The 57,671-nt window shown below is 67.8% G+C and carries 49 protein-coding genes and 1 pseudogene (1 of these 50 running past the window's edge); 22 read left to right on the top strand and 28 right to left on the bottom strand.

The window, feature by feature from the left end; genetic code table 11:
* The 3 genes in view from R3E10_19550 to R3E10_19540 are tightly spaced (at most 13 nt apart) and all read left to right on the top strand, a layout consistent with a single transcriptional unit that may run on beyond the window.
* Positions 1-937: the 3' portion of a hypothetical protein gene (locus R3E10_19550; protein ID MEZ4417959.1), read on the top strand. It extends 1,148 nt beyond the left edge of the window; only the last 937 of its 2,085 coding nucleotides appear in the window; its start codon lies beyond the left edge, outside the window; it ends in the stop codon at positions 935-937.
* 13 nt (positions 938-950) lie between these two features.
* Positions 951-2,198 (top strand): hypothetical protein, encoded by a 1,248-nt coding sequence (locus R3E10_19545; GenBank protein MEZ4417958.1) that lies wholly within the window; start codon positions 951-953, stop codon positions 2,196-2,198.
* A complete protein-coding gene (locus R3E10_19540; GenBank protein ID MEZ4417957.1) occupies positions 2,195-3,514 on the top strand; it encodes a hypothetical protein in 1,320 nt (439 codons plus the stop codon). Before R3E10_19545 ends, R3E10_19540 begins: the two co-directional genes overlap by 4 nt.
* Before the next feature lie 39 nt (positions 3,515-3,553).
* On the opposite strand, the gene R3E10_19535 is transcribed toward R3E10_19540, so the two are convergent.
* From R3E10_19535 to R3E10_19515, 5 genes are all read right to left on the bottom strand, one after another.
* Positions 3,554-6,169: a serine/threonine-protein kinase gene (locus tag R3E10_19535; GenBank protein ID MEZ4417956.1), complete on the bottom strand. Its 2,616-nt coding sequence runs from the start codon at positions 6,167-6,169 to the stop codon at positions 3,554-3,556.
* A gap of 70 nt (positions 6,170-6,239) precedes the next feature.
* On the bottom strand, positions 6,240-6,830 hold the full coding sequence (locus tag R3E10_19530; protein MEZ4417955.1) for an ECF-type sigma factor: 591 nt from the start codon (positions 6,828-6,830) through the stop codon (positions 6,240-6,242).
* A 41-nt stretch (positions 6,831-6,871) separates the two neighbouring features.
* A complete protein-coding gene (locus R3E10_19525) occupies positions 6,872-8,482 on the bottom strand; it encodes a beta-N-acetylhexosaminidase (protein MEZ4417954.1) in 1,611 nt (536 codons plus the stop codon).
* 50 nt (positions 8,483-8,532) lie between these two features.
* Positions 8,533-8,844, bottom strand: coding sequence for a YhbY family RNA-binding protein (locus R3E10_19520; GenBank protein MEZ4417953.1), 312 nt, complete (start codon positions 8,842-8,844; stop codon positions 8,533-8,535).
* A 103-nt stretch (positions 8,845-8,947) separates the two neighbouring features.
* Positions 8,948-9,481 (bottom strand): hypothetical protein, encoded by a 534-nt coding sequence (locus tag R3E10_19515; GenBank protein MEZ4417952.1) that lies wholly within the window; start codon positions 9,479-9,481, stop codon positions 8,948-8,950.
* Between the two features lie 236 nt (positions 9,482-9,717).
* Here R3E10_19515 and R3E10_19510 point away from each other — a divergent pair, with 236 nt between their 5' ends.
* Positions 9,718-10,854: a 6-bladed beta-propeller gene (locus R3E10_19510; GenBank protein MEZ4417951.1), complete on the top strand. Its 1,137-nt coding sequence runs from the start codon at positions 9,718-9,720 to the stop codon at positions 10,852-10,854.
* A 9-nt stretch (positions 10,855-10,863) separates the two neighbouring features.
* Here the strand turns inward: R3E10_19510 and R3E10_19505 are convergent, their stop codons facing one another.
* From R3E10_19505 to R3E10_19475, 7 genes are all read right to left on the bottom strand, one after another.
* Positions 10,864-11,574, bottom strand: a complete 711-nt coding sequence (locus R3E10_19505) for a hypothetical protein (protein ID MEZ4417950.1) — start codon at positions 11,572-11,574, stop codon at positions 10,864-10,866.
* Between the two features lies 1 nt (position 11,575).
* A complete protein-coding gene (locus R3E10_19500) occupies positions 11,576-12,766 on the bottom strand; it encodes a TRAP transporter substrate-binding protein (protein ID MEZ4417949.1) in 1,191 nt (396 codons plus the stop codon).
* A gap of 101 nt (positions 12,767-12,867) precedes the next feature.
* Positions 12,868-13,137, bottom strand: a complete 270-nt coding sequence (locus R3E10_19495) for a hypothetical protein (protein MEZ4417948.1) — start codon at positions 13,135-13,137, stop codon at positions 12,868-12,870.
* 211 nt (positions 13,138-13,348) lie between these two features.
* Complete coding sequence (locus R3E10_19490) at positions 13,349-14,608, bottom strand: hypothetical protein (GenBank protein MEZ4417947.1); 1,260 nt, start codon at positions 14,606-14,608, stop codon at positions 13,349-13,351.
* Positions 14,609-14,656: 48 nt separating this feature from the next.
* Positions 14,657-14,989, bottom strand: a complete 333-nt coding sequence (locus tag R3E10_19485; GenBank protein MEZ4417946.1) for a hypothetical protein — start codon at positions 14,987-14,989, stop codon at positions 14,657-14,659.
* The gene (locus R3E10_19480) at positions 14,986-15,684 is read right to left on the bottom strand and encodes a VOC family protein (GenBank protein ID MEZ4417945.1); all 699 of its coding nucleotides are present in this window, start codon (positions 15,682-15,684) and stop codon (positions 14,986-14,988) included. Before R3E10_19480 ends, R3E10_19485 begins: the two co-directional genes overlap by 4 nt.
* Positions 15,684-15,920: a DUF2164 domain-containing protein gene (locus R3E10_19475; GenBank protein ID MEZ4417944.1), complete on the bottom strand. Its 237-nt coding sequence runs from the start codon at positions 15,918-15,920 to the stop codon at positions 15,684-15,686. The genes R3E10_19480 and R3E10_19475 overlap by 1 nt, the downstream gene beginning before the upstream one ends.
* 194 nt (positions 15,921-16,114) lie before the next feature.
* Between R3E10_19475 and R3E10_19470 the strand changes: the two genes are divergently transcribed.
* Complete coding sequence (locus R3E10_19470; protein MEZ4417943.1) at positions 16,115-16,918, top strand: DUF1080 domain-containing protein; 804 nt, start codon at positions 16,115-16,117, stop codon at positions 16,916-16,918.
* A 31-nt stretch (positions 16,919-16,949) separates the two neighbouring features.
* On the opposite strand, the gene R3E10_19465 is transcribed toward R3E10_19470, so the two are convergent.
* The 6 genes from R3E10_19465 to R3E10_19440 form a co-directional block, all read right to left on the bottom strand.
* Complete coding sequence (locus tag R3E10_19465; protein MEZ4417942.1) at positions 16,950-17,573, bottom strand: outer membrane beta-barrel protein; 624 nt, start codon at positions 17,571-17,573, stop codon at positions 16,950-16,952.
* Positions 17,574-17,695: 122 nt separating this feature from the next.
* Positions 17,696-18,451, bottom strand: coding sequence for a carboxypeptidase regulatory-like domain-containing protein (locus R3E10_19460; protein ID MEZ4417941.1), 756 nt, complete (start codon positions 18,449-18,451; stop codon positions 17,696-17,698).
* A gap of 284 nt (positions 18,452-18,735) precedes the next feature.
* Positions 18,736-21,000, bottom strand: coding sequence for a hypothetical protein (locus R3E10_19455; GenBank protein MEZ4417940.1), 2,265 nt, complete (start codon positions 20,998-21,000; stop codon positions 18,736-18,738).
* A gap of 89 nt (positions 21,001-21,089) precedes the next feature.
* Positions 21,090-21,356, bottom strand: a complete 267-nt coding sequence (locus tag R3E10_19450) for a DUF3303 family protein (GenBank protein MEZ4417939.1) — start codon at positions 21,354-21,356, stop codon at positions 21,090-21,092.
* 257 nt (positions 21,357-21,613) lie between these two features.
* Positions 21,614-22,837: a 6-bladed beta-propeller gene (locus R3E10_19445; GenBank protein MEZ4417938.1), complete on the bottom strand. Its 1,224-nt coding sequence runs from the start codon at positions 22,835-22,837 to the stop codon at positions 21,614-21,616.
* 113 nt (positions 22,838-22,950) lie between these two features.
* Positions 22,951-25,011 (bottom strand): von Willebrand factor type A domain-containing protein, encoded by a 2,061-nt coding sequence (locus R3E10_19440; protein MEZ4417937.1) that lies wholly within the window; start codon positions 25,009-25,011, stop codon positions 22,951-22,953.
* Between the two features lie 231 nt (positions 25,012-25,242).
* Here R3E10_19440 and R3E10_19435 point away from each other — a divergent pair, with 231 nt between their 5' ends.
* The 3 genes from R3E10_19435 (at position 25,243) to R3E10_19425 (ending at position 28,408) form a co-directional block, all read left to right on the top strand.
* The gene (locus tag R3E10_19435) at positions 25,243-25,752 is read left to right on the top strand and encodes a sigma-70 family RNA polymerase sigma factor (protein MEZ4417936.1); all 510 of its coding nucleotides are present in this window, start codon (positions 25,243-25,245) and stop codon (positions 25,750-25,752) included.
* Positions 25,736-27,067, top strand: coding sequence for a carboxypeptidase-like regulatory domain-containing protein (locus tag R3E10_19430; GenBank protein ID MEZ4417935.1), 1,332 nt, complete (start codon positions 25,736-25,738; stop codon positions 27,065-27,067). Before R3E10_19435 ends, R3E10_19430 begins: the two co-directional genes overlap by 17 nt.
* Before the next feature lie 195 nt (positions 27,068-27,262).
* Entirely contained in the window at positions 27,263-28,408 is a 1,146-nt protein-coding gene (locus R3E10_19425) for an NAD-dependent epimerase/dehydratase family protein (protein MEZ4417934.1), read from the top strand.
* A 30-nt stretch (positions 28,409-28,438) separates the two neighbouring features.
* Here the strand turns inward: R3E10_19425 and R3E10_19420 are convergent, their stop codons facing one another.
* The 5 genes from R3E10_19420 to R3E10_19400 all read right to left on the bottom strand — a co-directional run bounded on the left by R3E10_19420 (position 28,439) and on the right by R3E10_19400 (position 33,093).
* Positions 28,439-28,873 (bottom strand): hypothetical protein, encoded by a 435-nt coding sequence (locus R3E10_19420; GenBank protein ID MEZ4417933.1) that lies wholly within the window; start codon positions 28,871-28,873, stop codon positions 28,439-28,441.
* Positions 28,874-28,907: 34 nt separating this feature from the next.
* Entirely contained in the window at positions 28,908-30,059 is a 1,152-nt protein-coding gene (locus R3E10_19415) for a hypothetical protein (GenBank protein ID MEZ4417932.1), read from the bottom strand.
* An 86-nt stretch (positions 30,060-30,145) separates the two neighbouring features.
* The gene (locus tag R3E10_19410; GenBank protein MEZ4417931.1) at positions 30,146-31,324 is read right to left on the bottom strand and encodes a hypothetical protein; all 1,179 of its coding nucleotides are present in this window, start codon (positions 31,322-31,324) and stop codon (positions 30,146-30,148) included.
* Between the two features lie 180 nt (positions 31,325-31,504).
* Positions 31,505-32,695, bottom strand: a complete 1,191-nt coding sequence (locus R3E10_19405) for a hypothetical protein (GenBank protein MEZ4417930.1) — start codon at positions 32,693-32,695, stop codon at positions 31,505-31,507.
* 218 nt (positions 32,696-32,913) lie between these two features.
* Complete coding sequence (locus tag R3E10_19400; protein MEZ4417929.1) at positions 32,914-33,093, bottom strand: hypothetical protein; 180 nt, start codon at positions 33,091-33,093, stop codon at positions 32,914-32,916.
* 135 nt (positions 33,094-33,228) lie between these two features.
* Here R3E10_19400 and R3E10_19395 point away from each other — a divergent pair, with 135 nt between their 5' ends.
* Complete coding sequence (locus tag R3E10_19395; protein ID MEZ4417928.1) at positions 33,229-34,776, top strand: hypothetical protein; 1,548 nt, start codon at positions 33,229-33,231, stop codon at positions 34,774-34,776.
* A 1-nt stretch (position 34,777) separates the two neighbouring features.
* Here the strand turns inward: R3E10_19395 and R3E10_19390 are convergent, their stop codons facing one another.
* Positions 34,778-35,410: a M24 family metallopeptidase gene (locus R3E10_19390; GenBank protein MEZ4417927.1), complete on the bottom strand. Its 633-nt coding sequence runs from the start codon at positions 35,408-35,410 to the stop codon at positions 34,778-34,780.
* Between the two features lie 421 nt (positions 35,411-35,831).
* Positions 35,832-36,713 (bottom strand): annotated as a pseudogene (locus R3E10_19385) (adenylate/guanylate cyclase domain-containing protein).
* 622 nt (positions 36,714-37,335) lie between these two features.
* Between R3E10_19385 and R3E10_19380 the strand changes: the two are divergent.
* The 3 genes from R3E10_19380 to R3E10_19370 are packed head-to-tail and all read left to right on the top strand — an operon-like array spanning position 37,336 to position 41,152.
* Positions 37,336-38,985: an insulinase family protein gene (locus R3E10_19380; GenBank protein MEZ4417926.1), complete on the top strand. Its 1,650-nt coding sequence runs from the start codon at positions 37,336-37,338 to the stop codon at positions 38,983-38,985.
* On the top strand, positions 38,982-40,481 hold the full coding sequence (locus tag R3E10_19375; GenBank protein MEZ4417925.1) for an insulinase family protein: 1,500 nt from the start codon (positions 38,982-38,984) through the stop codon (positions 40,479-40,481). The genes R3E10_19380 and R3E10_19375 overlap by 4 nt, the downstream gene beginning before the upstream one ends.
* Positions 40,478-41,152, top strand: a complete 675-nt coding sequence (locus R3E10_19370; GenBank protein ID MEZ4417924.1) for an epimerase — start codon at positions 40,478-40,480, stop codon at positions 41,150-41,152. The genes R3E10_19375 and R3E10_19370 overlap by 4 nt, the downstream gene beginning before the upstream one ends.
* Before the next feature lie 64 nt (positions 41,153-41,216).
* Here R3E10_19370 and R3E10_19365 read toward each other — a convergent pair whose 3' ends face one another.
* The 3 genes from R3E10_19365 to R3E10_19355 all read right to left on the bottom strand — a co-directional run bounded on the left by R3E10_19365 (position 41,217) and on the right by R3E10_19355 (position 45,893).
* Entirely contained in the window at positions 41,217-42,092 is an 876-nt protein-coding gene (locus R3E10_19365) for an EAL domain-containing protein (protein MEZ4417923.1), read from the bottom strand.
* A 283-nt stretch (positions 42,093-42,375) separates the two neighbouring features.
* Complete coding sequence (locus tag R3E10_19360; GenBank protein MEZ4417922.1) at positions 42,376-44,379, bottom strand: DUF3536 domain-containing protein; 2,004 nt, start codon at positions 44,377-44,379, stop codon at positions 42,376-42,378.
* Positions 44,376-45,893: a glycogen synthase gene (locus tag R3E10_19355; GenBank protein MEZ4417921.1), complete on the bottom strand. Its 1,518-nt coding sequence runs from the start codon at positions 45,891-45,893 to the stop codon at positions 44,376-44,378. Before R3E10_19355 ends, R3E10_19360 begins: the two co-directional genes overlap by 4 nt.
* Before the next feature lie 134 nt (positions 45,894-46,027).
* On the opposite strand from R3E10_19355, the gene glgB reads away from it, so the two are divergent.
* From glgB to R3E10_19305, 10 genes are all read left to right on the top strand, one after another.
* Positions 46,028-48,244: a 1,4-alpha-glucan branching protein GlgB gene (gene glgB, locus R3E10_19350; protein MEZ4417920.1), complete on the top strand. Its 2,217-nt coding sequence runs from the start codon at positions 46,028-46,030 to the stop codon at positions 48,242-48,244.
* A gap of 18 nt (positions 48,245-48,262) precedes the next feature.
* Positions 48,263-50,689 (top strand): prolyl oligopeptidase family serine peptidase, encoded by a 2,427-nt coding sequence (locus R3E10_19345; GenBank protein ID MEZ4417919.1) that lies wholly within the window; start codon positions 48,263-48,265, stop codon positions 50,687-50,689.
* A gap of 3 nt (positions 50,690-50,692) precedes the next feature.
* Positions 50,693-51,505 (top strand): endonuclease/exonuclease/phosphatase family protein, encoded by an 813-nt coding sequence (locus R3E10_19340; protein MEZ4417918.1) that lies wholly within the window; start codon positions 50,693-50,695, stop codon positions 51,503-51,505.
* Positions 51,475-52,704, top strand: coding sequence for a metallophosphoesterase (locus R3E10_19335; GenBank protein MEZ4417917.1), 1,230 nt, complete (start codon positions 51,475-51,477; stop codon positions 52,702-52,704). The genes R3E10_19340 and R3E10_19335 overlap by 31 nt, the downstream gene beginning before the upstream one ends.
* A 200-nt stretch (positions 52,705-52,904) precedes the next feature.
* The gene (locus R3E10_19330; GenBank protein MEZ4417916.1) at positions 52,905-53,471 is read left to right on the top strand and encodes a hypothetical protein; all 567 of its coding nucleotides are present in this window, start codon (positions 52,905-52,907) and stop codon (positions 53,469-53,471) included.
* Between the two features lie 175 nt (positions 53,472-53,646).
* Positions 53,647-54,432, top strand: coding sequence for a hypothetical protein (locus R3E10_19325; protein ID MEZ4417915.1), 786 nt, complete (start codon positions 53,647-53,649; stop codon positions 54,430-54,432).
* Positions 54,433-54,502: 70 nt separating this feature from the next.
* The gene (locus tag R3E10_19320) at positions 54,503-55,024 is read left to right on the top strand and encodes a hypothetical protein (protein MEZ4417914.1); all 522 of its coding nucleotides are present in this window, start codon (positions 54,503-54,505) and stop codon (positions 55,022-55,024) included.
* A gap of 32 nt (positions 55,025-55,056) precedes the next feature.
* Positions 55,057-55,185, top strand: a complete 129-nt coding sequence (locus R3E10_19315) for a hypothetical protein (GenBank protein MEZ4417913.1) — start codon at positions 55,057-55,059, stop codon at positions 55,183-55,185.
* A 96-nt stretch (positions 55,186-55,281) separates the two neighbouring features.
* Positions 55,282-56,553, top strand: coding sequence for a HAMP domain-containing sensor histidine kinase (locus tag R3E10_19310; protein MEZ4417912.1), 1,272 nt, complete (start codon positions 55,282-55,284; stop codon positions 56,551-56,553).
* Positions 56,456-57,671 (top strand): sigma-54 dependent transcriptional regulator (locus R3E10_19305; protein ID MEZ4417911.1); only part of this gene is annotated, 1,216 nt, incomplete at its 3' end. The genes R3E10_19310 and R3E10_19305, both read left to right, overlap by 98 nt.

Below are 57,671 nucleotides of genomic sequence, written 5' to 3'. Positions count from 1 at the left end.
GGCTCGCTACCTGGAGGCATCGCTCGACGCGCTGCGTGACCTCAAGCTCTCGTCCACGCGCTCGGTGCGTCTGACGCTGGGATTCCGTCATGAGCGCGTCGACCCGCTCTATCGGAGCTTGGGCGCCTACGCGCAGGCTGACCGGCTCCAGAACCAGTACGACGTGAGCGGCGATGTCGGCGGCGTCACGCTGCAGGCCAACTACGGTGAGTCCCGCAACAACCTGGACGACATCGCGTCCATCCTGACGTCCCGCACCGAGCGCTCACAGGTCAACGTCGGCGTGCCGCTGGCCCGGGTGCTCGGGTCCACGACCCGCTGGCTGCCTGCCCTTCAGTTTCGTACGGATCGGACGCACCAGCACGCGGACGACCTGCCCACCGACGGAGGCTTCAGCGCCTCCCACGCCCCGGATCAGGTCAGCCTCAACCAGTCGGCTCAGGCCGATTGGCGCTTGGGCCGAGTGACGCTGGGCTACCAGTGGAACCGCTCGCAGCAGGACAACCGGCAGGTGGGACGCGAGAACGCAGATCTGACGGTGACCCGCAACAGCGCCAATCTACGCATGAGCCCGCATCGGAAGCTGAACCTCTCCGTGGAGCTCGGCCTGGAGGCGTCGGAAAACCTCGAGCGAGACGAAACGGATGAGACCACTCGCTGGGGGGCGAGCCTGCAGTGGCAGGTCTTCGACCGCAGCCAGTTCAGCGTGCGTTTCTCGGATACCTCCACCGAGAATCTGCTGCTCACACGACGCAGGCTCAACAATCAGGTCGATGCACAGTGGTCCTCGGTCCTCCCGTACCTGAGCCGCCTGCAGGGACAGTACTTCCTGCGCTACACGCGCAGCGAGATGGAGTCGTCGGACGCGACCTTCGGCCAGGACGATCGCCGCACCGCCTGGTGGGTCGATCTGGGCCTCAACTTCACGTTCTTCTAGGAGCCCGGGGCCCATGCGTGCGACACTGCTCTTGTTCTTCGCCCACCTGGCCACGGCGCCGCTCGCCGCCCAGATCGAGCGCAATCCAACGGGCGTGAACGTCAATGCCGCTGGACCCACCACCGTGTTCATCACGTTCGGAAATCTGGACGGTTACGTGCCGGTCGAGGCCCTGTGGTGTGGTGAACTCGTCCCGGCGTCGCCGGACGTGGGCGAGAAATGCGATCCCTCCACCATCTTCGGTGCACTGCCGATCCGCTTCGACCGGAGCCGCTTCAGTGGGCAGGACGCCTTCTCGGACATCATGTCGATCCCGGCCTCGGTAGCTCGGCGGGCCTATCAGGCCGCCGAGGCCGGCGCCGACTCACGCTTCTTCTACGTGCGTCGCTTTGCGGATCCCAGCGGTCTGGGACCGGACCAATACGTGACGGTGACCTGCCGCATGAGTGCCGGCGGGGCCCGCACGCCACTGGCGCTGTTCGACGTTCAGGTGCGCTTCGGCGGAGACGATCCGGTACTGGCCGTGCGAGCGGGCGACCCGCCCCCGCCGTTGGAGGCGCACATCGCCTACAACGGCACCGGCCGACTGGTGGGTCGCTGGGAGGTGGTTCTCCCGGGAGAGGAGCCCCCCACGCTGGACGACCTGCTCACGGAGGGCACGCTCCCTGCCGAGTTGCGAGGCACCCAGCGGCGCTTCACGGAGCTCGAACGCTTCAACGTCTTCTTGCCGCCTACCGGTGAGGTCGTGCTCCCCGGGCCCGACCCCGCGACGCTGCCCGTGGACGTGGATGGGCTCTACCAGGTGCTGCTCCGCATCGAGGCATCCGACGACAAGGAAGGCGACGTCGATCTCGCTGCGGTGGGAGCAGGACCCGGGATTCTCGCGACAGGCGCGGTGGCCGGGTTCCCGATGCCGGTGCTTCGCTACTTCGTCGGCGACGCCGGTGCGGCAGCCGTGGGCGGCACCAGCCTGCGTCTCCTGGATCCCGCGGCCGATGCGCACCTCGAAGGGCGCCCGCTCGTCTTCAGCTGGAGCCAGGTCGCCGCTGCGGTGCTGTACCGCTTGGAGGTGCGGGACGCCGGAGGGCAGGGCGTGCTCAAGGCGGTGCTGCAGGCCGGGGTGGCGTCGTACGCGGCACCGCCCTTCCTGGTGGCCGAGCACGCGGGCGGTCGGCTGGAGTGGAGGGTGCAGGCCCTGGACGCGGACGGCGACGTGGTGCAGGAGACCCCGTGGCGACAACTCGATGTGGAGGGAGCATGAAACGCGTCGGTGGAGCCCTGGCCCTGGCCGGACTGGTATGGGTGGCCGCAGCCGCGCCGTTGGTCGCACAACGCGGCCCAGACATGGAACAAATCGTGCGCCAACTCCTGGCGCAGAAGCTGAGCGCCGACGCCGCCGCGCGCACGCTCGTGAGCGAGTACCGCCAAACCCCCGAGCAGGCGGTGCACGCGATGGTGCGCGGCGGCTTCGCCAAGCGCCCCACGGCAGTGGCTGCGCTGCGCTCCCTCGAAATGAAACCGACGGACGCCGTGCAGACCTTCAAGGCCGTCGGCTACTCGGCCGGTGAGGTGCAGGACGTGCTGGCTGAAACCGGGAGGCTGGTGGAGCTCTCCTGCATCGACCGGGACGGATATCCGGCGCCTTGCGGAAACCCCGGGGGCAGCGCCGCCACGGCCATGGGTGCCGTAGCGGTGACGCCCGCGTCGCAGTCCTACACCGACTCCATCGTGACGCTGGAGAGCAGCAACATCCCGCAGGTGCAGGTGCTCCTCGCCGGGCAGCCACTTCCGATCCTGGAGATGACCTCCACGCGCGTTCGGGCGCGCCTGCCTTCGTCTCCCGTGACGGCTGCGCTCAGCCTGCGTCGCGTGTCCGATGGTGTGGAAGGCGTCGTCGTGCCTCTGTACACCGTGAGCCAGTGGGAGGCGCCCTTGAACTGGGTCCTCCTGGCCACCGAGGCTTTGAGCGGAGCGGTTGAAGACGCTCAGTACTGGATCAGCGGCGCGCGCATCGAAGTACCCACCTGCATCGTCAACGGCCCGATCGCCGTGGCGGGCCCCGGAGTACTCCGGAGCTCGACCGGCTTCCAAGGACGCGTACGGCAACGGCTGGAGGCTGCGGGCGCGCCCGCGACGTTGGCGCAAGCCTGGGACGGAGCCTTTCGCAATGCGTGGCACGCCTGGGCATCGCAGACCACGATCCCTGGACTGCCATGGTACCCGGACTTCGCACTCTACCCGGGCGACCAGGCACCTCCGACGGCCAACGTGCCCACACCCGTGAGCGCACTGATCTCGGCAGGGACGATCGAGATGCAGCAGGAGCCGTTGAAAGTGCGCCTGCAGCAGGCCCTCGGCGCCGTTTCCAAGACGCAAGAAGCCGAGGGCCCGCTGACGCTGTTCGCGGGCGGACTGGGCGCGCGTTTCCTGGCCTGGTCCACCAAGGCATTGGTACTGAACGTGTTGGGCAGCGGACCTGTGCCGTCGCGCAGCGGCGCACCCGGCGCGGTTCCCGTGGGTCCGGTGCAGAGCGGCATGTGCTCGGGGCAGAACGTGATTCCAGCGTTCCCTTTCTGAGCTCTCCGGGGCGCGCCGCCTGCCGCGCCAGCCCTCTGATCAACCAGGAGGCGCTTCGCTCAGCGCTTGCCAGCGAGCAGCCTCGGTCTGGTTGCCCAACCCCTCGTAGAAGAGCGCGAGGGACCGCGCGGTCGCGCGGGTTTCCACCCCGCCGTCCTCGAGACTCTTCGCGGCCTCGTAGACGTCGAGTAGCAGTGGCTCGGCCTCGCTGGTACGCCTCTGGTCCGCCAGGCTCAGGGCAAGCCCGCGCCGCGCGTTCAGCACCCTGGGATGCGTGGGCGGGAAGATCGCCTCCAGGGAGCGGAGTGACTCACGGTAGAGCGCCTCTGCTCGGAGTGCATCGCCCTGGCGCCGGCGCAAGTCGGCGAGGGTGCCGGTGGTGACGGCCGTGCCAGGATGATCCGGGCCGTTCGCACTCAGTTCCAGATCACGCGCCTCCACGATCAGCGAATCGGCGCCCGCCAGATCGCCCAGCTTCATCCGGAATGCGCCGTAGTCGTGCAGTGCGATCGCGAGGCTAGGGTCCGCGGCTCCGCGCCCTCGCCGCGAGTGGTCGATGGCCTCGCGGTACAGTGAATCAGCTTCCACTGCCCTTCCCTTGGCCTCCAGAACACTCGCCAGGGTCTTGATCGTCCCGCCGATCTCCGGGTAGTCCGGTCCCAGCGCCCGACGCATCGCCTCGATCGCCTCGCGAAGCAAGGGCTCGGCCTCGTCATATCGTTCGGCCCGGTTCAGGATCAACGCCAGGTTCTGCGAGATGACAGCCACATTGGGGTGGTCTGGCCCCAGGGCGGCTCGATTCATCTCGAGTGACTGACGCATGGTCTCGGCTGCCCGATCGACTTTGCCCTGCCGGTACTGCAGAGCCCCGAGAAGATTGAGATCGTCGGCGATCTTCAGCGAGTCTTCCAGCACGTGGCGCCGTACCTCGATCGCGGCCTGGAGCATGGTTTCGGCCTCCGGCAACCGGTCCTGCGTGACCAGCGCGGCCGCCAGCTGCACGCGCAACTGCGCCACCTCTGCCGAGCGCTCTCCATGAAGGGCCACCATCCGGGGGATGGCTAGACGGTACGTCTCTTCTGCCGCGGCGGCGTCGCCCGACATCTGGAGGACGCGTGCCAGGTCTCCGAGTGCTTTGGTCACCTCCGGGCTCTGCTCGCCCTTGGTGACGCGGTATCCCGCGACGGAGGCGTTCATGAGTGCGAGTGCGGGATCGTACAGGCCCAGACCCTCGTGCACCGCACCGAGCACGTTCTGCATGCGTGCCTTGAGCTCCGGCTGGTCGGCCAGATCCGTGTCCAGCCGATCCACGGCGCGATCCAGAAAGGCCTGGATGCGTAACGTATCCAGGCGCTCGCTGGAGCGCTGAAAGGGATTGGCCGCGTTGAACAGGTTGACCAGAAACCCGCTCACGGACTCGGCCAGGTCGCGCTCGGCACGGGCCACCTGCGCTTGGTGCAGGGCGACGCCAAGGCCGCCCACCAGCCCCATCACGGCCGCCGTACCGGCGACGACCGCGATGCGGTTCCGGCCCACGAACTTTCGTGCGCGATAGGCGAAGGAGGGGGCGCGCGCGGTGATGGGCTGCCCGGTCCGGAAGCGCGTGAGATCCTCCAGAAGGGCAGCGGCGGTGGGATACCTCTGCTCTGCCTCCGGGCGGAGCGCTTTCAGGACGATCGTGTCGAGATCGCCCTTCAGTTGACGGCGGAGGCGCGGTGGGTCACTGTCGCGCAGCCCCGCCACTTCGACGGTGGTCGCCGCAGTCGAGGGAGTGGGCAGGCCGGACCCCGACGGCCGCGTCCCCACCAGCAGATGGTGGAGCATGACGCCTAGGGCATACACGTCCGCGGCGGTCGAGAGAGCCTCACCGCGGAGTTGTTCCGGAGCCGCGTACTCGGGCGTGAGCAGCCGTTGATCGAGACGCGTGAGCGGGTCGTCCGCGGTGGACTCCTCGGACTCCATCAGCTTCGCGATGCCGAAGTCCAGTAGTTTGACCTCTTGCTCGTCGGTGACCAGCACGTTGGAGGGCTTGAGATCGCGGTGGATCACGAGCTTGCGGTGCGCGTACTCGACCGCCGCCACCACCTGCTCGAACAGGCGCAGCCGGGCGGGAATGGACAGTCGCAGGCGGTCGCAGTACGTGTGGATGGGCTCCCCTCGTACCAGCTCCATGGCCAGGAAGGGGAGTCCCGCCTCCGTGACCCCGGCGTCGTAGAGTCGCGCGATGTGCGGGTGCTCGAGGCCTGCCAGGATCTGCCGCTCTCGTCCGAAGCGGCGGACGATGTCCGCTCGACTTCCGGCGGCGAGCACCAGTTTGAGCGCCACCTCGCGCGTGTACTGGCCGTCGTCCCGTTCGGCTCGGTACACCGTTCCCATGCCGCCCCGTCCGATCTCTTCCAGCACACGATAGGGGCCGGCCCGCTCGGGGACGGGTTCGCCAGGTGCTTCCTCATCCAAGAGGTCCAGCAGATCGTCGAAGGTCGCATCCAACACCGGGTCGCCCGCCGTGTCGGCGGCGAGCAGGCTCTGCACCTCGGCGCGGAGCTCCGAGTCCGCACCGGCCACGCGCTCGAGGAACGCAGTCCGGGCTTCTGGTGGCTGCTCCAGAGCATCCAGATACACGTCCTGGATCTGTTGCCAGCGGTCGGGCTCCATCGGCCTCGGCGCCTCCGTGGAGGGTGGTTGAGCGCTCCCTGGTCTCTAGCGGATCTGCGCTTCGAGGAGATCAGGCCTGGGCCATCTCGCGAGCCAGCCAAGCACGTGCCGCGCTCCAGTCGCGCTTGACGGTCGGCTCCGAGATCGCGAGCGCTTGCGCCGTTTCCTCGACGGACATGCCCGCAAAGAACCGGCATTCGACGACGCGCGCCTGACGCGGGCTCATCGCCTCCAGCTTCATCAACGCCGCGTCCAGCGCCAGGATCCGCTCGGGTTCCACGCTGACCGCATCCGTGCCGAGCGCACCTGCCACGGCTTCTTCGAGGGGAAGATCCACCTTGCCTCCGCCGCGCTTGAGGGTGCTGCGGCGCTCGGCTGCCCGCACCAGCACCTGCCGCATGGCGCGAGCGGCGACGCCCATGAAGTGGGAGCGCCCCTGCCAGGCCAACCCCTGCGACGGCAGCAGACGGAGATACGCCTCGTGCACCAGGGCAGTGGTGTTCAGCGTCTCTGAGGCTCGACCCCGACGAACGAGCCGGGCCAGGCCCCTCAACTCGTCATAGACCACGCGAAAGACGCGGTCGAACGCCTCGCCGTCGCCGGACGAAGCGGACTCGAGGAGACGCGTGACCTCCTCGGGCGGGGGTGGCCGGGATGTCATCGATGCGCTGCGAAGCGTGAGGGACGTCGAAGCTCGACCGTCTACAGAATAGGGGCCCAGGGGACGAGCGGCGAGCGCGCGAAGTTCAGACCCAGAGCCGTCCAGCGAGGAGCCTGGGCGCCCAGTCGCAGCCGGTACTCGTGCCAGGAGCGACGCGCTGGGGCCGACCAGCCCAGCTCGGCGACGCCGGCCAGCTTGGGAAACGCCATGTACTCGAAGTCCGAGAGGGTGCCCAAGGTCTCCGACCAGAGCGGTGCCTCGACCCCGACGACAGACTCGGCGGGGAGCCCTGCGAAGACCTCCGAGACCTCCCAGTCGTAGGCACGACGGACGTCCACGACGCCTGCCCACGTCAGACCCAGCACGGTCGTGACGTCGTACTTCATGTCCAGATAGAGCCGGTCGGCGGGCGAGAGCAGGACCTGGCTTCCAGAAGCGGCCGCGCGGAGCAGGTCCTCACGAAAGCGTGTGGCGGCCGCTGCGGTGGCCGTGTCATCGGCCGCCTCGCCATCCCGCCTCCAAAGGGGGCGCCACACCTGTACGATGGATCCGGGCCGCAGGGGTGCCGAAGCGACCTCGTCCCAGCCGACGAGTCGCTTGCCATGCGACGCAACGATCGCTTGTACGCGCTCGATGAAACCAGCGTACTCGTCGTCGCTGATGGTCCGGACCTCGTCGCCCCCCACGTGAAACCACGCACCGGTGGTGTGGGCGCTGATCTCACCGATCACGTCGTCCAGGAACTGGTACGTCACTTCCTTGGACGGGCACAGTGCGCTGAATCCCACCTCTGTGCCCGTGTACAGCGGTGGAGCCACGCCGTCGCAGTTCAACTCGGGGACCGAAGCGAGCGCGGCGTTGGTGTGCCCCGGCATGTCGATCTCCGGCACGATGGTGACGAAGTGCTCATCCGCATAGCGCACCAGAGCCGCGTATTCCGCGGTGGTGTAGAAACCGCCTCCACGACCTCCGACCTCCGTACTGGCGCCCTGCTCCGTGAGCGCGGGCCAACTCGGTATCTCGATGCGCCAACCCTGGTCGTCCGCCAGGTGCAGGTGCAGGCGGTTGAGCTTGTAGAGCGCCATCCAATCGATGAAGCGCTCTACATCCTCGGGCGGCAGGAAATGCCGTGAGACGTCGAGCATCGCTCCGCGCCAGGCGTAGCGCGGCCGATCCACGACGCGCAGGGCGGGCACGGGCAGAGGTCGCACATGGGCGGCGCTGTACTCGACCAGCGGCGGCAGGAGGTGTCGAAGGGTCTGTACACCGTAGAACAGCCCCGCGACGCCTCCACCCTGGATGACGATCTCATCTGGCGTGACGTTCAACGCGTAGCCTTCGCTCCCCAGCGAATCGGGAGCACCCTGCAACGTCAGGCGGATCCGCGGGGTGGCCCCGTCCGCGGGTGCGTCCACCACGGGTGGCTGCGTCTCGATGGTGTTCCCGATCAGTGCCGACAGGAGCTCGCCGATGCGGCGCACCTGGGCATCGCCGGCGTCGATCACAATCCAGGTGCTGTCGGACACCTGGACGGGCTCTCCCCCCGCACGCTCGACCGATAGGGGGTTGGGGATGATCGAATGGACGCTTCCCGGTGGCTCGCACGCGACCTGCAGGACCGATAGCGCGAAGACCGCGCCGGCGACCAACATTCGCGAGCGACTGTGGGCCGAGGAACGCCGTGCGGCCCGACGCCCTGCCATCAGGAGCTGCGCCGGCTGGTGTCGTCCTCTTCTGGCAGGGGGCGGTATAGCACCACCACGCGGCCGATCGTCTGCACAACCTCGGCGCCCTCGATCCGCTCCGCGATCTGGTCTCCGGTGTCGTAGGCGCTGTCCGGCGCGGTCTCCAACACCTTCACCTTGAGCAGCTCGCGGGTGTTGAACGCCTCGCGCAGGCTCTTCAACACGGCCGGAGTCAAGCCGCCAGCGCCTACGTGCTGGACGGGCTCCAGCCCGTGGGCCTGAGACCGCAGTTGTGCGCGTTCCTTGGACGTCAGCCGGGGTTCGGTCATGGGTTCGGTCGTAGGGGAAGGGCGTAGTCAGACCGGACGCTAGGCTGCGAGGGTCTGTTCGGCCAGGCCTGGGGGCCCCTCCGCCAGGTGGGGGGGAGGTGGCTCAGGGAGCGTCGGCTTGTCGTTGGTCGCGGATCCGCTTGCTGAGTGCATGCGGGTCCTCGTCGAGAAACGCGCGCGCCTGCGCGCGGATCGCCTCCTCCAGGTCCGCCCCGGTGAGGCAGGTGACGCGCCCGTTCGCGTCCGCGACGAAACCACCATCCAGGTCACACCACGGCTGCAGCGACCTTGGGTGATCGAGAGGGCTCACAGCCACTTCATGGATGCGAGAGACCGCCACGGTCGGTGATACCGCTCCGGTCAGGAGCGCGCGGGCCACGGCCCGGGCGAGCGCCAACGCATCGTCGACCGCGTCGGGTGCGGAAAGGGCCAGCTCCTTCAGGACGAGGTCGAAACAAGCCTCGACGTCTTCCGTGTCATCCGCGAGGGACAGACCGGCGAGCCGACGCAGATGGGGCGTGTCGTATCCGGCGACCAGCAGATCGGTTCCCCAGTCGATCAGGCAGAGTCCGCGCGGCTTACGGCCGGAGGCCAGCGCGTCATAGAGCGGATCGAGAGGGGACGGGTCGGGCGCCATGGTCGTCGCAGGGTTCAGGGCCCCGATGGTCGCTGGAGCCGACGCACTATGAGCCCAGGCGACGGCCCACACAAGCGTTCCCGGCTGGCCTTCCCCCTGGAGCTGGTGGTACCGTGGGGGGTGCGCAGCTCACCCGCAGATGGGGGACGTCCATGAGATGGCTTGCCCTGTGCCTGTTCGTCGGAGGCTCACTCGCCAGCTGCTCGACGCACTCTCGCGAGGACCAGAGTGCGGGGATGACGCGTGATACGCTTCCGGGCGGGATCCCTCGACTACGTTACGAACGGCTCGACACCGCCACCTCCCTGACACCGGACCTGAAGATCGGCTCGATCGAGGGCGGGCAGGCCACCGTGTTTGGCGCCGTGAAAGGGATCGAGGCCGACCGCTTGGGGAACATCTACATCCTGGATGGTCAGGCGTCCGAGATCCGCGTATTCGATCCCTCGGGTGTCTACCTTCGCACGATCGCGTCCCCGGGCGAAGGACCGGGTGAACTCACCGCGGCCAACGGCATGATCCTGATGGGAGACAGCCTTCTCTGGGTACAGGACCATGGCAAGTGGATGATGTTGGCGCTCAGCACGGACGGCCAGGAGCGCCGACGCGTCCCGATGGTTGTGCGTTCGTACGGCTACGCATGGACGGGCACGGTGGACGAACGAGGCCGTCATTGGAAGCCGGCGTCTCACTCGGACGTCGAGCCCGTGTTTCCGCCGCCAGAGGGGTTACAGACCACCACCTACCGTCGCTTTCTCAAGTGGTACGATCCGCCGAGCGAGGCTACAGACTCCGTGGACCTGGGGCCGATGGTGGTTCGGACCTACGTGATTTCGCGTGGGCGGGGCGCCGCCTACTGGCCGATCCCCCACGACCCCTTGGCCGCTGTGGTGGTCGATCCAGGGGGAGGTTTCTGGCGTTCCGACGATCTGGCGTACCGACTCGTCCGCTTGAGCGAATCTGGAGACACCACGCTCGTGGTCGAGGTCGGAGCTACGCAGCTACGGACGACCGCGGTGGATCGAGAGCGGTTCGTGGAGGGCGTGGCAGGCAGACGACCCGAAAGCCGCAGGGAGGCGGAGCAGGTCGCCGACTTCATCCCCGAGCTCAGGCCCTGGATCCTGGGCCTTGGCGTGGACGATCGTGGGCGGGTCTGGGTGGATCGTGTCATGAACTCCGAGACGGCGCATCACTATGACGTGTTCGAGCGCGATGGACGGCTGGTAGGATCGGTGGAGCTCGACGTGGGCCAGTTTGCCTACGTACCGATCCGCGTGCGGAGCGGGCACCTCTACTCGGTCGTCACCGACTCACTCGATGTCCAGTATGTGGTCCGCGTACCGCTGCCGCAGGCTTTCCGGACCGCTTCGTGAGGCCGCGCCTCAGAACAACAGGTGCAGTCGCAGCACGCCCCAACCGATGTGCCAGAGTCCGTAGTACATGACTCGGAAGGCGTACACCGTGACGAAGTCGTAGCGACGGAACAACTCCATCTGGATCAGGTTGAACGCCAGGATGTGGAGACCCGTGGTCCACTCGAACAGGGACGGCGCACTGCCCGCGGCGGCCAGCCGCACCTGGTAGAGCGGCTCCAAGGTGGCGGTGATTCCCAAGGACACGCCCAGCAGAGTGGAGCGGGTGACTCGCCCGCGCAGGGGGGCGAGCGCCCCCAGCAGCACGGCCAGGGGCAGCACGTGGAACAGCGCCTCCACCACGAAGGCGATGGCCGGGTAGAACGCCAGTGCCACTGGTACCGGCACATTGGTATCCTCGGGGAACCGTCCCACCAGGTCGAGGACGATCGCCACCGCGGTCATGGTGCTCGCGAGCCCCAGAACGAGAGGCCACCGCCGCGGATGGGCGCTGTGGCGGTACAGCCTGAGCCATCCCGCCAGTTCGAGGTACCGGAGCGCCAAAAGCGCGCCTCCGACACAGACGACGACAACGAGCAGGGGAGGCACGTCGCCGAAGAAACGCGAGAACGACGCGTCGCCGGCGACGACCAGCGTGGCGCTCAGGCCGAGCACCGTGAGCGCGAGTCCACCGAAGACCCGCTGGGGCGAGACTCCGCGGCGTGGCTCGCCGCGGCTCATCCTACCGTTGTCGGAACGCGAACTCGGCGTAGGCCAGCTCCGTGGTGCCGAACCAGGCGAACGACGCGTCGCGGAAGCGCTTCCATTGCTCGTAGACCTCGCGATAGGTGGCGTCTGCTGCCGCGCTCTCCTCCAGCATCTCTTCGGTCGCGGCCTGGGCCACATTCATGATCTCAGGCGAGAACTGGCGGAGCTGGACGCCGCCCTGCACCAGTCGCGTCAGTGCCGCGGGATTGCGAGCGTCGTAGGCCGCCTGCAACTCCTGGCGCACGGCTTTGCAGGCCACCTGCAACGCGGCCTGGTAGTCAGAGGGCAGCGCATCCCAAGCCTGCCGGTTGATGACACAACTCACCTCCGGGCCCGGCTCCCACCAGCCCGGGTAGTAGTAGTAGGTGGCGGCGTCCTGCAGGCCCAGGCGCTCGTCGTCCGCCGGGCCCACCCACTCGGCTGCGTCGATGGCACCCCGTTCCAACGCCGCGAACAGCTCTCCCGCCGCGATGTTCTGGACACCGACACCGATGCGGTCCATCACCAGCCCACCGAGGCCCGGAATGCGCATCTTGAGGCCACGCAGGTCCGCGGCGGTGCTGATTTCGCGGCGGAACCAACCTCCCATCTGCGCGCCGGTGTTGCCCATCGAGAAGTTGATGATGTTGAAATCGCCGTAGATGCGCTGTATGAGCTCGAGGCCACCTCCCTCCATCAGCCAGGCGCTCTGCTGGCGGGCCGTGAACCCGAACGGCACACACGTGTCGAACGCCAGCGCCGGGTTCTTGCCCGTGTAGTAGTAGCTGGGCGTCTGCCCGCACTGCACCGATCCCTGTTGTACGGCGTCCATCACCTCCAACCCGGGCACGAGCTCGCCGGAGGGGTAGGGGCGCAGGGTGAAGCGACCTCCAGTCAGCTCGGAGAGATGGCGGGCAAAGGACTCCGCCGATCCCCAGAGGGTGTCGAGTGTGCGCGGATAGCTGGAGACCATCCGCCACTGCACGCGCTGACCGGTCTGCACGGCCGGCGCACCCTCGACCTCGCCGGATTCGTTCCCTCCGCACGCCGCCGCGCTGGCGGCGGCCAGACCCGCGGCGGCCCTGGTCACGAAGGCGCGGCGGCCCAAGCCCCCGGACGGACCTGCGACGGGCGTGTCGTCGTCCACGGCAGAGGGCGTGAGGCGGGGTGTGGGCGACTCGGTCATGGCGCGGTCCCGGGGAGAGGGGGCGTCGGAGGCCTCGTCCGAGAGGCCGCGGGAACGCTCATTCTGCGCGGGCAGCGGCGGTGGGGAAAGGGAAGCGGGGCCTACTCGGTCTCTTCTCCGCTGAAGCGGGCTATGAGGACCCACATCTGGTCGGTGATGCCATGCTCCACGCACAGGTCGCGCAAAGGACCCGGCTCCACGGGGACTGGCTCTGCCCGCAGCATGAGCACATCCACATCGATCTCCCCTCGGTCCGTTCCCCGCAGAATGAGCTGCTGCTCCCGCGAGAGGCCTTTTGTCAGGTCCGGAGGGAGTCGTCGGAGCGGAACCGGATCTCCCGCCGGCGGGGAGGGAATCGGAGCGTGAATCACCGGCTGCCCAGGTGCCAACCCTTGTCGGCTCTGGACCAACGGGACGAGGTCGCCGAAGGACGGAGTCGGTCGCAGGATTCCCGCGATCCCCTCCTCTTCACCTGCTGGGAATCGCCCAACCAGATCAGCGAGGTGGGTGGAGCCTCGCCACAGGGAGTAGCGTGCGTGGTGGTCTTGGGGTTCCGCCTCGGCGCCGGCGCTCACGCGTGGCTCAGTGCCTTTCGAGCGGAAACACACGTACCGACTCCACCTCGAGTTCGTCCGCCCACACACCGATGAATGCGTCCTCCGTGATGACGGGCTGCGGCAGGGGCCACAAGCCTGCGGGGACCAAGACCGTTCCTCCAAACACTCCATCGGGCGTGAACACGTCATAGGTCAAGTCGCCCGATAAAGTGCCCAGATTGCGCTGCACCCAGAGATAGCCGAGGTCATCGATGTGCAGCGCCTCGAACCAAGGCAGTGTCTCGGGGACGGCCATGCTCGCCCAGGCACGTTCCAACTCCGGAAGCTGCCCCTGTGTCCAGGACGCATTGCGTTGCTGATCCTTCCACGCCTCGATCCACTCCGCACGCACAGGGATCTCGGGAAGCGCACGGCGGACGACCTGCCGCAATGCGCCGCTGCCGTCGAAGATGTCGATCGAGTACACCGCGTTGTCACCGGTCGCGTAGCGGGGGTCGGCCATGCCGCCAGCGGCGACCGCCGAAAAGCGGGCGAACGGGGGGACGACCGAGAGCCGCCGATCGCCCTCCCCCTTGTACTCCTGCTCGATCCCCAGATACCAGCCCAAGAGAATGGGTGCGGCTCCGCCCGCCGGAATCAGCGCGGTGCCTTGATCGGGTCGATACAGGCCGACGGGGGAACCACCGCCGCGGAATCGGCCTACAAGGGCGAGCATCGATCGATCAGGTAGCGGGAACACCGGTTGTAGGCCCGTCCCTGACCCCAACGCGTTCGGCGCGGGAAAAGGGCTGGTTGTGACTAAGCTCCCGTCCGCGAGGAATGTGTGCATCCTCAACCGGTCGAAGGCGAGAATCGTGTCTGGAGGCACGACCGCCACCGCGAACGCCCGCTCGAACTCTCCAGGGCCCTGACCTGCCCCTCCCAAGGTGACGAGCCGTTCTCCGTTGCCTGAGTACACCCTGACCTCAGAGGCACCCGCGAGCGAGACCACGAGGCGGCCGTCGGGCGCCCGAGCGAGTCCGGCGACTTGCCAGAGTTGCTCCTCCTCGGGCGCTCCGGATCCGCCCAACACCAGCGCCGGATCGGGCCCGAGCCTCCATTCCTCGCCTTCGTGCCAGGCGGGCGCGACTGACGTGACGATGCGCACGCCGGCGCTGTCCTGAACCTCGAACGTCTCGGCCGGAGGGGCTTGGCCCCCGCACGCCGCAACGAGCAGGACGGAGCTGCTCAACGCCCGGCCCACGCAGTGCGTTGCCCTTCCGCCACCCATCCATGTCGAACCCATGTGACGCTCCTGCAGAAGGCGAACCGAGAGAGAAGTCAGCTGATGAACTCACGGCACGTCCACGGCCAGATGAATCCTCTCGCCGGGGCCTCCGCTCTGCTCCGCCTCGGTCCGTCCATTCACCCGGATGCGGGCCAAGGAAACTGCGCCCTCGACGCTGGAAGGAGTCGCCACCAGCGCGACGGTGACGCCGGAGAAGACCGAAGCACGCGCCGTCCAGGGACCGATCACATCCACCTCCATGGCCTCGCTCCCGAAGCTGTACGCCACGCGGCACTGATCGCAGCGGACCTCGAAGAGGATATTTCCGGGAGTGAGATCCGGGACCCCGGTTCCGCGCACCCGGGGTGTGATGCTGGAAAGCCCCGTGCTGAGCGTCAACCCTCCATGAGCGCGAAGGCCGCCCCCTGGGCGTCCTCACAGCCGGCTACACGCACGCCGAGGGGTGTACGACTGGGCTCCAATACAGTGCCTCCCTCTGCCAGAACCTGGCTTGCCGCCCGTTCGAGGTCGCCCACGCGAAAGCAGTACAGCCACTGCGTGTGGATGTGAGACTGCCGGGCTGCATCGGTGAAACCGCCGACCGGACCCGTGGGGGGATCCCATGTGAAGGGACGGTGGCGCAAACCGAGCTGAGCGAGGTCTTCCGACTCGCCCAACGTCCACCCGAAGAGGTCTGCATAGACCTCGCTTGCCTGTCGCTCGTCCGTGGAGTGAAGGAGGTGCCACGCCACCGGGTTTGGAGTCGAAGAGGAATGGGCTTGCCCTATCGCGAGGACCGCGCCGAACGGGTCGCGCACCGGGGCATGGCTTGTCCCGTCCGGATCATGGCGCACAGGGCCCAACCGGATTCCGCCCAGCTCGACGATGCGGGTGGCTACGCCTTCCGGGTCGGCCGTGGAGATGTGCCCCAGCCAATGGGGAGGGGCGCCACGGGCCGCGGCTGCTTCGGGGAGCGGTACCGACCGAACGGTGCCGGACCAGAACGAGGGACCGAATACGGCCTGGTAGAATGCACGAGCCGCTTCGACGTCGGTGGTACGGAGGTCGTAGCGGCAGAAGCGGGAGACGCACATCAGAACGCTTCGCTCTGATAGACCTCACCCTCCAGGTCGTCCAGGCACCGTTGCACATAGGCGCGGGCGTCTTGCACGGCTTGGTTGTACACCTGCGGACCGAGTGCCCCCAGGAAGAAGTCGACGAGCTGCGAGGCCCGGAAGGCGCTGATCGGCTCGTCCCACTCTTCCTGGAAAAAGCCCTGGGTCGCTTCGATCAGGCGTTGCCTGCGTGGATCGTCGAGGTCAATAGCCATGGCGAGCGAGTTGGGGTCGTCGGGCGAAGGAAGGGCTACCGGGGCCGCACGCGGCTCCGGCAGGACGCGAGACGGTGCGCCAGGCCACAGTAGGGCCGGGGCGGGGAGGCGGCCAGCGTTGCCCGGGGCGGTGCAGCCCCGCATCCTCGGAGGTCTACTCACTCGACGCTATCCACCCTGGCACCGGTGCTTCCATGTCCCGCTCCGTTTGCGCCATCGGTTTCGTGGCCCTGTGCGTGGTTGCTCCGCGCACAAGGGACCTGCAGGCCCAGCAGGCCGCAGCCAACCTGCCCGATCCGGCCGCCACCGAGGTCTGGGCTCCCGTTCCCCCCGTGGTGACGCCTGGTCCCTACGCGGGCATGGTCGCACCGCCGTCCGACGCGCTGCTCCTGTTCGATGGCACGGGCCTCGATGAATGGGTCTCTGCGGAGGACGGCTCGCCCGCCGGCTGGTCCGTCTCCAACGGCCTGCTCACCGTGGTGAAGTCTGCGGGGAGCATCCGAACCCGCCGCTCCTTCCGGAGCTATCAGCTGCACATCGAGTGGCGGATTCCCCAAGGGGTGACCGGAAGCGGGCAGGAGCGCGGCAACAGCGGCGTGTACCTGACGTTCACGGGTACGCCGCCGGGGGGATACGAGCTGCAGATCGTCGACTCCTACCGGAACGAGACCTACGTCAACGGGATGGCGGGCAGCTTGTACAAGCAGGCCATCCCTCTGGTGAACCCGTCGCGGCCTCCGGGGGAGTGGCAGACCTACGACGTCGTCTGGACAGCGCCATCGTTCGATGCTGCTGGGGCGTTGACGAGCCCTGCGCGAGCCACGGTGCTCTTCAATGGAGTCTTGGTGCAGAACGACTTCGAGTTGCGTGGCGAGACGGTCTACCGGGGTCAGCCGTCCTACCGTGCCCATGGCGCAGCCCCGATCATGCTCCAGGCCCACGGCGACCCGAGCCCGCCGATCAGCTTTCGCAACATCTGGCTGAGGGAGTTGCCCTAGGAGACCCTGGGTGCCCCAGCGCCGCGCGGCCCTAGGGCAGACGCACGCCCAGTCCGGCGGTCATGTAGAACGCGCGGTTCGTGACATCCAGCACGCCCTCGGCGGCGCCCGTGAGAGCCTGATTGAAGAGGGCGCTCAAGGTCAAAGACGTCTGCCCTGTCACGGGAATGCGGATCCCCAGACCCGCAATGGCTCCCACGTCCAGGTCATCGAGAGCGACCTCGATGAACCGGCAGTCTCGTGTCAGTGCCCCGATCGGCTGGAAATCCGGAAGCTGGCACTTGAACTCGATGGCAACTGCCGGGCCGAGCAAGAGGTGTGGGGCGATGCCCTCCGAGTTCGGAAGGAGATTGAGGCGAAGTAGCAGCGGGAACTCGAAGTAGTCGAAGTGCAGGCGCCCGAACTCGTCGCTGGTGTCGAAATCCACGCCCTTCTGCGCGTAGGTGGCACCAAGTTGGATCCCCATTCGATCGGAGATCGGGAGGTCCAGCTGGGCTCCGAAGCGCACACGCGTCACGTGCTGCACGTCGGGGAGCCGATCGCCCGTCGCTGTCGCGATGCTTGCGCCGGCGATGGCGCTGAGCGTGGTTTGGGCGTGAAGACAGACAGGTGTGGAGCAAGCGATCAAAACGGCAAACCAAAACGCCTTCCACATGGACGTTGCCATTCCTGATGCGGGTAGGACCTCCGGGCTCCGCGGTGCTGCAGCGGAGAGGATTCACGCCGAACCTATCGCGTGAGGGCTCCTGTGGGCTAGAGGGACGCCTGCACTGCGGTTCAGCGTCTGCGGGTTTGCAGCAGCAGCGCGCCGCCATTGCCCGCGAGCGTTCCGAACCGGATCGCTGCGTCGGTGGCATTGAGGACCTCCACCGACGCGAACTCGTCCAGACGCAGAGATCTGAGAAACGCGATCGGATTGCCCACATGGACGCCGTCGACGAACACCGCCAGGGGGTCGCAAAAGGGAACGCGCGAGTTGCGCGCCACTGAAGCCGGGGCCAGCCGCGCCACCGGTCTGTTCGACTCGACGCAAACTCCGCTGGCCACCTCGTCCACGGTCGAGAAGCGCCCCTCGCGCACGCGGATGCCCGGGAAGCGGTCTACCGCCTGACCCACGGTTTCTCCCCGTCTCCTGGATGCCTCGAGTTCCTCACCCTCGAGGACGTCGACGCGAGAGGTACGGGCCATGGACCGCCGTGGAGCGTCTCGCGTGCCCTGCACCGCCAGCGAGTCGAGTGGAATGGCGCGGGGCGGAGCCAGCAGACGGAGCTCCACCGCGACGTCTGGCGCCAAGTGCAACTCCGCCATCGGACTGCCGTAGCCCAGGCGTTCCAGCATGAGCAGGCGGTCGCCCGGTGCCAAGGTCAGGAGGAAACGTCCTTGTTGGTCCGTAAGGACGGACGTCCCGTCATCCGCTTCGATGGACGCACCAGAGATCGGCGCACCCGATTCGGCATCGACCAACTGCCCCTGCACACGACTGCGGCCCGCCAAGTCTGAAGTTGCCTGCTCTTCGATCACGACGATCTGCAACGGGGCTACGGCCTCCTGGGTGAGGTCCTGCCCGTGGACTCTGGCGGGGTGGCTGGTCCCCGCGAGGACTCCGGCGAGCAGGAGTCCGCCAACGAGATGTCGCGAGCAAGCGTTCAGGGTCGGAGGCCCGGGAGGAGGAAGTCGGTGCCGAAAGCCATTGATCGAGTGTACGCTCCTGCCGGAGCGCGGTTTCCCGGCGCCCCCGGCCCCGCGCCTGGGCTAGCCCAGGGCACGCCTGCCTGCCTCATGGGAAGGCGCGCCCTGAAGAACCTCGAAGCCCGCTCTCAAGGTGTAGCCCCGGTGCCGGTGCCCAACCACCTCGGCATCGCCAGGGCGCCATTCCCGGCCGAGTCCCATGCGGCCACCCGAACCCACGCCTGGCCGGTTGCATCGAAGGGGATGCGTAAGGTCTGCGATCCGAACGCTTCCAGATCTCGCGCCGACACGGTGGTCGTGCGGGTGGAATGGCCATCGCCGGTCACGACCTCGACAAAGTCCAGCGGGAACGTCCACGCCACGTCGACAACGGCGGTGGCCTGGGCACCGCTACCCTCATACCGCACGTTGGGGAGCAGAACCTCTCCTGACGTCACGAAGTAGTCACCGCTCCGCAAGGCACGAATGATCGGCGCGTAATCTCCCGGCTTCGGAAGCTCGGCCAAGCGCAGATAGGTGACGGGGCCGTTGGCGTAGATGTCATCCCCGGGCGCTTTCGAGTAGGTCTCCGTGATGGCCAACAGAGCCTTGGGGGCGCGGTTCTGGCCCACCAACCAGTTGTTCATGTCGTCGAGCAGGGGGATCACACGCTTCCCCGAAAGCCGCCTCTCCGATCGGTCCGATCCCATGCCCCAGCGCCAGCCCGCGCCGCGATAGCGGTCATTCAGGAACTGCGCCGTGCTCTTGATGGCATCAGGATAGCCCGTCGAGCCCTTGGTGCGCGGGTGGGGCATATACACCAGCATGTCCTCAGCCTCGATCATCGAGAGCATGTCGCCGACGCTGCCGATATGATAGACGCGGCCGTAGTCCGGCTCGGTGGTGACCAGCGGGGTTCCCGGAGCGCGCTCGTCCACGTAGTAGACCGGATGCGAGAAGAGAAGGTCCCAGTGTCCACCCAGCAGGTTGCTGTTCTCCATCTGCGCCATGACCATGAATTGATCATCGGAGTGTCGCTGCGCCCCTTCGAACAGCCAGCGTTGCTCCTCGAGTTGGGTTTCGTCCCGCGGCCGATCGACCGGTCCTGCGATATCGATTCCGGCGGAGCGAAGGACGTCGAAGTCGGGTAGGCGGGAGTCCATGCTGCCCGTGGCCATGAGCGTCCGACCCACATCCGTGTGGTAGTGGCTGCCCATCACCTTGTAGCCATCGAGTGCGCGGTACACGTCCTCGTGGGTGAAGGCGAGCGCCTGCTCGAAGGCGGAGTCGACCTGACCGAGCGTGGGGAGGAAGTAGGCAGCCATGTGCTGCTCCGTGCCCGGCGGCGCGCTGTAGAGAGACCAGTTGGCGCGGTAGCGTTCGATCACTTCTGCTTCGCCTTGCCGGATTCCGATGGCGAAGCGATCGGGGGCTTCTTTGCGATACCAGTTGTAGCCGACGTTCACCTCGACCTCGCGCGCCCAGAAGAACGTATGAGGGGGTGGGAAGGCGGCGATGGCCGCGCCGTTGGTCTCGCCAACCACCAGTCGGTTGGCCGCCCTCAGCACGACCCTGTCATCGTTGACGGGGCCGCGCAGGCCGTAGGCTTGTGTGCTGTGCGCGACGTCACGCCAGTACACTCGGCTTCCTTCATTGATCGGCAGTCCGGTCAGCCCGACATCATACTTGTAGGCGACGGAGGGCAGGTGGGTGGAAGCGACCGCCTCTACCCGGATCAGGCTGGTGCCGTCGTAGACGGTGAACACAAGGGATCCCCTGAACGAGCCCAGCTCCAGGCCACCGAACCAGACGCTTGCGCGCCGCCCTTCCGACCGGACAGCGCAGGTCGCGGAGCGGAAGGTAGCCCTGCCGCGACGGATCTCGTCGGGTGAGCGAGGGAGGCCAGGCTGATCTGCCACCCCCTCGGCGGGGGGTGGGTTGCCACCCATGGGGTTGCCGGAAGAGGGCGGTGTGCTCAGATCGAGCGGCGCATCCCAGAACACGTCCCACTTGTAGCGATCGATCACCTCTTGGGTGAGCTCGACGCCCAACTCACGTAGCGGAACGAGCTGCTGGTTACTGATGCGACGGAAGCCCTCCACTACTTCGAAGGAGACGCCCAGATCACGGCCCACGACCTGCCACCGACCCGACCTGGAGGCCAAGGCCAGTTCGACGATCCGGACGGTATCGTCCTGAGCAGCCAACGAGACACGCATTGGGCCATTCGTGCCAGTCCACTCCAGAGCGACGCCACCGTTCAGTGCTCGCAGGGAAATGGGACTGCCCTGCTCGTAGCGGCTCAGGTCGCAACTGCGTGGCGCGGGCTGCTGCCCCAGAACCCTCGTGGCGGGGGCCAGCGCAAGAACTCCGCTGAGGCACAGGCGCGCCAGACCGCGGAAGCGTCGGGTCATCGTTCCTTCCCGGGAGACGAGGGACCAGGGAGTGGCTGGGTAAGACTCCCTCGCCCTCGGGATGATGGCAAGCGTGCGGCGGGACGGAGCTAGGCGAGGGCCCGCCGGGCCGCCTCCGCGGAGGGGATGACCCGCAGGACCTCGAAGTCCACCAGATCCGACCAGGAAGCCATCCAGTCCTGAAGCGCAGCGGGATCGGACACCTCCATGATCTGGTAGCAGCGGCCGAGATCCTCCGTCACCCAACTGTCCACGTAGCGCAGCGCGGTGGGGATGCCGCGCCCGGTCTCGCGGACGCGTTGGTAGACGGCTCGGGCGTCACCATTCCGATAGGTCTCGATCAGGAGGACGAACACGCGGATGCTGCCTTCCTATGCGGACGACGAAGCGCCGGTTTGAGACGGTGCGTTCGCCTGCGCTTCGCACCAGTGGATTGTCTGGAGCAGCCCAATACCAGCGAGCGTAGCGATCAGCCCCGTCCCGAAGTGGGCCGAAAGGTGTGCCCCCTCGCCGCTCGATGGGTACACCCGAAACTCGAGCACGAGCGCGAGGGTCATGAAGCCCAGCCCTCCCACGACCAGTATCCACGCCATCCAGCGCGGGTCACCGCTCTTCATGGACCTTCCTCCTCGACCCCAGTGACTCGACGAAGTGTGTGCAGCCGCACGTACTCGATGCCCAACTCGTCACGCCGTACCCCGAGCACATAGTCCGTTCCGATCTCGAATACGATCAAGTCCTCGGGCATCTGGACGGTCGCGACTCGCTGGCCATCGGGCTCGAAGACGCTCCACCGGCCGCCTGCGCCCTGTGGGAGCGCGCCGGTCCAGAGATTGTCACTGGCGGGATCGTACGATTTGATCCAGACGCGATCCGCAGGATCGACGCGAAGCGCCGAATACACGGGTAGCGAGGGCCCTGGACCGAGTTCCGGAAGCGCTGAGGCATTGAGGCGGCTGATCGGGTCGTTGGCCCGGCGGACTTCCTCAGCCAACTGCTGCCACGCTGCTTGAGGGGGGACGAGGGTCGTGTCCGGCCAGCTGACCGAGCGCCGAGCGTCGGCTGCTGCGTCGAAGACCTCGAAGCGTGTCTCCGCGCCATCGGCCACGACGAATCCACTTCCGGAGCCAGCCGTGACAAACCGGGGGGAGAAGGGGTGGACACCGGACCCGCGCGCTGCTCGCCAGCGGCGGAGGCCCCCGACCCGCACCAACTCCCCCCGCTCAGCGCCATCGGGCGCGTAGTGCATCACGACCATGGTATCGGCGAACGGCTCCGTGCTCCACTTGCTCGGGTCCACCTGGATGCGGGCGATGGCGAACCCCCCGTCCGGCAGAGCCGCGACGAAGGCGTCGGGTGCGGCAGCGGACGGTCGCAGGGCGACCTCTCGGACAAGCCTGCCCTCGGAATCGAAGAACGTGACCCGTTGGTTCCCGGAGTCGAACACTCCGATGGTATCGCCCGAGTGCACCCACGCGGCCGCGAGACTTCCGATCTCTCCTGGGCCCTTCCCAGCGCCACCAGCCGTGCGGAGGTGCCGTCCGTTCGCGTCGAAGTAGGAGAGGGTCCCGGTCGTTGGTGAACCGACTACGATGCGGCCGTCGGACAGACGGTGGACGGACGAGACGCCGTCGAGATTGTACGCGGAGTCGCCGGCGACGGCCCCGATCTCCAGCCAGGGGACCGGGTCGACGTCCCACGCAGCACCCGCGCCCGAGTCCGTGTGTGGCGCGGTGTCGCCGCAGGCCGTGAGCGGGCCGAAGACGAGCAGCGCCGTGGGAGCGAGCCTGGCCGTCGGAGAGTGCGTCCTGCGCCGGGGTTTGAGCACATCGCCCAAGCTGTGACCCCACGGATGGCCCTGCAACTCACGGCAAGGGGCGGCACGCCCGGCCCCCGCACCCCGAGGAGGTGCCCTCTGGGGTGCGAGGGCCGTCTCGCGCGAAGGCGAAGTCACCGGCTCCCGCCATCCGCGTGCAGGTGACCGGTCAGCTGCTCATAGGTCCGCACCAGCTCGACAAAGCCATGGCGATAGCCCTCCAGATCTTCGCCCAGCCCGGAGTGTGCGAGTGACAGGACCTCCTCCACGGAGAGCGTTCCCCGGTACTCCGACTCCCGAAGGAGCATCCCGAAGCCGGCTACGGCGGAGGCAAAGCGGAGGTCCGGCGAAGCGCTCCGGACCGCATTGGCCTGCACGGGCTTCGTGATGAGCCGACTCTCGCGTCCGTCCGGGTCCTTGTAGCGGACCTTCACGAACGCCAGCTCGCCGTGGTCGGTGCGTCGGGGTACCGGGCCGAGCGACGCCTGGTACCGGAGGGGGTCGATCGTGGCCCCACCCGAGTCCGACACACTTCCCGTCGGCACGACCTCGTAGAGCGCCGTCACGGTGTGTCCCGCACCCAACTCGCCCGCGTCCTTCCTGTCGTCGTTGAAGTCCTGAGCGGCGAGCATGCGATTCTCGTATCCGATGAGCCGATACGAGTGTACCCGTGCCGGGTTGAACTCCACCTGGATCTTCACGTCCTTGGCGACGGTGAGAAGCGTTCCACCCATCTCGTGGACGAGCACCTTGCGGGCCTCGTCCAGGCCGTCGATGTAGGCATAGTTGCCGTTTCCGTGCTGGGCCATCTCCTGCATCTTCGAAGACTGAAGGTTGCCGGTGCCGAAGCCGAGCACGGTCAGGAACGTCCCCTCCCGACGACGGTCCTCGACGAGCCCCACCATGGCTGCGTCACTGCTCTCGCCCACATTGAAATCGCCGTCCGTGGCCAGGATGACACGGTTGTTGCCGCCACGGGTGAAGTGACGCTGTGCGACGTCGTAGGCGAGGCGCAGGCCCGCGCCGCCGGCGGTCGATCCGCCGGCTTCCAGGCGCTCGATCGCTTCCAGCACCAGGTGCCGGCGCGCGCCCGAAGTGGGCTCCAACACCAGCCCCGCGGCGCCAGCGTAGACGACGATCGCCACCCGGTCCTGTTCCCGCAGCTGGTCGACCAGCAGCCGCAGCGAGCGCTTCACAAGGGGTAGCTTGTCCGGCGACTGCATGGAGCCGGAGACGTCCAGCAGGAAGACCAGGTTATTGGGAGGGGCGTCAGACATGTCGATGGGCATGCTGGCAAGTCCGACGCGGAGAAGCTGACGTCCTTCACTCCACGGCGCCTCTCCGAGCTCGGTGGTGACGGCAATGGGTGCTTCACCACGGTGAGGTAGCTCGTACTCGTACGGGAAGTAGTTGACCATCTCCTCCACCTGGACGGCATCCACCGGAGGCAGCCGGCCCTCGTGCAGGAGAAAGCGTCGAATGTTGCTGTACGACGCTCGATCCACGTCGATGGAGAAGGTGGAGAGCGGGTTGTCAGCGGCCGACAGGAACCCGCTCTCGGAGATGTGGGCGTACTGCTCCCTGTCGAAGGGCTGGGGATCCCGGTGCCCGGCGCTGGAGGTCGTACTGCCCCAGCGCGCGGCGCCGGTGGGTGGAGTGGTGGGTGTGACACCGGGTACCCGGGGGGGCGCGGCGCTCGATGCTGGAGGCTGAAGGTTCGTCCAGCCTCTGGGATGCGCAGGTTGATTTGCCGGCGCAGCGGTAGTGGCGTCGGAGACGACCGCGGCCAGCGGTCGGCGGACCAGTTCGCCTGCCTTGCCCGTGACGACGATTTCGTCCAGCGCGATGATGGTCATGTCGAGCTGGAAGTCCGCCGTGGCGGATGCTTGGGCTGGGCGCCCCGAAAGCCCCAGGCGGGCGATGCCCGAGTCGTACCCGATGAGTTGGGCCACCACCTGAAGCTCCCGTGGGACCGTGAGCCCTTCCGGGAAGAGCAGGACGTAGCGTCCTTCCGCGTTGGTGAGAGTCCCGACCGCGGTTCCGGGAATGAAGACCTGGACACCCTGCAAAGGATGGCCGTTGGCCGCGTCCGTCACGCCCCCGCTGATGGTGAAGGGCTCGCCCGCAGCCATCAACCACTGGGTGGCCAGAGCGAGCACAGCGATTCTGCGAACTGCCCGCACGAGGGAATGCATGGGACTTCCTCCGGTTCGGGGACGGCGCCGACCGGGACGGACCCCGGGTTGGCTCACACCGCCTTCGACGAACCAGGCAGCGGGACTTGCACGGCGGCACGGTTCGCGCAGCCCCTGGCGGGCGGGCCCGAGAGGGGACCCTGTGCAAGATTCAGCGGTTCATACGTCGATGGAGTGTGGGTCGCTCAGAAGCGTCTCGCCGACGGCCAACCCAACCCACCGGGAGCGCGCGTGAAGACCGATTGGGAAGCGGTCTACCGGACCACCTACCGTGAGGTCGTGGGCTTTCTGGCGGGCTTGCTCCTGGACCACGAGCGGGCCAAAGACCTGGCCCAGGAGGCATTCGCCAGGGTCCTGGGCCATGAGGCGGACAACCCTCGCGGACTGGTCTTCCGGACCGCAGCCAACCTGGCTCGCGACGAGGCGCGCATGGTGGTACGCCGCAAGCGGCACCTGAAGCTGCTCAAGGTCGAGGAGGGTGCCCGGGCGGACGGGGTCGCGTCGCCCTGGAAAGAGCTCGAGTCGAAGGAACGAGCCGAGAAGGTCCGTGCGGCGCTCGAGACGCTTTCCGAGACGGACCGGCAGGTCCTGGTTCTGTGGAACGCGGGATTCGACTACGGCGAGATCGCTGAGCGCACTGGGCTGTCCCGGGGCGCGATCGGGACCACGGTGGCACGCGCCAAGGCGAAGCTGGTGCGCGCATGTAGCGCCGAGGAGGGCATCGATGCGGCACATGGATGAGGGAGTTCTGCAGGCGTGGTTGGACGGGCCGCGTGCGGGGCTCTCGGAGCAGGAGCGCGCTGCGGTCGAGGAGCACCTGGCCCTGTGTGCGGAGTGCGCGGTGAAGGTTGCGGCACTCCGCGCGTCCACTGTCGCCGTCAGAGGTCTCCTGGTACCGGCAGGGGAGCTCGAGGAGATCCCGGACTTCTCAACGGTCGAGGCCCGGGCTCGCACGTTGGGTCGTGGCGGTCCGAGCGATCAGAGCAAGAGCGTGGCGGTGTGGTCTCGGCCGCGCAGTCGCATGATCCCGATCGGATGGGCGGCGAGCGTCTTGGTGGCGTTGGGCGCCGGCTGGATGGCCAACGAGCTGAGCCGTGGAGCAGGGGAGCCAACCGTAGTGCAAGCGGCCGCCCCCGCCGCCGAAGCCGCGGAGGATGCGTTGCCCCCCGTCGAGGCCGAAGTCCGGCGCACGATGCAGGCGGAGGCCAACGTCCCGCGCGAGCAGGCCGCAACCGTGGAGGGTGCGGAGGCCGTCGCGCCCACCCCGCTGTTCCGGCCAACCTCGGAGACGCGGGCTCGGCAGCCACAGTCCTCTCGGCGACTCGCGGTGGAGGGGCGCGTCACGGATGCTGCCTCCGGGCGACCTCTCCGTGGTGCTCAGGTCTACCTCCGAGGGACGACCTGGGGCTCGCTTACCAACGCGGACGGGAGGTACCTGATCATGCTCGACGAAGCGCCCGACTCGATCGAGCACGGGATGACACTCAACGTCGACCTGATCGGATACGACCAGGAGAGCCGATCACTCGCTCTGGGTGATGCGGGGACGAGCGTCGGCGACTTCCAGTTGAGGCAGACGGCGATCGCGCTCGATGAGATCGTGGTGACGGGCAGCGCTCAGAAGCTGGAGCGGCGAGCCCTTGGGAATGCCGTCGCGATCGCGTCGGCCTCCCCAGCGCCCGCTCAAGCCGGGGTGGCACAACCCATCCCTGTGTCAGGGCTGACGAACGGATCCCTGTCCTGGCGCGCCGTCGTGCGAGCCGACGCAGAAGACCTCATCGGCTTCCCCCCGCGGTTCGTGCCAGGGCTGGATGTGCTGAGTGTCGAAACCGCGCAGGTGGATGGGGCACCCGTATTGCGGGTGGTGCAGAGCCTGGAAGGGGGGGGTAGGCTCCGGCTGTTTCAGTCGCTCCGCGCGTTTGAGCTCGACAATGATGCGGAAGCAGGCGTCGCTGCAGCCGAGTCGGAGGGCGGCGTCTTCCTGTTGGGCCAGGCACCGCTGCCGTCAGACGCGATCCGGGCGCTGCTGGAGCGGGCCAGGGACGGATCGAGCTGAGCACACGCCATGGCGAGGCGACCATCCGGTGGCCGCGGGTCCACGGCATCCGTGTCGCAGAGCTGGCATGACAACGACCGTCCTTGACCGGGGCTTCGATCGCCTCGACACTCCCTTGCCTCACAGTCCCATTGGTGTCCCGGGAGCCGATCCGGTTCCCGGGTTCGTCCGAGTCGAGAGGAGACGGTCCGCATCATGACTCCCACCAGACGCGACTTCATCAGGACCACCGGTGTGCTCGGCGCTGGGTTGACGCTGATCGGCCCCACCGCCTGCACGGGTGGAGCTGGCGATGCAGGGTCTTCGACGCCGGCGCCCAAGCGGATCCTGATCTTCGGCGGTACGGGCTTCATCGGCCCCCACACGGTACAGTACGCCATCGAGCGTGGACATCAGGTCACGACCTTCACGCGCGGGCGTTCCGACGCGGATCTACCGGAGGGCGTGGAGCGACTGGTGGGCGACCGCAACGATGACCACACGGCGCTCGAGGGGCGGAGCTGGGACGTCGTGATCGACAACAACGCCCAGGACTACCGTTGGGTGGAGAAGAGCACCGAGCTGCTCAAGGGCGCCGCACAGCAGTACGTCTTCGTCTCCTCCATCTCCGCCTACCAGCTCGAGGGCTTCGACTGGAGCCGCTCCGCTGACGTCTTGTACCAGCCGATCGTCGGTGTCGACTACCCGCTGATCGAGGCCCCGGAGGGATGGACGCACGGGGAGCCCGCCGCGTACGGGCACATGAAAGCGCTGAGCGAGCACATCGTTCGAGCTGCCTTCCCCGGCCGAGCCACCATCGTCCGACCGGGCCTGATCGTAGGACCCGGCGACGAGACCAACCGGTTCGGCTATTGGCCCCTGCGGCTCGATGATGGCGGCGAGGTGCTCGCGCCCGGGAATCCCGAACATGCCTACCAGGTCATCGATCAGCGCGATCTGACCGAATGGATCGTACGGCTCGCCGAAGACGGGACCGCTGGCGACTTCAACGGGACCGGCCCCGGTGAACGGCTGTCGTTCGGCTCCGCGCTCGACCAGATCGGCGAAGCCGCTACCAAGCCATATTCGCTGACCTGGATCCCGGAGTCCTTCCTGGAAGCGCAGGGGCTGATGCCTTGGCGCGACTTTCCGTCCTGGATCCCGGGCGACCCCCTCATGTTCGTGGATGTGAGCGCGTCCGTGGCTGCCGGGTTGACGTTCCGGCCGCTCTCGCTGACGGCGCGCGACACACTCGCGTTCGAACGCAGCCGCGACCCGGAGCGGGTGGCCTCCCGTCCGTTCGGACTCACCCGGGAGCGGGAGCAGGAGGTTCTGGCGGCCTGGCACGCTACGCAGGGATAGCGGGGGAGCTCAGGCGGAGAGGTTGAGCTCCTATCGTACGGGGGTCGCTGCCCAGGGGCTCCGCACAGATCGGAGCAGGCCGGACGCGTAGAGACCGTCGCGGCGCGCCTGGAACATGCCAGACCGGGGGCCGACGACCCACCTGCCTTTGAGTTGATCGCCGGACTGATGGGCTCGGATCCGAATCATCGGACCCTGCGTCGCCACGGTCAGCACGAACTTGCTCTGGTCGAAATCGCAGCGGACCACTGGAAGCACGCCCATGGTCTCGGAGGTGAAGACGCAGTCAGCCGCGCCCGGTTCTCCTCCGATGAGCAGCGCACCATCATCGTTCCAGCGGTCGCCCCAGAGCTCATATCGATAGGAGCCGGCCAAGCTGCCAGGAGCTGAAGGCATGGTCACACAGGATGCGGCTCCCAGCGTCAAAGCCAGGACGATGTTCCTGCTGCGGCTAGCGACGGGCATAGGTCTCCAGCTCCTCCGAAGCGACCGACGCCCGCTACCGGGCGAACCGCCATAGCTCGATTGTCTCGACACCCAGGACGTCCGTGGCGCGCGCCAGGAGGTAGTCGGACCCCGCCTCGAGCACGCGCAGGTTGGCGGGCACGGTCAATGTGCCCGCGTGCAGCCCAGCTCGAGAGAATACCCGCCAGTCGACCATCGGATCGCCCGGGAGGGGATAGCGCCGAACCCAGAACGCACCATCCCGGGCGACCAGCAACTCGCTGAACACTGGGGTTCGTTCCGGAGAATCGACCACGCGAAGCGCCCGCCGAGCTGCTGCGAGATCGCGGCGAGCGACGGGCTGTTCGAGGTATTCCTTGGTAGCCGCGGCGATGTCTCTGGGACTGAGGATCTGCTCGGTGGGCTCCCAGCGTGTGCGCAGGATGAGCACGCCCTCGCTCGAGTAGACGTCGAAGCCCCCTTCCGCCTGATCTCCGACGATGAACGTCCACGGATCCCCTCCGCCCGCAACGCGACTGTCGGGCGCCAACAGGCGTCGAAGAAGACGTGGACCTGTTTGTGTTCCACCTCCGATGGTGGGCTGTGGCCCGACGTCCGCTGCGAAGATCTCTGCGCCAGGGTAGAAACCGAGGGTGTCGGCCCGATCGTTCGTGAACCCGATGCGGATGAGTGCCGCGGGCTCTCGCCTGGGGCCATGCGGCATGTACGGGCCTGGGTGAAGAGGGCTGGACAGGGCCACCACGGTGCCGGTCGGAGCGGCGGTGAGGTCCTCGAGCCCATGCCCGCTCAGAGTCGGTCGCGACTCCTCTGAAGTGTACTCACCCTGACGCGTGAAGTGGATCAGACGCCAGAGGAATCCCAGCTCCAATACGGCAATCGAGCGATCGTCACCCGCAACGATGCGAAGCGACTGGTGATGGAACTCACCCGGGCCGGGCCCGGGGCCGCCGATCCTACGAAGCAATCGCCCGCCTCGATCGAACAGGAGAATCTCACGGGAGCCACCGTTGGCCACGGCGATCTCGTCCCGGTCCAATCGGCGAGCGGACCAGGCCAGGTGGAGGGGGGCGGTATCGTCGGTGCCGAGGACCACATCGGGGGCGTCGGCGAGATGCCAGCGCGGCGCTCGATCGAGAGCTCCGTGCGTGACGATGCGCACGCCGGCGCTGTCGCGTTCTTGGGGCATGCCCCCGGCAGGGCGCGTTTCAGTGGTGCATGCCGTAACTGCTGCGGAGGCGGCCAGCATGAGGGCGCAGTAGCGAGTGCCCGGGCTCAAGGCGACCTCGAATACAACACCGCCATGGGCACGCCCAGCGAGTCCCGTTCCTCGACGAGGATACGATCACCGCGCACATCGAGGAGCTTCGCTTCTGACGGGATCGCAGCGAGGCGGAACCCTGCCTCGGCCACGAACTCGAACCACCGTCCTGACCCGCGGATGCTGAGCTCTTTCAACAGTAGGATCTCGTCGGTTACGAAGAGATCCGATAGGTAGCTCGGCCGGGGTGGGAGGCCCATCCCTTCGATGTCCTTCTGCCAGCGGATGCGGGTCTCGTCGTCCGGGGCCCGAGCCAAGGCAGTCTCGAGGTACAGCGCCATGGCGGAGTCGGCGTCGGGCAGTGGGACATCGACCCGCACGATCTCCGAAAGGACCCCCTCGGAACTCCACCGCTCAAACCCGAAGAAGGTGCCGTCGGAGACGATCAGGTCGGAGTCGACGAAGGCCACTTTGGTGCTTCGGCCGATCGGGTGAGGCCCACTGCCCGACGGTTGACCGAAGCGCTCCGAGCTGATGCGCTTGCCGAGGTCGAGGGCGAGGGCCCCATCCGGTTCGTAGAGGCGGAGCGCGGCGGTCGCGACGTGGAACCCCTGCGGCGGTCCGCCGTCGGGTATACTCCACCCGATCGAGGCGACTCGTCCTCGCCGACCACACGCTAGGAGGTAGGGTTGGACGCCACCCTCCAACCTGCTTGCCCTCTTCTCGAGGAACGACCCGCTCTCGTCGTAGAGGTTCGCGCTCCACCCGATGTCGAAGACCGCGAACCCCTCTGCAGAGCACTTCCCGGACCCGACGATGAACTCGAACTCGCCCGGCCCTTGTCCTGTCCCGCCTTGAACCCCGAGAAGCGAGCCGTCGGCCGCGAAGTGCCTGAGCTCGCGCGACCCGGCGTCTGCGAGCACGATGGAGCCGTCGTCGAGCAGAACGCCAGCGGGGATCCGTGAGAAGAGAAGCTCCGGGGGCCCCTCGACCGCGCCGATCCTCAGGAGTTCGTGCGCAGAGGCGGGCGCGGGCCAGGCATCCGGAGCGGCATACTCAACGATGCGCACACCGGCGCTGTCGGTCACGGTCGCGGCGGTGGGATGGGGGGTCGCCGGCCCGCACGCTAGCGCCAGGAGCGGTGTAGCGAGCGCGACGTGTGACAAGGAGGGCAGTCGGACTCGAGAATCCACCTTGGTCTCCCGTGGCTCTGAGCAGTCGCCGAATCCAGCGTCACTCCTAACGTCGTCGGTCGAAGCGGGCAAGCTGCGAGTGGGGCCGGGGTCGCGAGTCCCTCCTCTTCTTGGGGGCGCCCGACGTCCGCTCGCACCCGGGAGGGGTGGCCCTCTAGGCTGAGCGTCGAGACCGCCGCGTCAGAGTGAACCGGCTACAACGTTCGCCCCGAGTCGGAGTCGAACCACGTACTGTACATCCAGATCGTCGGTGGTAACGCCGTATAGGAATCCGCCAGTCGCCACGGGTTGCCGGTTCAGAATCCAAAGCGGAGTGGCCAGCGTCACTGTGCCCTGGAAGACGCCCGCCGTGTCGAACACATCGAGGCGCGTGGCCCGCTCAGGGTCTTCTGGATCGGGGAACGCTAGTACGTGACCTGCGTCGTCCACGACGACTTGGTGTAGAGACCACTTCGTGTCATAGACGTCGCTGGGGTCGATTCGTCGAGGGGCGATCCACTCGCGGACCAGGGCTGACCGCTCCTCAGGCGTAACGATCGCCGGTTCGTGAGGCAGGCTGAAAACCAAAGTGGTGTCACCGGATAACGTCCTGCGGAAGATCTCGTACCGTCGGGTATTGAAGAACCAGATATCGCCGTGGCGGTCGACGTTGAGCCTGATCGTACCGGAGAAGGGCCGCGGTGCGTTCCCTGCCGTGAACGGCATGTCGAACTCGATGGCAGGGAAGGAGTCCCGACTTGCGAGATCCGGGCCTAGGCCAAGGGGGCGAAACACGAGCCTGGAGCCACCTGGATACGAGTCATCCCAGGGCAGCTCCACAGCCCAATCGACGAGCCCAAGACCGGGGATCACCCGGCCTGGCCAGGGCCGCAGGCGTGAAAAGTAGTTGCGTGGGTACGTGGCAATGAACGAGCCGTCGCTGGCGAACACGGAAAAGCGAAGATTGCGACCCTCGTTGATGATGACAGTGCCGCGGGGATCGAGGGTCATTCCCGTGATGCCGCTCAGTTGCCCGGGCCCCTGGCCTTCGCCCCCGAACGAGTGCGAGAACGTCCCGTCACCGTGGAAGACGCGAACGTCATTCGCGAGGGCGTCCGCCACCAAGATCCGACCTTCGAGGTCGACTGCAATGGGGCCGATGAAGCCGAAGCGATCAGGTCCGGACCCGTTGACGCGACCGATGCGCAGATCCTCTACGGTCGTCCATGCTTGGGACGGCGCCCAGAGTGCGTCCCCGGAATTGGTGACTCGCAGGGCTCCGTTGGCCAGCGTGTCCACCCGGTGGTGTGCCGGCCCATGTGCTGGCGTTGGCCCGCAGGCGGACACCGGCAGATAGGCGGCAAGCAGGTACATCACGGGGGGTCTGCTCACCTTCATGCCTTCGAGCAGGACGGTGCGCCACCTCTGCGTGAAGCGACCTACTCTTGAGAACTGCCTACCGAGATGCACGCCAGCCCCCCACCGCGGATAGGCACTCGGGCGAACTTGGAAGCAAGCCGTTCCACAGGTTCGTAGTACCTAGCGCACAAGCTGCGCGGTCCGGTAGGCAGACTGCAAGTAGGAGAAGGGCGGTAGGGCTCCCGCTGGAGTCAGCTAGGATTCGCTACGCCCGCCGATGCGCTGCCGAACAGGATCTGGAGCTGGCCCCTCAGCACCACGATCGCAGCGACCACCGCCGCGCTGACGATGAGGGCCAGAGCCACGTACTCCACCAGGTCCTGGCCGCGCTCGTCCGCCCAGAGCACTTCGAACAGGTGTGGGATCTTCATGGCAAGAAGAGCAAGGACGATCCGTGCCAGGGTGTCACCCTCGGGGCCAAGGTCCCTAAGTGACCTTCAACAAATGGCTTAGGCCGTCGCGCCCGGGCGGAAGGCCAGGCCAGGCCGTGGCTCGTCGGCGGCGGTATGCTGCACAAGAGCGACGGGCTGGTGCGTGCGGGGCAGGTGGTCCTTTTGATCCAGCAAAGCGAGATTGCGTGCTCCGACCTCGACTCTCGCCCACCCCGTCGCGCCATGCCCAACCATCGCCTTGCCGCTGCGCTCCCGCACCGTGTGGGCCTCTTGCTGCTCGTGGGCTTCGCCGCAATTCCGTCGGGGACCGCGGCCCAGGACTACCACACCGACATCCGCCCGATCATCGAGGGGCGTTGCCTCGGCTGTCACGCTGAGGACGGGGTGGCCTTCTCCATGGAAGACGCCGATCGGGCCTATGGCCGCCGCGGCAAGATCGGCGAGATGCTACTCGAGCGCCGCATGCCGCCCTGGTTGGCCGAGGCGGGCCATCAGAGCTACGTCGGCGACCCATCCCTGAGCGGAGAGGAGCTCGAGCGCGTGCGGCGGTGGGTGGATGCCGGCTATCCGCGCGGTACGCCCCAGCGGTCCACAGCGCGGCCGGCGCCACTGGCTCCTTTCCGCGCGGACCTGACGCTGGACGTCACGGGTGGCCGGGCCTACCTGCCCGATCAAGGCGGACCCGATGAGTACCGCTGCTTCGTGCTGGACTGGCCGCGGCAAACGCCCGGCTTCATCACGGGCTTCAAGGCCGTGCCGGGCAACCTGCACGTGTCCCACCACGTGGTCGTGCATGCGATCGAGCCCCCGTTGGCACAACGCTTTCACGAGCTCGAGGGTGAGGAGGAGGGCGCGGGCTATCGCTGTTTCGGGGGCGCCCTGCCGGACCGGTTCAACAGCCGGACCGAGCGCGATGCCTATGACGCGCGCTATACGAATGGCGTGCGGGAGTTGAGCCGCGGCAACTTCTGGTTGGCGCATTGGGCGCCCGGGATGGACGGGTACACGTTCCCCGAAGGGACGGGGATCGCCATGAAGCCGGGGGCCGCTCTGGTGGTGCAGATGCACTACTACACCCGCCACGCGCCGGGCGAGAGCGATCAGGGCTCCCTGCTCGAGTTCCAGCTCGCCGACGAAGTGGAGCGCCCCGCTGTCAACTATCCCTTGACGCAGAACCGGTGGCTCAACGGCGAGCGCAACGGGTCCATGGTGGTGGGGCCGGGCGCGCAGGCCACCTACGAGGTGTCTGAGAGTCTGGGCGACCTGCTCGGCTACCTCGCTTTCGCGACGCAGGTCCCGCAGGATTCGATCGAGGCCCTGGAGATCCACTCGGCCAACCTGCACATGCACAGCTTCGGTCACTCGGGCGTCGTCACACTGACGGATGGGAACGGTCGTCGGGAGACGCTGCTGTCGATTCCCCGTTGGGACCTGGGTTGGCAACGGGATTTCACGTTCGTCCATCCCAAGGTGTTCGGACGCGACGGCCTCGAGGATGTGCGCCTGTCGGTCCAGTGCACCTTCGAGAACTCGACCGATCGACCCGTCTATGGGGGCTACGGGTCGGATGAGGAGATGTGCTTCAACTTCTCCTACATCGCGGTGCGGGCGGCGGGACGACGGAGCGCAGACGGATCCAATCGCGGCGCGCCGAGGCGCTGATTCAGCGGGCCATGGCGGCCGCGATCTCTTCTGCGGAGTAGGGCAGTCCGGCGCTCAGGATCCGGTAACCGCTGTCCGTCACCACGATCATATCCTCCAGGTAGTAGGCGTCCGGCCCCAGCACGAAGCCGGGCTCGTAGGCCACCACCATGCCGGCTCGCAGCACCGTTGGGATATCCTCGCCGCTATCCAGCCCGACGCCGTGGATGTGCCAGGTGCTGGCGCCACCTCCGAGGATCGCTTGCGCGGCAGCGTCGGCGGTCGCGGTCCCCAGTGCCTCGCTACGCCCACGGACTGCATCCATGCTGGCGGTGCGAACGTCGGCCACCGGCACCCCGTCGGCCATGGCCTCCAGCCCGGCCCGATACCCGGCGATCAACAGATCCCAGGCCTCGGCCTGGGTTTCGCTGAAGCGACCGGAGACGGGCAACGTGCGTCCGACGTCTGCTCCGTAGAGTCCTCCGGCGCACCCGATGTCTACGCGCATCAATTCGCCGGGTTCGGTGATGCGGTTGTTCTGGTCGTACCGGAAGAACGCCCCAACCAGCTGACCCATGTGCGCGGACGGACCCGACATGGTCCACGGCCAGAACGAGGGCCCCTCTCCGCCGCTCGCGATACAGGCGTCGACCATCGCACCCTCGTTGACGCGCTGGCGGAGCCCGGGTGTCACAGAGCGAGCAACGGCAAGCAAGCTTTGGGGCGCTGCGCAACGCGTTCGTCTCCAGAATCCGGATTTCCGCGTCCGACTTGACGGCACGTTGCTCCATGATGGCGACCTTGGCACTTCGGAAGGTCGCCTGCGGGAACGCGCGAGCGAGCGTCTCCTTCCACAAGGTCCTTCTGCCCGCCACCGGTGCCATGCCGGGGGGCACTCCGGTCCCTTCCGGCCTCCGGGGCTCGTCGACATAGAGGGTACGTACACCTTGGGCGAGGCGGCTCTCGACCCAGGGCGCGAACTCGGACCAGGGCCGAACGGACGTAAGGTCCAGCTCCTCTGCAGTGGAGCGGGGGATCAGTCCCTCGACCGCTACGCCGAACGACTCCGGTGCGGGGGGCAGGAAGAGGTGCGACGCGCGGGCGGGTCCGTCGAGCGCGAGGATGGCGCTCGGTACCTCGGGAAGACCGCTGTAGTAGAGGAAGGCGGCATCCTGTACGAAGCCCCACTCCTCCATGGACTTCTCGGCCGGGCGGGCCTGCAAGAGCACGACGCCGTCGCTCAGGCGGGCCAGGAGGGCCGCACGGCGTATCGCGAACTCCTCTGACGCCACCGGCGCTGCGTCCGGGATCGACATGACGGGCGCTTCCGGTCCCGGGACCCTTCCGCAGGCTCCGATCAGAAGGGCCAGCAGGATCGCGAGTGACGTCGAGCGCCCGGCGGCGCCAGTGAAGGTCGCACCAACCCGCCGGATCGCTGCCAATGCCAGTGGCTCGTCTTTGCCGCGCAGCGGCACGGGGCCCAATCGCTGCACGTCATACGCGGGGTCCGGCGGAAGGCGTATCGCCAGCTTCTCCGAGACGAGCAAACGATGCCCGAGGGCATTGCACTGTGCCTGGATGCGTGACGTCGTATTCAGAACGTCTCCGTTGTAGACGATCTCGCGCTTGATCTCGCCGATCTCGGCCGCGATGACCTCTCCCGCATGCAGACCCGCCTTGAACTCGGGGGCTGTGCCGAACTCGTTCAGGAACGAGGCCCTCTGCGCGGCCAGGCGCTGTTCGATGAGGAAGAAGGCTCGGACGCAGTTCCCATCCGTCAGGCCTACCCTGAGAGGCCAACTCAACACCACTTCATCCCCCACGTACTGATAGACCTCCGCATTGGTCTCCAGAATCGGCTCCGACATCTCGGCAAAGTAGCGCTGAAGGAAGCGGAAGTACCGCTCGGCGGGCATCCGATCGGCGAGGGCCGTGGAGTCCTTCAGGTCGAGGAACATGAAGATCCGCTGCTCGCGCCGGGGTTGGTGGTAGCGCCCGGTCAACAACCCCACCAGCACGCCCCGACCCAGCAAGCGGTCGAGATGGATGATGAACAGGTACACCATGATCACGGCGAACGCGACGATCAGGCCCGAGGCCACGTCGGCGCTGGTCAAGGCACGCAGGTACGCCGCCCAGCTCGTCCCCTCGAGGGCCACGTCGAGCAGGTTGAGCGCCGCGAAGGCCAGGAACAGGACCGCGAGCAGGGCCAACGACTTGACCACGAGGTGGAGCGCGAAGGGCAGTCCCTTGAGCCAGTTGCGTAGAAGGAAGAGCTCCGCTATGCCCACCGAGAAGCCGAACACGAAGCCCAGCAGGATGGACCCCGGCAGCAACGCCTCCGGATCAGACCATCGCAGCAGGATCGCGACCGGGACGGTGGCGATGCCGAGCTTGAGGGCCAGCAGCAAGCGGCGTCGGGTATAGGCTCTCACCTCAACGACCCCCCAAGGATCCCGGAGCGTAATCGGCGTCCGCTCATGAGGGGTCCCATGAAGCCGGAACGCAAGTGCATGGGCCAGGGCGCGATCCCTCGTACCACCCGAAGTCCGATAGCGGCGCCGCTCCGAGGCTTCTACCTTGACCACGCGCAGCCGACACCCGACTCCCGCTCTACCGGTCATGGAATCGTTCGTCTCAGTCGCAGGGCTCACCCGGCGCTTCTTGCGCAGCGGACACGTCTCGTCCGGGGCGCGCGTACGCACCCTTCCCCGGCGGGCTCGCGGTGTTCTGACCATCGCCTTCTTGGGGGCTGCCTCGTCGCTCGCTGCCCAGACCACCTACGAGTTCGGCATCCGTGAGCACGTCTTCGACAACGGGTTGCGCCTCCTGGTGGTGGAGCGTCCCGACGATCCGCGCGTGGCGGCCAAGATCTTCACCGACTTCGGCTCCCTGATCGAACAGCCGGGGCAGCTGGGCGCGGCCCACTTCCTCGAGCACCTGCTCTTCAAGGGAACCCGTTCCCTGGGTACCACGGATTGGCAGCGGGAGCAGCCCTTGCGCGACTCGATCGCGCGCATGGACCGGGCGCTCTCGGAGGCCAGGAACGCAGCCCGCAACGAGCTCCGTGAGCGGGGCGTCTTCCACGACTACCGCCACGCGCAGAGCACGCCCCTCATCGACTCCATCCAGGCCGAGATTGCCCGGCTGGAGCTGACCGCCAGCGCCTATCGTGACCCCGGCGCGATGATGCGCTGGTATCAGGCCTATGGTGGCACGGGCCTGACGGCGACCACGGAACAGGAGTACATGAAGTTCGACATCAACCTCCCTCGGGAGCGGGTCGAGCTGTTCCTGAGAGTCGAGTCGGACCGCATGCGCAACACCGTATTCCGTGAGTTCGACGCGGAGCGCATGATCCTGGTCGAGCAGCGTCTGGGCGACCTGAACCGTGTCAGCACGCCGTTCTATGAGGCCATGAATGCCCAGGTCGGCATGGTCCATCCAGTGTTCTTCCCGGAAGGCTACCGCTCCGATTTCTACCAGTACAACCGGGCCTACCAGCGCAACCTCTACGAGCGCTGGTTCATCCCCAACAACACCACGTTGGTGTTCGTGGGGGGCGTCCGCCTGGAGGACATGGTTCCACTCGTGGACCGCTGGTTCGGGGACATGTACCGCGCTCCCGAGCCTACGCGCACGTTCGCCATCGAGCCCGTGCCTCACGGAGAGAAGCGACTCATCTGGTCGTCCCCTGATCTGTCGCCACGCGTCGACATGCGCCACTTGATCCCAGGCGTCGGGCATCCGGACCGTCCCCACGTGGACGTTCTGGCCGAGGTGTTGCGCCTCGAGGTGGGAGATGCGCTGCGCGACGCCGGGGTGAACGGCTCAGTGGATGTGAACACTCGCGTCGTGCACACGGAGCGCTTCGGCGTTCCCGCCACGTTGAACATCGAGGTGGTGACCGGCAGCGAAGCCACGCTGGACGCGGCCGAACAGGCCGTGCTGATAGCGATCACGCGGGTGCAACAGCGCGGCACCGCGGCGGGCCGGCTGGCCCGGGTCAAGAAGCGCCTTCGCACCGAGTGGTACCGAACACAGCAGGATGCCGACGCATTCGCCTTCGAGATCGGGCATTTCCAGACCATGGATTCCTGGCAGACGTTGGCGGAGCATCTCAACGCTCGCGAGCGCACCACCTCCGACGATCTCATGCGGATCGCGTCCCGCTATCTGATCGCAGACAACCGGACGGTGGGCGCGGTGCGGCGGGAGGTCGAGCGATGAGGGCGCGTCGTGCGGTGAGGCCCCGCGCTGGGAGGCGCTCGCCCGTCCTGGTCGTGTTGCTCACCGTGGCACTCACCGCGTGTGATCGCGAGCAGTGGCGACCCGACCTGCCCCCGCCCCACACGATGGAGCTGCCGGCCCCGACGTTCCAGCGACCCGATCCGGCCCAACTGCAGCAAACGCTGGCGAACGGATTGGTGGCCTACGTGGTGGAGGACCACACCACACCCCTCGTGACCGTGGCGGGCATCGTGGGCGCGGGCAGCGCCGACGGGCGCGTGGCCGGCGCCAGCGAGGCGTGGGCCGCCGCGCTGCGGGCGGGGGGCACCGAAGTGCGCTCCCGTCTCGAGGTGGCCAGGCTACTGGACGACATGGTGGCCGAGTTGTCGGTGACGCAGACGCCCGAGGAGACCCGCGTGGTGCTGAATGTACCTGCGGAGGACTGGGAGGCGGCACTCGGCCTACTCGCGGATCTGTTGCAGCGACCGGCCGTCCAGGCGACGGACGTGACGCGGATCTCCGCCCGTGGGACGCGGGGGATCGATGCCTCGGCGGCCGCAGGGGGTGAGTCGGGGCCCGTCCTCTACGAAGGCTCACTGGCGAGTGCGGTCGACGTGTTCACCGCCACGCTGCTGGACGGCCACCCGTACGGCACCCGCGCGATCACGCCTTCACGGCTGGGCGTGGCCGACGCGGTCGCCTTCCAGCAGAGCTGGGTGGTGCCCTCCAACGTGGCGTTGGCGGTGGGCGGTGACCTGGACGGTGCGGCGGCTCGAGCCGCCGTGGAGCGGGAGTTCTCCGGGTGGCGGGGCCCGGCCCCAGCCGAGCGGGCCGCCGTGCCCGAGGTGTCTGGCGACGCGAGCCGACGGCTCCTGCTGCTCGATGCGGACAAACTGCAAGGCTGGCTGGTGCTGGGTCACGAGCTGCCCGTCGTGCCGTTGGAGGACGAGGCCCCGCTTCAGGTGATGAACTACATCCTGGGCGGCGGTCACTTCGACACCCGCCTCTTCCGCGCCACGCGGGATCTGAGAGGTCTGACCAACGACGACTCGGGCTTTCCCGTCCAGTCCATACGCGGCCCGGGCACCTACACGTTTCGCACCTATGGGCGGCCGGAGGTCATCCCCCTGCTGCTCCACCTCACGCTTGAGGAGATCGAACGCATCCGCAGTGGGCCGGTGAGCGAGGAAGAGCTGTTCGTGGCCCAGGGGGCCTTGGCCGACGGCGAGTACACGCTCGCCTACCGCGACGGGCATGTCACTGCACTGTCGTTCGCAGAGGAGTGGATCCGCTACGGGAGCCACGAGCGTTCAGCCAGCTACCCCGAGCGAGTGCGCGCGGTCACGGCCGAGGCCGTTCGTGCAGCGGCTGCCGCGTACCTGCATCCCGAACGCATGGACGCCGTGCTGATCGGACCGGTCGATGCCATCCTGGCCGCGCCCCCGCTGGAAGGGGAGCCACGCCTGGATGCCTTCGGCACGCTGGTGCGCCGGTGAAGGTCATCCTCTTCGGGGCCAGCGGCATGGTGGGGACCGGCGTCGTCCTCGAGTGTCTGGACGATCCGCGCGTGAGCGAAGTCCTGGTGATCGGCCGGCGCTCCTGTGTGCGGAGCTCGCCCAAGCTGACGGAGATCCTGAAGCAAGACGTCTCCGATCTCACGGATCTGGAGCCGCGGCTCGCCGGCTACGACGCGTGCTTCTTCTGCTTGGGCGTCTCTGCCGCGGGGATGAGCGAGGCGGACTACACGCGCCTCACGTACGACCTCACGATGGCCGTGGCGGCGTCGTTGGCTCGCCTGAACCCTGGGATGACGTTCTGCTACGTGACGGGGCAGGGCACCGACAGCACCGAGAAGGGCCGCTTCATGTGGGCGCGCGTGAAGGGGAGAACCGAGAACGCGCTGCTGCGGTTGCCGTTCAAGGCCGCCTACATGTTCCGGCCCGGCTATATCCAACCCCTGCGGGGCACCACCTCGTCCACGACGCTCTACCGAGCGCTCTACGCCGTGGTGGCGCCGCTGTATCCGCTGCTGGAGCGCATTGCCTCGAAACAGCTCACCACCACCGTGAAGGTGGGCAAGGCGATGATCGAGGCGGCCGCGGGAGGCGCGCCCAAGTCCGTGCTGGAGGTCTCCGACATCAACGCGCTGGCCGCGCGGAGCGGATGAGTCGCGGCTTGAGGTGGAAGCGGCATGCGGCGGGGAGCACCGCGGGGAGCGGTGGAGACGCCGCTCAGTCGCTCGGGCGAGCCGCGAGCGCTTCGGGCCGCCCCACATAGAACCCCTGCAGGTACTGGCAGCCCACATCGCAGAGCGCTTCGAACTCCGCGGGCGTCTCCACTTCTTCCGCGACGACCTTCGTTCCCAGCTCGTCGCACATCTCCAGCAACTTGCGCACGTAGAGTTGGCGGTGCCGGCTGCGATCGATTCCCCGGATGAGCTGGCCGTCCAACTTGATCAGGTCGGGTTCGAGCGCGGCGAAGGTGGCGATGCCCGTATAGGCTCCGCCGAAGTCGTCGATGGCCACCCGGAAGCCCATCGCCTTGAGGTCCACCGCTGCGCGATCCAGGCCGGCGTGGGGAAGCAACGCCGCTCGCTCGGTGATCTCGATCACGATGCGGGGTGCCAGCGCACGGAACGGACCACCGCGGGCCAGGTCGCGGAAGACCACCAGTTCGGACGGCTCGACGTTCATGAACAGCCACTCGCTGTCCAGCCCGCCCGGACCGAAGGGCTGAGGCGCCTGCGTCCACATCTGCAGCAGCAGGTCGTCGGAGCGCTCCAATCTGCGTGCGGTGTCCAGCAACGGCAGGGCCGTGTGGAGGCCCTGCTCCTCGCTGCGCAGCAAAGCCTCGTAGCCGACGATCTGGAAGCGAGAATCGACGACGGGCTGGTAGGCGAACCAGATGCCATCAAGGGCCCGCCGGAAGCTCGCCGCCAGCGCGGCCGCCGGATCAAGCGCGGCCTGGGGGGTTGCTGGCTGGACGGACTTCGCGGCGGGCCTTCGGGTCTCGACCTCCTTGGCTCGCGTCGGCGTTGCCGGGCGCTTGGCGCTACCCCGCGACTTCTTCCGGCGCTTGGCCTTCTTCGCTTTGAGCACAGCGGGCATCGCGAGGTCCGGGGGCGAGGGATCTGGGTCGCTCGACCCTGCACTGGGGCACCTCTTGTGCCTCGTTGGACCGTGGCGGCTGTAGGAGACGCACAACGGACGGAAAGGCGGATGGCTGGGTGACGGGTCGCAGCGACACGACCCGGGGTGTGGGAGTGACGCAGCACGGGCCAGAAAAGCGGCTCTGGCAAAGTGCTAGATCCGTGGCGCTGTACGGGATTTCGTCCAGGACCGTGGCGCGGTACGGGATTCCTGCCAGGATCCCGCTTGGGCAACGGGTCCGTCAGGCGAGCCCGTACTGGCGGGCCAGCTCGGCGAGCTGTGGAGGCTGCCCCAGTGCTTCCAACCAGCGCCAAAGATCTGTCTGGGCATCGAACGGTAGGTCGAGGCCCAGCAGCACCAACAACCCAGCCGCATCGAGGGCACTCCGCACCAGCGGATCCCTGAAGCCCGGCCCCTCCGCGGTGAGCTCGGCCACAGCGCGGAGGCAGGCGCCGCGCGCAACCTCGGTCAACGGGGCGCCTTCGGCCAACGCCGCGCGGTCGTCGTCGTTCAGCACACGGCCGAGCAGCCGGGCCCGCAGTCCGCGCTCCAGTGGGCGCCGCGCCGCCTCCGGAAGCTCTCCCGCCTCGACGCGTTCGCGTTCGCTTCCCTCGCCCACATCGACCACGAGCGCCGCGGGTCCCCGCGCGCGGACCTCTGCGGTCATCTCCCACCGGTGTCCGGTGGGCTCGTGCGTTACGACGACGTGCCCTGGGCGAACGCTGTGCGTGCGGAACGCGCCGAATCCGGCGAAGTCCTCGTGCTGCTCCTCATAGAGCAGGCTACCCCCGGCTGCGGCCCGTGCCTCTCCGGACGCGCTGGGTCGCGCTCTCCGGTCGTAGAGATCGGCGCCGCTCCCTTCCTCGGGGTCATTGCTCCGCGCCTCGGCCAGGCGCGCCCGGAATCCCTGCTCGATCCGCACCTGTTCGGCCCCGGCCAGGTCGATGCCGCGCGCCGCGTAGCGGAGGATCTGCACCGGCTCGATGCCGGCCAGGTCGTCGAAGAACCAGGCGCAGGACGTGAAGAGCCGGAGCGCGTTGCGCTCCATCTCCAGCAGCTCCAAAGCGCGTACACCGTCATTCACGGGCTCGGCCAACTCCCCGATCAGCGCGGCGAGGCGCGCCTCAGCCGGCAGCCGACCCACCATGCGTCCATAGGCGTCGCGGGCGCGCCAGGGTTCGACGAAGTGGCGTACACCCTCGGTCTCGAAGACCGAGTGCAGCTCCTTCGCCAGCCAGGTCACGGCGTCGCGCAGGGGCGTCCGCCAGGTCTGCCGCGTGGAGGACGACGGATCCATCTTGCATCCGCACTCGCGCCGCCAGCGATCCACCCCGTGCGCGCAACTCCAGGCGGAGGGCTCGATCAGTGTCACCTCCTCGCGGGGCGGATGCCGCTCCAGGTAGGAGGCGAAGTTCTCCACGCGCACGTCCGTGCGCTGGGCCAGGTGATGGAGTGCGGCCGCCAGGGCCAGATCAGCGAACCGGTGATGGTGACCAAAGGTTTCGCCGTCGACCGCGATCGACACGAGTCTGCGGGGATCGGAAGGCGCGACCCAGCGCGCCACCCAACGTTCCGCGTCGGAGAGGAGCTCGCCGAAGGCGACCCCGCGGGCGAGGTCCCCGTCGTAGGCGAAGAGCGCGATCTCCCTCCCGCTCTTCGTGCGGTAGAGCGCGGGTCCGCCGTCGGCCGGTACGGGATCGATCTGGTACGGCGCCAGGACGGTGAAGCGGATTCCCTCGGTGGCCAGCGCGTCCAGCGTTGCATCGTCCACCGCCGTCTCGGGCAGCCACATTCCCTCCGGGTCGCGCCCGAAGCGCTGTCGGAAGTCGTGCATGCCCCAGCGGATCTCGGTCAGGCGGTCGCGGGGATCGCTGAGCGGGAGGATCGGATGATGGTAGGCCATGGCCAGGGCGTTGCCGTGACCCAACCGCTCCCGACTGCGTTGATCCGCGTCCAGGATGGCGTTGTAGGTGCGGGGTGCGGCCCACTCCATCCAGGAGAGCAACGTGGGCCCCACGTTGAAGCTGATGTGCTCCAGCGTGTTCACCACCTGCTGGATGCGTCCGTCCCCGTCCAGGATCCGGGCAGCCACCACGGCTCGATAGCACTCACGCTCGACGCGGGCGTTCCAGTCGTGGTCGGGTGCCGCCGTGGACTGTGCGTCCACCGTCTCGAACCAGGGGTCCTCGCGGGGCGGCTGGTAGAAATGGCCGTGCAGGACGACCGAGCGGGAGGAGGTGCTCACCCCTTGGCGGGCGCGTGCGCCGCCAGGGCGCGGCGGTAGAGGTCCAGATAGCGCACCGCGGAGCGCTCCCACCCGAAGTCCTTGCTCATGGCTTCCCGCATGTGGTTGATCCAGGCGCGCTCGTCCTCATACGTGGCGATTGCCCGACGGAGTGCGCGCTCCAACCCTGCGGACGAGTACTCGTCGAAGACGAAGCCGGTGACCTGATCCTCGACGGTGTCCGAGAGTCCCCCCACCTTCCGCACCACCGGCAGCGCGCCGTAGCGCTGTGCCCGCATCTGCGTGAGGCCGCAGGGCTCGTACAGGGAGGGCATCATGAGACTGTCGGACCCGGCCAGCAGGCGATGTTCGCGTTCTTCGGTGAACTCGAACCGCACCGCTACCCGGTCCGGCATGTGGTGCGCGACCTGAGCGAGCGCCTCCCGATAGCGGGCCTCTCCTTCGCCCACGAAGATGAACTGGGCGTCGACGCGGTAGAGCAGGCCGTCGCCCAGGAGGATGTCGAAGCCCTTCTGTTGCGCCAGCCGCGCAGTCATGCCCACCAGCAGCTTGCGGGGCTCCACCGGAAGGCCGGCGGCCCGCTGCAGGTCGGCTTTGCACACGGCCTTGCCAGTGAGATCCTCCTTGGTGAAGCGGGCGGGGATGCTGGGGTCGGTCTCGGGATCCCAGATGCCCAGGTCGATCCCGTTGAGAATGCCCACCAGGCGATCACCGAGCGCGATGAACTGGTCGTGCAACCCGAAGCCGCCCTGCGGCGTCCGCAGCTCGTAGGCGTGCGTGGGACTCACGGTGGCCGCGAAGTCGGAATAGACCAGCCCGCCCTTGAGCCAGTTGACCTTTCCGTACCACTCCATGTGCGCCCAGTGGTACATCTCCCGCGGTAGCCCCAGATCGGGAAGGATCTCGGGACCGAAGTGCCCCTGGTAGCCTGCGTTGTGCACGGAGAGCACCGTGGCGATGGCGTCGAATTCAGGTCTGCTCGCGAACTCGGTCCGCAGATAGACCGGCGCCAGCGCCGTGTGCCAGTCGTGCGCGTGCAGGACCCAGCGGCTCTCGCCCAGTGTGGGAATGGCCTGGAGGGCGGCCTTGGCGAAGAACGCGAAGCGACGGTGATTGTCCGGGTAGTCGCCCCCCGCCTCGCCGTAGATGCCGGCGCGGTCGAAGTAGTGGGGATGATCCACGAACAACACCTTGGGTGCACCCGGTCGACCGGGTGCCAGCCAAAGCCGGGCCTCCTCCGTGCGGGAGCCGAACTTCACGCTGTACGACTCCCCGAAGCGCTCCAGGGCCACACCCGACTCGCGGACCGAGCGATACAGCGGCATGAAGACGAAGGTGGGCGCGCCGGAGCGGGCCTGGTGCTCCGCGACCCCGCGGACAGCCTCGGCCAGGCCGCCGGTCCGCGCAAACGGCCAGTACTCTGCCACCAGATGGACGATGCCGGCGCCCAGCGGCGGAACCGTCTCGATGGAGGGTACCGGACGGGCGGTCCGCACCCCGGTGGTGGTGGTCATGCCGTTCGATCTCCCTGGGGGGTGTCGCGGGCCTCGGCCCGCAACCCTCTGAACCTAACGCAATCGGAGTGCATCCGACGGGCCTTGGAGACCCTACCTGCCCAGGACGCATCGTTCAACGTAGGTTCTCGCTCATGGAAGAAACGGACCGCGAACGGATCGAGGCGCTCGCTGCCGGCCGGCTCGCCGATCCGTCGACGCTGCTCGGCGAGCGCGCGGCGGAGCGGGAGGGGAAAATCGGCCGTCTCGTGCGGGTCTGGCTGCCCTGGGCCCACCGCGTGGACCTTCGGGTGGCGCGCGGCACCATGCCCATGGATCGGCTGGACGAGCGCGGCCTGTTCGAGGCGTTCGTGCCCGGTTCCCCGTCCCCTTTTGCCTATCGACTGCTCGCGCACGGGGATCTGGGTGAGGTGACGCTGGACGATCCCTATCGCTTCAGCCCCCACCTCAGCGACGACGAGCTCGCCCGGCTCCGCCGCCCGGACGGACGAGTCCATCACATCCTGGGGGCGCGCCCCACGGAGCGCGACGGGGTCCTCGGAACGCGCTTCGCGGTCTGGGCGCCCGCGGCTGAGCGGGTCAGCGTGGTGGGGGACTTCAACGGGTGGGACGCCACCATCCACGGCATGGTCCCCAGGGGCACCTCCGGGGTCTGGGAACTGTTTCTTCCGGGAATCGGGGCAGGAGCGGTCTACAAGTACGCCATCCGGAGTCGCTTCGACGCGGGCGACCTCCTCAAGGCGGACCCGGTGGGCTTCAGCATGGAGCTGCGGCCTGCCACGGCCTCCGTGGTCACGGCGCCCAGCACCCATGCGTGGACAGACGAGACCTGGATGGCGGAGCGGTCCGAGCGGCATGCGCCCGACGCGCCCCTCTCCATCTACGAGGTGCACCTGGGGTCCTGGCGCCGCCACGCCGATGCGAAGCCCACGGAAGGGTTGCCGGGATGGTTGAGCTATCGTGAACTGGCCGATACGCTGCTGCCCTACGTGCGCGACCTGGGCTTCACGCACGTGGAGCTGCTCCCGGTCACCGAACACCCCCTGGACAAGAGCTGGGGCTACCAGACCATAGGCTATTTCGCTCCGACCGCGCGCCACGGGAGTCCGGACGACTTTCGCCACTTCGTGGATCGGGCCCACGCGTTGGGTCTGGGCGTGATCCTGGACTGGGTGCCCGCTCACTTCCCCACGGACGCACACGGGCTGGGCCGCTTCGACGGCACCCACCTCTACGAGCACGCGGACCCACGCAAGGGGCTCCACCCCGACTGGCGCACCTTCATCTTCAACTACTCGCGTTTCGAGGTCAGTTCGTTCCTGATTTCGTCCGCGCTCTACTGGCTCGAGGAGTTCCACATCGACGGGCTGCGTCTCGACGCCGTGGCTTCCATGCTCTACCTGGACTATTCGCGGGGGGAGGGACAGTGGGAGCCCAACCCGCACGGTGGGCGCGAGAACCTGGAAGCGGTAGAGTTCCTCCGGCAGCTCAACCGCACGGTGCACGAGGCTCATGCGGACGTGATCGTGGTGGCGGAGGAGTCGACCGCCTGGCCCCGCGTGACGCATGCCGTGGAGCAGGAAGGCCTGGGTTTCGATCTCAAGTGGAACATGGGCTGGATGAACGACACCCTGGAGGTTTTCAAGGCCGACCCGCTGTTTCGCAAAGGCCTGCACAACCGCCTCACGTTCTCCATCCTGTATGCGTTCTCGGAGCGCTTTCTGCTGCCACTCTCCCATGACGAGGTGGTGCACCTGAAAGGCTCGCTGCTCTCGAAGATGCCCGGTGGGCCGCTCGATCAGCACGCCACCTTGCGAACGCTCTTCGGGTACATGTGGGCACACCCCGGAAAGAAGCTCCTGTTCATGGGTGGAGAGCTGGGGGAGTGGCGCGAATGGAACCATGAAGGTGAGCTCGATTGGCCGCTCCTGAACGAGCCCCTGCACCGGCGCCTGCAGAACTGGGTGGCCGCGCTCAACCGGACCTACCAGGAAGAGCCCGCCCTGCACGAGGCGGAGTCGCAGCCGCACGGGTTCGAATGGCTCGACGTGCATGATGCTGAGCGCAGCACGATCTCGTTCGTACGCTGGTCCGCCGAGTGGCAGCAGTTCGTCGTGGTGGTGCTCAACCTGACACCCGTGCCGTGGAAGGCGTATCGCTTGGCGGTGCCGCACCCGGGCCGCTACGAGATCCTGCTCAACAGCGACGCGCCGGAATACGGCGGGGCCGGCACCCTGATCCCCGACGTCTTCCACACGGTTCCCGAGCCGCTGCACGGACGGCAGCAATTCGTGGAGCTGACGCTCCCACCGCTCTCCGCGCTGTACCTGAAGCGAACCGGACCAGCCTAGCCGGCCAGGAGGCCCCCCATGCGCGCCGCCATCCCCTGCCTCGTCCTCACGGCCGCGTTGGCGACACCGGTGGGAGGGGCGGCCCAGGTCCGCGGAGACCGACTCGCGCTTCCGCTGCGCCAGTCCAATCTGACTGCAGTGATGGCGGAGCCTCGAGAGCTCACCCTGCGCGACGCCTCTCGCAACGACCGCTGGTTGGGGCTTGGCGTACGCGACGTGCGCTGGGCGCCGGACGGGGCGGCGGTCTACTTCCGCTGGAAGCAGGACCCCGCTTCCGACGACCTGCCCGAGGACGATCCATGGTTCCGCGTGGACGCGGGCGCTACCGGGGCCACGGAGCTGACCGCTCGCGAGGCGCAGGTTGTGCCAGCGGAACGCCTGTCCTGGAGTGCCGACGGAGTGCGGGCCGCATGGGGGTCGGGGCGCAGCGTCTTCCTGTACGACCGGAGCCACGATCCCCGCACACGCATGGTGGCTGCGCTCGAGTCGGCAGTGCGCGAGGTACGACTGGCGCGCTCCGGACGCGAGATCGAGGTCGAGGCGGACGGATCGCTCTGGATCTACCATGTCGATGCGGGTGCGCTGAGGCTCTTCGCAACACGGCACGAGGTGCCCGAGCCCAAGCGCACCGCGGAGGGAGCGTGGCTGCGGACCGAAGAGACGCGCCTGTTCGAGGAGACGCGTGCCCGCTTGGACCGCGAAGCCCGTCTGGCCCAAGCCGACCGGCTAGGCGACCCGTCCCCGGTGCTCGCCCTTCCGGTGGAGCCCGGGGAGACCGTCGACCAGATCCAGCGCAGCCCGGATGGTCGCTTCGTGACCTTCCGGGCGCGGCGTCGGGCTGTCGACCGACCCGCCACACAATACATCGACTACCTGGACCCCAGCGGGTACTCCACGGTGCATGAGGCGCGGGGCAAGGCCGGCGAGCCGCGCGACCGGTTCCGCCTGGGTATCGTGGCAGCCGACGCGAGCGTGGAGCGCGACTCCGCACAGGTCACCTGGGTGAGCTTCCCCGAGGCGGAGGAACAGGAGACGGTGCCGCACGGCCCCTGGTGGTCCCTGGACGGCACCCGCGCGCTCGTACAACTCATCGGAGAGGATCATCAGGACCTGTGGATCGCGGAGCTGGACCCGCGAACGGGTACGCTGCGGGTGCTGGCGCACGACCACGACGACGCCTGGATCGGCGGCCCTCCGGTGCAGGCCAACACGCTACAGCCCGCGCTGCTGGAGTGGCTCCCCGACGGCAGCTTCGTGTTCGCCTCCGAGCGGAGCGGCTGGAGCCACCTCTACCGCACGACCCCCGACGGGGCGACCGGTGCGCTCACCACGGGCGATTGGGAGGTGCGGGGCGCAGAGCTATCCCGCGACCGGACCACCTGGTTGATCCAGGCCAGCCGTGAGCATCCGTCGGACGATCACCTGTACACCATGCCCGCCGGGGGCGGCCCCCTCACACGCGTCACGGAGGGGCCCGGGCGTCACGAGGGTTGGTTGTCGCCGGACGTGCGGCGGGTGGCCGTCGTGGCCAGCGAGTCGCTGCAACTCCCTGATCTGTGGGTGGGCACCCTGGCCGCCCGACGCGGCGGCCCCAGCGGTGCGGCGGCGCCGGAGCGTACCCGCGTCACGGTGAGCGGATCAGACGCCTTCTTCACGTACGGACGCACCCGCCCCGAGATGGTGTCGTTCGCCCACCCGGACGGCGGACGCGTATGGGCGGCGCTCTACCGGCCGGAGCGTCCCCTGCCCGAGCGGGCGGCCGTGGTGCACGTGCACGGCGGCGGATACCGGCAATTCGCGCACCGCGGCTGGAGCGTCTACGGCTGGGCCCTGCACGTCGGGTTCGTGAACTGGTTGGTGCAGCAGGGATACACTGTTCTGGACGTCGACTACCGGGGCAGTGCCGGCTTTGGACGGGACTATCGCACCGACATCGCGCGTTCCATGGGCATCAAGGACACCGATGGCGTCGTCGCCGGAGCCCGCTGGCTGGCGGAGGCGGAAGGGATCGATCCGACCCGCATCGGTATGCACGGGGTCTCCTATGGAGGCTTCCTTACGCTCATGACACTCTTCCGCTATCCGGGCGTCATGTCCGCCGGCATCGCTCGGGCCTCGGTGAGCGACTGGGCGCACTACTCGGACGGGTGGACCAGCCGGATCCTGGGCGTGCCACACATGGATGAGGACGCCTACCGTCGTTCCAGCCCGATCTACTACGCCGAAGGACTGAGTGATCCGCTCCTGATCACCCATGGCTTGGTGGACGACAACGTGCACTTCCAGGACAGTGCCCGCTTGATCCAGCGCTTGATCGAGCTGGAGAAGCGATTCGAGGTCATGGTCTATCCCATCGAGCCCCATACCATCCAGACGGAGGCCAGCCGTCTGGATTTCGTGACGCGCGCAGCGGCGTTCTTCGACGCTCACCTGTTGAGGCGCTGAGGGGTGTCGTCGCGGATCCTGCTGGCCGCTCTCTGCACGGCCCCACTCCTGACGGCGTGCCGTACCGGCAGCAACTACACGAGCCCGGGAGGGCCTGCCTATGCGGGCCAACCGGGAAGCCTCGTCTCCTGTGACGGCGGGGCAGGGAGGACACTGCGCGTGGTGTCCTTCAATGTCGAGTTCGCACTTCGCCCCGACACCGCGGCGCGGGTGCTCGGTAGTACGTCGGAGCTTCAGTGCGCAGACGTGATCCTGCTCCAGGAGATGGACGAGCAAGGCACCCGTCGGATCGCCGAGCACCTGGGGCTCCAGTATGTCTACTATCCAGCGGTTTTCCACTACCGCTACGACCGCGACTTCGGCAACGCGGTCCTGAGCCGTTGGCCGGTACGCGAGCAGTCCAAGCTGGTACTTCCGCACGTGTCCCTGTTCACCCGCACCCAGCGCATCGCCGTGGCGGTGACGCTGGACGTTCGGGGGCGGCCCCTGCGCGTGTATTCCGCTCATCTGGGCTCGCTGCTCGAGATCACGCCGTGGGCGCGGAAGGCGCAGTTGCGTGCCGTCCTGGACGATGCCTCGCCCTATGAGCGGGTGGTGATCGGGGGCGACATGAACAGCGGCGGAGTCGGAGAGGTGGCGGCGGAGGCCGGCTTCTCCTGGCCTACGCAGGAAGGCCCTCCCACGGTGAAGCGCATGCGGTGGGATCACATCTTCCTGCGTGGTGTCTCGTCCGTAGGTGCCGGGACGGTGTTGGAGATTCGCGAGGCGAGCGACCACAGGCCGGTATGGGTAGAGATGCTGTGGCCGGAGGGCTGAAGGCGCAAAGCGCCTGGATCCAGGCAGCGTGGCGAGGTGCGCAGCGCGATCTGCGTCTTGCCGGTGGTTGGGTGGCGGCGGCGATGGCGGTGGCGCTGTCAGCGCCGGGCTGCACGCACGGTCGCCCCTATGTGCGTGCCGATGTCGCTTCCCCATCGCTGGACGCGCCTCCGGCGCGAGCCATCCTGCAGCGGATCATCCTGATCGGGGACGCCGGCGCGCCCTCGGTGGACGGTGAGCCGGTGCTGCTGGCGCTGCGTGACACTGCGAACTCGTTGCCTGAGAAGACCGTGGTGGTGTATCTGGGCGACAACATCTATCCGTCCGGCGTGCCGGAGGCCGATGCCGAGGGCCGAGCGCAGGCGGAGCGGGCGCTCCAGGCCCAACTGGAGGCGGCAGGTCAGGCGCGCGCGGTGTTCGTGCCCGGAAACCACGACTGGGATCAGAACGCACCCGATGGCCTGGAGCGAGTTCGGCGCCAAGCGGAGATTGTTCAGGCGCATCCGAACGCCCTCTTCACGCCGTTCCCCGGGTGTCCCGGTCCGTACGCGCTGGATCTCACGGCCGCCCGCGTGGTGGCGCTCGACACACAGTGGTGGCTGCGGGGCGAGAATGCGGGGCCGGCCTGCTCCTATGCGGACACCGCGGCCGTCATTGCTGGGCTTGTGGAGGATGCGCTGCGCCCGCCGGACGGAAGGCCCGTGGTGGTGGTGGCGCACCACCCGCTGCGGTCGAGGGGGCCGCACGGTGGGTTCTACACGCTTGGTGAGTGGATCTTCCCCTCGCTCATGACCAACGGCGGGTGGCGCTGGGTGCTCCTACCCCTTCCCGGTGTGGGCCCACTGGGCCGCTGGCTCGTGCGTACGGACCAGGACTTCGTGAGCCGTGGCAACACTGCGCTCCGGAGGCGACTCGGTGAGGCATTGGCGACGGCTCCGCCGCTCGCCTATGCGTCGGGGCACGATCATGGACTCCAGGTCTTCGAGGGAGAGACCACAGCGTCGCTTCTGCTGGTGAGCGGCCTGGGCTCCTCGGAGAAAGCCACGCCGGTGGGAGACGAAGCGCGTACGTTGTTTGCACACCAGCACCCCGGCTTCATGGTGTTGGACATCCTCGCCGACCGCGCGATCCTCAGGGTGGTCGAGCCCGGGACGCCCGCCGTCGTCTTCCGGCACGAGGTCGCGCTCCCTCAGCGGTGACGGGGACCGCCTCGGTCGGTTCGTCCCTCCCCTCCACCGCAGGTCCCCGGGCAGCTGCCCCTCTCGCTGCGAGGCGTCGAGATTGTCCGCCAGTCGGGTCTCGATGCCTACGCAACGGGGCCCGCGCTCCTACGTAGTCGTGCATGTGCCCGCGTGCGGTCGATCCCGCTCGATTGGTTGCGGGTCGGAGAGGAGGATCGATGATGCGAATGAGTAGCCGGTTCGGCTGGGCGTGCCTCATCGCAGTGGCGCTGGCCGAGGGCGTTGAAGCACAGGAGACGCTCTGGCGGATCCCCACGACGGTGGGATACGGAGCGGTAGGGTTCGCGGCCGGTGCTTCGTTCGCGGGCTGGTTCACTCGAGACAACCACGACGTCGACGAGACGGTCGAAGCGGCCCTCGTGCTGGTCGCCGCCGGTCTCGGTGCGGGAGTCATCGGGGGCTATCGGATCGGGCGCAGCGCCGACCGCACGCTCGGGGACGGTCGGGCGCTGAGTTCCGGTCTGAAGGCGGCCGTGGGGGCTGGGACGGTCTTGAGCGTGGGCGCCGTGGGGGCGCTGGCCGCCGCGATCCGGATCTCTCCTCCGGAGCCCCGCGGAGACTGGTCCGATGAGACCACCGTCGTCGTCTACACGGGAGCCGGTCTCGCAGCAGGTGCGCTGCTGCTCTGGGCGGTCCGCGACAAGCTCGAACCGACCTCTGGCCCGGTCGTCCGTCTTGGCCCGAGCGCGGATGGTCTCCGCGTCTCGGTTCGCTGGACCCGATGAGGAGGGGCCTTCGGGCCCTGCAAGGAGGAGCAGTGGGCGACGTAGGGGGAGGTGTTCTCAGTGAGAGGGACAGTGCGACGGTGGCGTTCGGGTTTCGCGGAGATGAGTCGGAAGGGTGCTGAGGCGACCAGACGAGCTGCGCGGTCCGGAGGGTAGGGGAACGAGGAGCTGGACCGTGTTGGCAAAGAACAGGTTCGCGGCTCGGTGGGCGAGCTTCGGAGGGCGAGGCCGGTGCATCCGGAGGGCAGCCGGCGCCAGCCTGGCGCTCTGCCTCACCCTTGCTCACGCGCATGGCCTCGCTGCCCAGGACGGATTCGCCAGCTGGGTCGCGCTCTTCGACCCGGACCAGGTCGGCTGGCTGGAGAACGAGAACCGCCTCGACGAGCTGTGTCGCGACGCGGCGGATCTGGCGGCCTGCCATCAGACCATGCTGTCGCCGGCCGTCCGCGTGATGTCCCTCCACGTGGCGCCCGACGTCACCTCGAGCCGCCTGGGCGAGCTGATCGTCATCGCGGTGCCCGGCCGGGGCTTGAGCGCCGTATTCCGCGGAGACCGTGGTGACTCGACGGTGCCCCTCCGTCCGGATCTCGAGTTCCAGGACTGGGGCTACGGTCCCCTGTTCCATCAGACGTTCGCGGAGCGCCGCGGTGAGTGGTACCGGCTACCGGGCGGGCCCTGGGAAGGGTCTGCGTGGGCGCTCCTTCCCGACGACGCGGCGCAGGCGCGCGTGCTGTCTCTCGCCCCCGACGAGATCATCGAGATCGCCGGCCGCGGGATGGTGGTCGTCGCGGTGGAAGCGGACGCGCTACTGCTCCGCCGGGAGCAGCCCGCCGATCACTGGTGTGACGAAGCATCCCCACCACCGCGCATCGCAGACGAGCCGGTGCGGGTCGCACGAACGGATCTCGTCGACGACCGGGGGCATCTGCTCATCGGGCTGCGCTATCTGAAGGGATGTTGAGCGCCGCAACCATGGAACTGAGGCTGACCGGCGCGGCCGACGTGCTGCAGCGGGGGAGGGGAGGAAGACCATGACGGATCCGACAGGACCCGCCGGGAAGGGTTCGCTCGAAGCGCGCATCGCCGAAGGGGCCGGGGTCGGGTACCTCGTGCGTCCCATACCCACGACCCTGGACCATGAGATCCAGAGCGCCCTGACGACGCCGGCGGCGAGTGAGCGCTGGTCGCTTCTCCAGCCCCGCTTCGGCCCGGAGCAGGCGCCCACACTGCGGGCCTTCGCGGAGCGTGCTGCAGCTCGCGCTGTCAGGGAAGGGGCGTCGCATCACCTGGACGCCGCTCTGATTGCACTCGCGCTGGCCGGGTTGGAACAGGGGAGCCGTGAGGCGCTCTTGATTCTTCCCTTGATCCACGACAGCGCCGTGCGTCTTGGGGCGCCACCCGAGGACCTCTTCGAGCGCGTCGCAACCCAGGTTGGAGCTCAGGCCGCCGAGAGCCTGCGCGGGTTCCGCGAGCGCACGAACAAGTCGATCGCACAGATGGGCTACGTCGCCGAAGGGGCCGGCCCCACCTTCCGCTACCGAAGGACCTGGTAGTTTCGCATCCTCACCCCCACGAAGGAGTGGCCATGGATTGGCACCTGCTCAGTCAGGTCGTGATGATCCTCCTCCTGTTCCGCATCGCCGTCGACCTGCGGTCCGGATTGTCGGAGGTCATCAAGGGTCTGGAGTCCCTCGATGAACGCTTGAATCGCTAGGTCGGGGATCGGCGAGCGTGACGGGGCGGCCAGTGGGGCTCTACGATGAGGCTCCGTCCGTTTCGCGATCGTATCCACCCGATCCCCCGAGGACCCATGGCTCCCCGCCGCTTCGAACGGAGCGTCTTCCTGGCCCTCCTGACCGTGGCGCTCATACCAACCGCCCTGGTGGTGGCGGGCGGTGCCTGGGCCCTCGGAGACGTGCTGGCGCGGTCCGGATCTGCGGGACCGTGGGTCACCGTCGCAGGGTCCGGGCTCGAGCTCATCGACAGGGTCGAACGGGATTGGCCGGAGGCTCAGCCCGTCCCCGCCCAGGTCAGCCAGGCGTTGGAGGCACATCGCACGGATCTGGTCCGGTCTCGCGACATGTCCCGCCTCTACGCCGCGGTCGCCGCGCGTGCTCTCGACCGGCTCCCCTTGATCGCAACGGGTCTTTTGCTGTTCGTCACCGGGCTGGCTTGGGCCACGGCCCATGCCCTGGCGAGGCGTTTCGCGAGGCCCGTGCACGGTCTCATCGATTGGACGGGGCGAATCGCGGCCGGAGACGTCATCCCGGAGGGGCGGGCCGTCTCACCGGGCTTCGTTGAGTTGGAGCAGCTCGGTGACGCGTTGCGCTCCATGTCCCGTAGCATCGACGAAGGCAGGCGCAAGGCCGTCGAGGCGGCGCGGCTGGCCACCTGGAGCGCAATGGCACGCCGGGCGGCGCACGAGATCAAGAATCCGCTCACTCCGATGAAGCTGGCGGCCTACCAGATCCGCAAGCGCTTGCCCGAGGACCAGGACGACGGGTCGGTCGACGTGCTCGTCGAGGAGATCGATCGGCTGGATGCGCTTGCGCGTTCGTTCGTTCAAGTGGGTCGGGCCCCCGAGGGCCCGGCCGCGATGATCGATCTGGTGGAGTTGTGCCGCGCCCTGGTCGACGGGTTCGCAAGCGCGCCAGTGCCTGTCATGCTGGACGCACCGCCGAACCCGGTCTTCGTGCGTGGGCACCTCGACGCACTCCGGGGAGCGCTGCTGAACCTCATCGGCAATGCCGTGGAAGCTCAGGAAGGCGTGCAGGCATCCCCGGACGCCGGTGTCGTCGTCCAAATCCGGACCGTCGCGGACGCGGCGGGAGCCGCAGCGGTCCGAATCACGGTGGAGGACGACGGACCCGGGCTGCCCGCGGGCCTGGAGGACGCCATCTGGAATCTGGACGTCACCACCAAGCGAAGGGGCTCGGGAATCGGGCTCCCTATGGTCCGGCAGACCCTCACCAGCCACGGAGGACATGTGCGAGCCGAGAATCGCCCGGAGGGCGGGGCGCGCTTTGTCTGCGAGCTTCCGCGTGCCCCTTTGGACCTCGCCCCTGCGTCTCCGGCACCCTGACGCCGTGCACATTCTCATCGTCGACGATCAGGACAACATCCGCCGTACCCTGCGCTCGCTTCTCGAGTCGGAGGGCTATCGGGTCAGCGACGTGGACCGCGCAGAGGCTGCGCTGGCCGGGTTCGACGACATCTCCCCCGATGCCGTGCTGCTGGACCTGGCCCTTCCGGGAATGAACGGCTTGCAGGCCCTCGAGCGCTTCCGCCAGCTCGCGCCCCAGGTGCCCGTGGTGATGATGAGCGGGCAGGCGTCGCTCTCCGATGCGGTACAAGCCACCAAGAAGGGGGCGTTTCATTTCATCGAGAAGCCGCTGACTCCCGAAGCGGTGCTGCTGACGCTGACGCGAGCCTTGGAGCTGAGCCGCGAGCGCGACCTCACGCGGGCGCTGCGGCGCGAGCTGGGTCCTGGCACGGAGTTGATCGGCATCTCCCCGGCCATGGAGGAAGTCCGGCGGCGGGTGGAGCGCGTGGCTCCCACTGACGCGCGCGTGCTCATCACCGGGGAGAGCGGCACGGGCAAGGAGTTGGTTGCCGCGGCCATCCACGGGCTCTCCGAGCGCCGCGATGGCCCCTTCGTGCGCGTGAACAGCGCGGCCATCCCCCGTGACCTTGTCGAGAGCGAGATGTTCGGCCACGAGAAGGGCTCGTTCACGGGCGCCACCGAGCGCCGACGGGGACGGTTCGAGCTGGCGAGCGGGGGCACGCTGTTCCTGGACGAGGTGGGCGACCTGAGCTTGGAAGCCCAGGCCAAGCTGCTACGCGCGCTGGAATCGAGAACGATCGAGCGGGTCGGCGGATCGAGTCCCATCCCGGTGGATGTGCGCGTGATTGCCGCGACCAACCGGGACCTGGTGGCCGCGACCCGTGAGGGCGCCTTCCGGGAGGATCTGCTGTTCCGCCTGGAAGTCGTTCCCATCGCGCTGCCGCCCCTGCGCGAACGACCTGCCGACATCCGCCCTCTGGTGGCGCATGCGCTCACGCGCCTGCGCTCGCGCCAAGGCGTTCGCAGTCCGGAGCTCGGGGACGAGGCGCTCGCCGTTCTGGAGGCACACGACTGGCCCGGCAACGTGCGTGAGCTGTTCAACGCCATCGAGCGCTTGGCCATCCTGCACGGACACG

Source organism: Gemmatimonadota bacterium (assembly GCA_041390105.1).
Taxonomy (GTDB): domain Bacteria; phylum Gemmatimonadota; class Gemmatimonadetes; order Longimicrobiales; family Gaopeijiaceae; genus JAGQIF01.
Note: the sequence above shows the minus strand (reverse complement) of the source record. Positions and strands in the feature narration are given on the sequence as shown.

What these genes read in the sequence shown, in the direction of transcription:
- R3E10_19545 (MEZ4417958.1), top strand. Translation starts at nt 951, where the DNA reads ATGCGTGCGACACTGCTCTTGTTCTTCGCCCACCTGGCCACGGCGCCG.
- R3E10_19540 (MEZ4417957.1), top strand. Translation starts at nt 2,195, where the DNA reads ATGAAACGCGTCGGTGGAGCCCTGGCCCTGGCCGGACTGGTATGGGTG.
- R3E10_19535 (MEZ4417956.1), bottom strand. Translation starts at nt 6,169, where the DNA reads ATGGAGCCCGACCGCTGGCAACAGATCCAGGACGTGTATCTGGATGCT.
- R3E10_19530 (MEZ4417955.1), bottom strand. Translation starts at nt 6,830, where the DNA reads ATGACATCCCGGCCACCCCCGCCCGAGGAGGTCACGCGTCTCCTCGAG.
- R3E10_19525 (MEZ4417954.1), bottom strand. Translation starts at nt 8,482, where the DNA reads ATGTTGGTCGCCGGCGCGGTCTTCGCGCTATCGGTCCTGCAGGTCGCG.
- R3E10_19520 (MEZ4417953.1), bottom strand. Translation starts at nt 8,844, where the DNA reads ATGACCGAACCCCGGCTGACGTCCAAGGAACGCGCACAACTGCGGTCT.
- R3E10_19515 (MEZ4417952.1), bottom strand. Translation starts at nt 9,481, where the DNA reads ATGGCGCCCGACCCGTCCCCTCTCGATCCGCTCTATGACGCGCTGGCC.
- R3E10_19510 (MEZ4417951.1), top strand. Translation starts at nt 9,718, where the DNA reads ATGACGCGTGATACGCTTCCGGGCGGGATCCCTCGACTACGTTACGAA.
- R3E10_19505 (MEZ4417950.1), bottom strand. Translation starts at nt 11,574, where the DNA reads ATGAGCCGCGGCGAGCCACGCCGCGGAGTCTCGCCCCAGCGGGTCTTC.
- R3E10_19500 (MEZ4417949.1), bottom strand. Translation starts at nt 12,766, where the DNA reads ATGACCGAGTCGCCCACACCCCGCCTCACGCCCTCTGCCGTGGACGAC.
- R3E10_19490 (MEZ4417947.1), bottom strand. Translation starts at nt 14,608, where the DNA reads ATGGGTTCGACATGGATGGGTGGCGGAAGGGCAACGCACTGCGTGGGC.
- R3E10_19480 (MEZ4417945.1), bottom strand. Translation starts at nt 15,684, where the DNA reads ATGTGCGTCTCCCGCTTCTGCCGCTACGACCTCCGTACCACCGACGTC.
- R3E10_19475 (MEZ4417944.1), bottom strand. Translation starts at nt 15,920, where the DNA reads ATGGCTATTGACCTCGACGATCCACGCAGGCAACGCCTGATCGAAGCG.
- R3E10_19470 (MEZ4417943.1), top strand. Translation starts at nt 16,115, where the DNA reads ATGTCCCGCTCCGTTTGCGCCATCGGTTTCGTGGCCCTGTGCGTGGTT.
- R3E10_19465 (MEZ4417942.1), bottom strand. Translation starts at nt 17,573, where the DNA reads ATGTGGAAGGCGTTTTGGTTTGCCGTTTTGATCGCTTGCTCCACACCT.
- R3E10_19455 (MEZ4417940.1), bottom strand. Translation starts at nt 21,000, where the DNA reads ATGACCCGACGCTTCCGCGGTCTGGCGCGCCTGTGCCTCAGCGGAGTT.
- R3E10_19440 (MEZ4417937.1), bottom strand. Translation starts at nt 25,011, where the DNA reads ATGCATTCCCTCGTGCGGGCAGTTCGCAGAATCGCTGTGCTCGCTCTG.
- R3E10_19430 (MEZ4417935.1), top strand. Translation starts at nt 25,736, where the DNA reads ATGCGGCACATGGATGAGGGAGTTCTGCAGGCGTGGTTGGACGGGCCG.
- R3E10_19425 (MEZ4417934.1), top strand. Translation starts at nt 27,263, where the DNA reads ATGACTCCCACCAGACGCGACTTCATCAGGACCACCGGTGTGCTCGGC.
- R3E10_19420 (MEZ4417933.1), bottom strand. Translation starts at nt 28,873, where the DNA reads ATGCCCGTCGCTAGCCGCAGCAGGAACATCGTCCTGGCTTTGACGCTG.
- R3E10_19415 (MEZ4417932.1), bottom strand. Translation starts at nt 30,059, where the DNA reads ATGCCCCAAGAACGCGACAGCGCCGGCGTGCGCATCGTCACGCACGGA.
- R3E10_19400 (MEZ4417929.1), bottom strand. Translation starts at nt 33,093, where the DNA reads ATGAAGATCCCACACCTGTTCGAAGTGCTCTGGGCGGACGAGCGCGGC.
- R3E10_19395 (MEZ4417928.1), top strand. Translation starts at nt 33,229, where the DNA reads ATGCTGCACAAGAGCGACGGGCTGGTGCGTGCGGGGCAGGTGGTCCTT.
- R3E10_19390 (MEZ4417927.1), bottom strand. Translation starts at nt 35,410, where the DNA reads ATGGTCGACGCCTGTATCGCGAGCGGCGGAGAGGGGCCCTCGTTCTGG.
- R3E10_19375 (MEZ4417925.1), top strand. Translation starts at nt 38,982, where the DNA reads ATGAGGGCGCGTCGTGCGGTGAGGCCCCGCGCTGGGAGGCGCTCGCCC.
- R3E10_19365 (MEZ4417923.1), bottom strand. Translation starts at nt 42,092, where the DNA reads ATGCCCGCTGTGCTCAAAGCGAAGAAGGCCAAGCGCCGGAAGAAGTCG.
- R3E10_19355 (MEZ4417921.1), bottom strand. Translation starts at nt 45,893, where the DNA reads ATGACCACCACCACCGGGGTGCGGACCGCCCGTCCGGTACCCTCCATC.
- glgB (MEZ4417920.1), top strand. Translation starts at nt 46,028, where the DNA reads ATGGAAGAAACGGACCGCGAACGGATCGAGGCGCTCGCTGCCGGCCGG.
- R3E10_19345 (MEZ4417919.1), top strand. Translation starts at nt 48,263, where the DNA reads ATGCGCGCCGCCATCCCCTGCCTCGTCCTCACGGCCGCGTTGGCGACA.
- R3E10_19335 (MEZ4417917.1), top strand. Translation starts at nt 51,475, where the DNA reads ATGGGTAGAGATGCTGTGGCCGGAGGGCTGAAGGCGCAAAGCGCCTGG.
- R3E10_19330 (MEZ4417916.1), top strand. Translation starts at nt 52,905, where the DNA reads ATGATGCGAATGAGTAGCCGGTTCGGCTGGGCGTGCCTCATCGCAGTG.
- R3E10_19320 (MEZ4417914.1), top strand. Translation starts at nt 54,503, where the DNA reads ATGACGGATCCGACAGGACCCGCCGGGAAGGGTTCGCTCGAAGCGCGC.
- R3E10_19315 (MEZ4417913.1), top strand. Translation starts at nt 55,057, where the DNA reads ATGGATTGGCACCTGCTCAGTCAGGTCGTGATGATCCTCCTCCTGTTC.
- R3E10_19310 (MEZ4417912.1), top strand. Translation starts at nt 55,282, where the DNA reads ATGGCTCCCCGCCGCTTCGAACGGAGCGTCTTCCTGGCCCTCCTGACC.